At 70.1% G+C, this 56,794-nt stretch carries 56 protein-coding genes (1 of these 56 cut by a window edge); 11 read left to right on the top strand and 45 right to left on the bottom strand.

All coding sequences use genetic code 11. The features are described from left to right. The 8 genes from ACFXK0_RS24600 to ACFXK0_RS24565 form a co-directional block, all read right to left on the bottom strand. Positions 1 to 110, bottom strand: partial view of an amino acid ABC transporter substrate-binding protein gene (locus tag ACFXK0_RS24600; RefSeq protein WP_379413127.1) — the start only. Its footprint begins 643 nt before the window's first position; the window shows 110 of its 753 coding nt (coding positions 1–110); it begins with the start codon at positions 108 to 110; its stop codon lies off the left edge, out of view. A 168-nt stretch (positions 111 to 278) separates the two neighbouring features. Continuing rightward, on the bottom strand, positions 279 to 812 hold the full coding sequence (locus ACFXK0_RS24595; protein ID WP_379413126.1) for an NINE protein: 534 nt from the start codon (positions 810 to 812) through the stop codon (positions 279 to 281). 223 nt (positions 813 to 1,035) lie between these two features. Continuing rightward, on the bottom strand, positions 1,036 to 2,145 hold the full coding sequence (lgt, locus tag ACFXK0_RS24590) for a prolipoprotein diacylglyceryl transferase (RefSeq protein ID WP_379413125.1): 1,110 nt from the start codon (positions 2,143 to 2,145) through the stop codon (positions 1,036 to 1,038). Between the two features lies 1 nt (position 2,146). Next, on the bottom strand, positions 2,147 to 2,956 hold the full coding sequence (gene trpA, locus ACFXK0_RS24585) for a tryptophan synthase subunit alpha (protein ID WP_379413123.1): 810 nt from the start codon (positions 2,954 to 2,956) through the stop codon (positions 2,147 to 2,149). After that, positions 2,953 to 4,215 (bottom strand): tryptophan synthase subunit beta, encoded by a 1,263-nt coding sequence (gene trpB, locus ACFXK0_RS24580; RefSeq protein ID WP_379413122.1) that lies wholly within the window; start codon positions 4,213 to 4,215, stop codon positions 2,953 to 2,955. The genes trpA and trpB overlap by 4 nt, the downstream gene beginning before the upstream one ends. Then, entirely contained in the window at positions 4,212 to 5,033 is an 822-nt protein-coding gene (trpC, locus tag ACFXK0_RS24575) for an indole-3-glycerol phosphate synthase TrpC (protein WP_379413121.1), read from the bottom strand. The genes trpB and trpC overlap by 4 nt, the downstream gene beginning before the upstream one ends. A gap of 115 nt (positions 5,034 to 5,148) precedes the next feature. Next, on the bottom strand, positions 5,149 to 5,829 hold the full coding sequence (locus ACFXK0_RS24570) for a TIGR02234 family membrane protein (protein ID WP_379413119.1): 681 nt from the start codon (positions 5,827 to 5,829) through the stop codon (positions 5,149 to 5,151). Between the two features lie 52 nt (positions 5,830 to 5,881). After that, positions 5,882 to 7,420, bottom strand: a complete 1,539-nt coding sequence (locus ACFXK0_RS24565; RefSeq protein WP_379413117.1) for an anthranilate synthase component I — start codon at positions 7,418 to 7,420, stop codon at positions 5,882 to 5,884. A 133-nt stretch (positions 7,421 to 7,553) separates the two neighbouring features. Here ACFXK0_RS24565 and ACFXK0_RS24560 point away from each other — a divergent pair, with 133 nt between their 5' ends. The 3 genes from ACFXK0_RS24560 (at position 7,554) to ACFXK0_RS24550 (ending at position 9,102) form a co-directional block, all read left to right on the top strand. Then, positions 7,554 to 7,832 carry a hypothetical protein gene (locus ACFXK0_RS24560; RefSeq protein WP_379413116.1) on the top strand — a complete coding sequence of 93 codons (279 nt, stop codon included), beginning with the start codon at positions 7,554 to 7,556 and terminating at the stop codon, positions 7,830 to 7,832. Positions 7,833 to 7,947: 115 nt separating this feature from the next. Beyond that, complete coding sequence (locus ACFXK0_RS24555; RefSeq protein ID WP_379413115.1) at positions 7,948 to 8,418, top strand: peroxiredoxin; 471 nt, start codon at positions 7,948 to 7,950, stop codon at positions 8,416 to 8,418. A 216-nt stretch (positions 8,419 to 8,634) separates the two neighbouring features. Then, complete coding sequence (locus ACFXK0_RS24550; protein ID WP_379413114.1) at positions 8,635 to 9,102, top strand: MarR family winged helix-turn-helix transcriptional regulator; 468 nt, start codon at positions 8,635 to 8,637, stop codon at positions 9,100 to 9,102. On the opposite strand, the gene hisI is transcribed toward ACFXK0_RS24550, so the two are convergent. Further along, the gene (hisI, locus tag ACFXK0_RS24545) at positions 9,099 to 9,443 is read right to left on the bottom strand and encodes a phosphoribosyl-AMP cyclohydrolase (protein ID WP_379413113.1); all 345 of its coding nucleotides are present in this window, start codon (positions 9,441 to 9,443) and stop codon (positions 9,099 to 9,101) included. The genes ACFXK0_RS24550 and hisI overlap by 4 nt on opposite strands. 140 nt (positions 9,444 to 9,583) lie before the next feature. On the opposite strand from hisI, the gene ACFXK0_RS24540 reads away from it, so the two are divergent. Continuing rightward, the gene (locus ACFXK0_RS24540) at positions 9,584 to 10,261 is read left to right on the top strand and encodes a hypothetical protein (protein WP_379413111.1); all 678 of its coding nucleotides are present in this window, start codon (positions 9,584 to 9,586) and stop codon (positions 10,259 to 10,261) included. A 9-nt stretch (positions 10,262 to 10,270) separates the two neighbouring features. Here ACFXK0_RS24540 and hisF read toward each other — a convergent pair whose 3' ends face one another. From hisF to ACFXK0_RS24515, 5 genes are all read right to left on the bottom strand, one after another. Next, entirely contained in the window at positions 10,271 to 11,071 is an 801-nt protein-coding gene (hisF, locus tag ACFXK0_RS24535; protein ID WP_379413110.1) for an imidazole glycerol phosphate synthase subunit HisF, read from the bottom strand. 4 nt (positions 11,072 to 11,075) lie between these two features. Further along, on the bottom strand, positions 11,076 to 11,897 hold the full coding sequence (locus ACFXK0_RS24530) for an inositol monophosphatase family protein (protein ID WP_379413108.1): 822 nt from the start codon (positions 11,895 to 11,897) through the stop codon (positions 11,076 to 11,078). A gap of 8 nt (positions 11,898 to 11,905) precedes the next feature. After that, positions 11,906 to 12,637 (bottom strand): bifunctional 1-(5-phosphoribosyl)-5-((5-phosphoribosylamino)methylideneamino)imidazole-4-carboxamide isomerase/phosphoribosylanthranilate isomerase PriA, encoded by a 732-nt coding sequence (gene priA, locus ACFXK0_RS24525; protein ID WP_379413107.1) that lies wholly within the window; start codon positions 12,635 to 12,637, stop codon positions 11,906 to 11,908. A 100-nt stretch (positions 12,638 to 12,737) separates the two neighbouring features. Continuing rightward, positions 12,738 to 13,331, bottom strand: coding sequence for a Uma2 family endonuclease (locus ACFXK0_RS24520; protein ID WP_379413106.1), 594 nt, complete (start codon positions 13,329 to 13,331; stop codon positions 12,738 to 12,740). Positions 13,332 to 13,423: 92 nt separating this feature from the next. After that, on the bottom strand, positions 13,424 to 14,026 hold the full coding sequence (locus ACFXK0_RS24515) for a maleylpyruvate isomerase family mycothiol-dependent enzyme (RefSeq protein WP_379413105.1): 603 nt from the start codon (positions 14,024 to 14,026) through the stop codon (positions 13,424 to 13,426). 411 nt (positions 14,027 to 14,437) lie between these two features. On the opposite strand from ACFXK0_RS24515, the gene ACFXK0_RS24510 reads away from it, so the two are divergent. Beyond that, complete coding sequence (locus tag ACFXK0_RS24510) at positions 14,438 to 15,700, top strand: DUF2786 domain-containing protein (protein WP_379413103.1); 1,263 nt, start codon at positions 14,438 to 14,440, stop codon at positions 15,698 to 15,700. 23 nt (positions 15,701 to 15,723) lie between these two features. Here the strand turns inward: ACFXK0_RS24510 and ACFXK0_RS24505 are convergent, their stop codons facing one another. Then, complete coding sequence (locus tag ACFXK0_RS24505) at positions 15,724 to 16,839, bottom strand: hypothetical protein (RefSeq protein ID WP_379413101.1); 1,116 nt, start codon at positions 16,837 to 16,839, stop codon at positions 15,724 to 15,726. 448 nt (positions 16,840 to 17,287) lie between these two features. Here ACFXK0_RS24505 and ACFXK0_RS24500 point away from each other — a divergent pair, with 448 nt between their 5' ends. Continuing rightward, entirely contained in the window at positions 17,288 to 18,817 is a 1,530-nt protein-coding gene (locus ACFXK0_RS24500) for an alpha/beta hydrolase (protein WP_379413100.1), read from the top strand. A gap of 9 nt (positions 18,818 to 18,826) precedes the next feature. On the opposite strand, the gene hisH is transcribed toward ACFXK0_RS24500, so the two are convergent. From hisH to ACFXK0_RS24445, 11 genes are all read right to left on the bottom strand, one after another. After that, positions 18,827 to 19,462 carry an imidazole glycerol phosphate synthase subunit HisH gene (gene hisH, locus ACFXK0_RS24495; protein ID WP_379413098.1) on the bottom strand — a complete coding sequence of 212 codons (636 nt, stop codon included), beginning with the start codon at positions 19,460 to 19,462 and terminating at the stop codon, positions 18,827 to 18,829. After that, entirely contained in the window at positions 19,459 to 20,073 is a 615-nt protein-coding gene (hisB, locus tag ACFXK0_RS24490) for an imidazoleglycerol-phosphate dehydratase HisB (RefSeq protein ID WP_379413097.1), read from the bottom strand. The genes hisH and hisB overlap by 4 nt, the downstream gene beginning before the upstream one ends. Before the next feature lie 18 nt (positions 20,074 to 20,091). After that, the gene (locus tag ACFXK0_RS24485) at positions 20,092 to 21,219 is read right to left on the bottom strand and encodes a histidinol-phosphate transaminase (RefSeq protein WP_379413095.1); all 1,128 of its coding nucleotides are present in this window, start codon (positions 21,217 to 21,219) and stop codon (positions 20,092 to 20,094) included. Next, a complete protein-coding gene (hisD, locus tag ACFXK0_RS24480; protein ID WP_379413094.1) occupies positions 21,216 to 22,553 on the bottom strand; it encodes a histidinol dehydrogenase in 1,338 nt (445 codons plus the stop codon). Before hisD ends, ACFXK0_RS24485 begins: the two co-directional genes overlap by 4 nt. A 145-nt stretch (positions 22,554 to 22,698) precedes the next feature. After that, positions 22,699 to 24,303, bottom strand: a complete 1,605-nt coding sequence (locus tag ACFXK0_RS24475) for a serine/threonine-protein kinase (protein WP_379413092.1) — start codon at positions 24,301 to 24,303, stop codon at positions 22,699 to 22,701. Between the two features lie 88 nt (positions 24,304 to 24,391). Next, positions 24,392 to 26,134 (bottom strand): penicillin-binding transpeptidase domain-containing protein, encoded by a 1,743-nt coding sequence (locus ACFXK0_RS24470; RefSeq protein ID WP_379413091.1) that lies wholly within the window; start codon positions 26,132 to 26,134, stop codon positions 24,392 to 24,394. A 47-nt stretch (positions 26,135 to 26,181) separates the two neighbouring features. Continuing rightward, a complete protein-coding gene (locus ACFXK0_RS24465) occupies positions 26,182 to 28,281 on the bottom strand; it encodes an acyltransferase family protein (protein WP_379413089.1) in 2,100 nt (699 codons plus the stop codon). A 130-nt stretch (positions 28,282 to 28,411) separates the two neighbouring features. Further along, entirely contained in the window at positions 28,412 to 29,272 is an 861-nt protein-coding gene (locus ACFXK0_RS24460) for an arylamine N-acetyltransferase (RefSeq protein WP_379413088.1), read from the bottom strand. A 65-nt stretch (positions 29,273 to 29,337) separates the two neighbouring features. Then, positions 29,338 to 30,330, bottom strand: coding sequence for an alpha/beta hydrolase family protein (locus tag ACFXK0_RS24455; protein ID WP_379413086.1), 993 nt, complete (start codon positions 30,328 to 30,330; stop codon positions 29,338 to 29,340). Positions 30,331 to 30,517: 187 nt separating this feature from the next. Next, positions 30,518 to 31,507: a TAXI family TRAP transporter solute-binding subunit gene (locus ACFXK0_RS24450; protein ID WP_379413085.1), complete on the bottom strand. Its 990-nt coding sequence runs from the start codon at positions 31,505 to 31,507 to the stop codon at positions 30,518 to 30,520. Positions 31,508 to 31,557: 50 nt separating this feature from the next. Then, complete coding sequence (locus ACFXK0_RS24445) at positions 31,558 to 33,645, bottom strand: TRAP transporter permease (protein ID WP_379413083.1); 2,088 nt, start codon at positions 33,643 to 33,645, stop codon at positions 31,558 to 31,560. A 116-nt stretch (positions 33,646 to 33,761) separates the two neighbouring features. On the opposite strand from ACFXK0_RS24445, the gene ACFXK0_RS24440 reads away from it, so the two are divergent. From ACFXK0_RS24440 to ACFXK0_RS24430, 3 genes are all read left to right on the top strand, one after another. Continuing rightward, positions 33,762 to 34,940 (top strand): winged helix DNA-binding domain-containing protein, encoded by a 1,179-nt coding sequence (locus tag ACFXK0_RS24440; protein WP_379413082.1) that lies wholly within the window; start codon positions 33,762 to 33,764, stop codon positions 34,938 to 34,940. A 105-nt stretch (positions 34,941 to 35,045) separates the two neighbouring features. Next, positions 35,046 to 35,687, top strand: coding sequence for a GNAT family N-acetyltransferase (locus ACFXK0_RS24435; RefSeq protein ID WP_379413080.1), 642 nt, complete (start codon positions 35,046 to 35,048; stop codon positions 35,685 to 35,687). Positions 35,688 to 35,823: 136 nt separating this feature from the next. Continuing rightward, on the top strand, positions 35,824 to 36,036 hold the full coding sequence (locus ACFXK0_RS24430; RefSeq protein ID WP_379413078.1) for a hypothetical protein: 213 nt from the start codon (positions 35,824 to 35,826) through the stop codon (positions 36,034 to 36,036). A gap of 33 nt (positions 36,037 to 36,069) precedes the next feature. Here the strand turns inward: ACFXK0_RS24430 and nadC are convergent, their stop codons facing one another. From nadC to nadA, 3 genes are all read right to left on the bottom strand, one after another. After that, positions 36,070 to 36,930, bottom strand: coding sequence for a carboxylating nicotinate-nucleotide diphosphorylase (gene nadC / locus ACFXK0_RS24425; RefSeq protein WP_379413077.1), 861 nt, complete (start codon positions 36,928 to 36,930; stop codon positions 36,070 to 36,072). Between the two features lie 157 nt (positions 36,931 to 37,087). Then, on the bottom strand, positions 37,088 to 38,737 hold the full coding sequence (locus ACFXK0_RS24420) for an L-aspartate oxidase (protein WP_379413075.1): 1,650 nt from the start codon (positions 38,735 to 38,737) through the stop codon (positions 37,088 to 37,090). Between the two features lie 34 nt (positions 38,738 to 38,771). Continuing rightward, entirely contained in the window at positions 38,772 to 39,806 is a 1,035-nt protein-coding gene (gene nadA / locus ACFXK0_RS24415) for a quinolinate synthase NadA (RefSeq protein ID WP_379413074.1), read from the bottom strand. A gap of 78 nt (positions 39,807 to 39,884) precedes the next feature. On the opposite strand from nadA, the gene ACFXK0_RS24410 reads away from it, so the two are divergent. Further along, positions 39,885 to 40,613: an NUDIX domain-containing protein gene (locus ACFXK0_RS24410; RefSeq protein ID WP_379413073.1), complete on the top strand. Its 729-nt coding sequence runs from the start codon at positions 39,885 to 39,887 to the stop codon at positions 40,611 to 40,613. Between the two features lie 12 nt (positions 40,614 to 40,625). On the opposite strand, the gene ACFXK0_RS24405 is transcribed toward ACFXK0_RS24410, so the two are convergent. The 12 genes from ACFXK0_RS24405 to bioB form a co-directional block, all read right to left on the bottom strand. Next, positions 40,626 to 41,240: a Uma2 family endonuclease gene (locus tag ACFXK0_RS24405; protein WP_379413071.1), complete on the bottom strand. Its 615-nt coding sequence runs from the start codon at positions 41,238 to 41,240 to the stop codon at positions 40,626 to 40,628. 24 nt (positions 41,241 to 41,264) lie between these two features. Beyond that, positions 41,265 to 41,429, bottom strand: a complete 165-nt coding sequence (locus tag ACFXK0_RS24400) for a hypothetical protein (protein WP_379413070.1) — start codon at positions 41,427 to 41,429, stop codon at positions 41,265 to 41,267. A gap of 79 nt (positions 41,430 to 41,508) precedes the next feature. Continuing rightward, entirely contained in the window at positions 41,509 to 41,919 is a 411-nt protein-coding gene (locus ACFXK0_RS24395) for a hypothetical protein (RefSeq protein WP_379413069.1), read from the bottom strand. After that, positions 41,916 to 43,016, bottom strand: a complete 1,101-nt coding sequence (locus tag ACFXK0_RS24390) for an AI-2E family transporter (RefSeq protein ID WP_379413067.1) — start codon at positions 43,014 to 43,016, stop codon at positions 41,916 to 41,918. The genes ACFXK0_RS24395 and ACFXK0_RS24390 overlap by 4 nt, the downstream gene beginning before the upstream one ends. A gap of 165 nt (positions 43,017 to 43,181) precedes the next feature. Continuing rightward, a complete protein-coding gene (locus ACFXK0_RS24385; protein WP_379413065.1) occupies positions 43,182 to 44,411 on the bottom strand; it encodes a hypothetical protein in 1,230 nt (409 codons plus the stop codon). 55 nt (positions 44,412 to 44,466) lie between these two features. Beyond that, the gene (locus ACFXK0_RS24380; RefSeq protein WP_379413064.1) at positions 44,467 to 45,900 is read right to left on the bottom strand and encodes a serine/threonine-protein kinase; all 1,434 of its coding nucleotides are present in this window, start codon (positions 45,898 to 45,900) and stop codon (positions 44,467 to 44,469) included. Further along, entirely contained in the window at positions 45,888 to 46,997 is a 1,110-nt protein-coding gene (locus ACFXK0_RS24375; protein ID WP_379413062.1) for a hypothetical protein, read from the bottom strand. The genes ACFXK0_RS24380 and ACFXK0_RS24375 overlap by 13 nt, the downstream gene beginning before the upstream one ends. 118 nt (positions 46,998 to 47,115) lie before the next feature. After that, entirely contained in the window at positions 47,116 to 48,591 is a 1,476-nt protein-coding gene (locus ACFXK0_RS24370; protein WP_379413061.1) for a serine/threonine-protein kinase, read from the bottom strand. 137 nt (positions 48,592 to 48,728) lie between these two features. After that, positions 48,729 to 49,262, bottom strand: a complete 534-nt coding sequence (locus ACFXK0_RS24365; protein ID WP_379413059.1) for a DUF1353 domain-containing protein — start codon at positions 49,260 to 49,262, stop codon at positions 48,729 to 48,731. 60 nt (positions 49,263 to 49,322) lie between these two features. After that, positions 49,323 to 49,961, bottom strand: a complete 639-nt coding sequence (locus tag ACFXK0_RS24360; RefSeq protein ID WP_379413057.1) for a DUF2567 domain-containing protein — start codon at positions 49,959 to 49,961, stop codon at positions 49,323 to 49,325. Then, entirely contained in the window at positions 49,961 to 50,170 is a 210-nt protein-coding gene (locus ACFXK0_RS24355; RefSeq protein ID WP_379413056.1) for a hypothetical protein, read from the bottom strand. Before ACFXK0_RS24355 ends, ACFXK0_RS24360 begins: the two co-directional genes overlap by 1 nt. Positions 50,171 to 50,190: 20 nt before the next feature. Further along, positions 50,191 to 51,204 carry a biotin synthase BioB gene (bioB, locus tag ACFXK0_RS24350; protein WP_379413054.1) on the bottom strand — a complete coding sequence of 338 codons (1,014 nt, stop codon included), beginning with the start codon at positions 51,202 to 51,204 and terminating at the stop codon, positions 50,191 to 50,193. A 146-nt stretch (positions 51,205 to 51,350) separates the two neighbouring features. Here bioB and ACFXK0_RS24345 point away from each other — a divergent pair, with 146 nt between their 5' ends. Further along, positions 51,351 to 51,935 (top strand): TetR/AcrR family transcriptional regulator C-terminal domain-containing protein, encoded by a 585-nt coding sequence (locus ACFXK0_RS24345; protein ID WP_379413053.1) that lies wholly within the window; start codon positions 51,351 to 51,353, stop codon positions 51,933 to 51,935. A gap of 90 nt (positions 51,936 to 52,025) precedes the next feature. On the opposite strand, the gene ACFXK0_RS24340 is transcribed toward ACFXK0_RS24345, so the two are convergent. The 4 genes from ACFXK0_RS24340 to ACFXK0_RS24325 all read right to left on the bottom strand — a co-directional run bounded on the left by ACFXK0_RS24340 (position 52,026) and on the right by ACFXK0_RS24325 (position 56,617). Continuing rightward, positions 52,026 to 53,345, bottom strand: coding sequence for an MFS transporter (locus tag ACFXK0_RS24340; RefSeq protein WP_379413051.1), 1,320 nt, complete (start codon positions 53,343 to 53,345; stop codon positions 52,026 to 52,028). Positions 53,346 to 53,541: 196 nt separating this feature from the next. Next, positions 53,542 to 54,882, bottom strand: a complete 1,341-nt coding sequence (locus tag ACFXK0_RS24335; RefSeq protein WP_379413050.1) for an LLM class flavin-dependent oxidoreductase — start codon at positions 54,880 to 54,882, stop codon at positions 53,542 to 53,544. Positions 54,883 to 54,984: 102 nt separating this feature from the next. After that, positions 54,985 to 56,121: an alpha/beta fold hydrolase gene (locus ACFXK0_RS24330; RefSeq protein ID WP_379413049.1), complete on the bottom strand. Its 1,137-nt coding sequence runs from the start codon at positions 56,119 to 56,121 to the stop codon at positions 54,985 to 54,987. Positions 56,122 to 56,164: 43 nt separating this feature from the next. After that, the gene (locus tag ACFXK0_RS24325) at positions 56,165 to 56,617 is read right to left on the bottom strand and encodes an SRPBCC domain-containing protein (protein WP_379413048.1); all 453 of its coding nucleotides are present in this window, start codon (positions 56,615 to 56,617) and stop codon (positions 56,165 to 56,167) included. Positions 56,618 to 56,794: the final 177 nt, after the last annotated feature.

The raw sequence follows: 56,794 nt of genomic DNA, 5'->3' as shown, positions 1-56,794 counted from the left end.
GTGCCCTCGGTCCCGACCGTCAGCACGTTCGGATCGGCGTCGGAGGAGCAGGCCGACAGGCCGGTCGCGGCGACGACGGCGAGTACGGCGGCGGCCAGAAGTTTACGCACGAGAGTCCCTTTCTCCGCTGCGCGTCGGCACGCGCAGGCCAAGCGACGCTACGACGCCGCCCCAGACCGACACAGAGTATCGCTCACCGTGCGTGGAACTCGCGGTGAGTAACACGAAACGGGTGCCCCGCCGGTCGGCGGGACACCCGTGCGTTGCGCGCGGCGCGGTCAGTCGCGCAGCGGGCGGCCCTGCGCGTCGGGCACCTTGCCGGTGAGCATCATGATGCCGTCGATCAGCGGCCAGATGGCGCCGAGGCCACAGGTCAGCCAGACCACCGCGATCTGGGCGATACCCAGCCCGGTGTAGCCCAGGTAGAAACGGCCGACGCCGAAGCTGCCCAGGAAGATCTCCAGCAGGCCTGCCATCATCTTCTGCTTGTCCGAGAACGGGACGCCGTACATGTCGCGGCCGTACGGCGCTTCCGGATCGGCCGGGTTGTAGCCCTGCGGCATGCCGTAGGCGGGGGCGTAGCCCGGCTGCGGCTGGGCGTACGGGTCAGCGGGCTGACCGTACTGCGGCTGACCGTACTGCGGCTGGCCGTATCCCGGCTGCTGCGCGTACGGGTCAGACGGCGGCTGCCCGTAACCCGGCTGCGGCTGCTGCGCGTACGGATCCGACGGCTGGCCGTACTGCGGCTGCCCACCCGGCTGCTTGCCCAGATCGGGCCCGTATTGCGGGTTCGGGTTGTAGGGGTCGGTCACTCATGCCTCCATCATTCGTGCGGGTACCCGTCTCGGCCCCCGGCCAGTGGCGATCGGCCGAACGGCGATGCGCCCGCGACGATCACGGCCATTGTGGTCACAACGACCGGCCACTGTCTCCCCGGGTACCCGTCCCTCGGCCTGCGACACTCCACGCGAAATATCGCGGCGGGTCCCCGGAATGTTGCCCGACAGCGGCCGATTTGGCGAGTCCGCCGATGCGTCAGGACTTCTGCGCGCCCGAATTCGTCGGCTCGGCGGGCTCGTCGTCCTCGGTGTCGCGGGTCGCCGCCGCGTCCTCGGTGTCCTTCGCCGTGTCCGGCCCGGACTCCTTCTCCGCGTCCGTGTCGGTCTTCTTCGCGGTGTCCGGGTCGGTCTTCTTCGCGATGTCGACCGTGCCCGCCGTTTCGGTGCCGCCCGCCGCGCGCAGGGCGCCGATCTGCCACGGCCAGGGTCGCGGTTCACCGCCCGGCTGGAGCTGGGCGGCGGTCTCGCGGCCCTTGGTCGCCAGCGCGAAATAGGCCATGGCGCCGAGGAACACGAGCGCGGAGGTGAAGGAGTTGATCCGGATGCCGAGCAGATGGGTGGCTTCGTCGTTGCGCATCAGTTCGACGAAGAACCGGCCGAAGCTGTAGCCGGCGACGTAGAGCGCGAACAGCCTGCCGTGGCCGATCTTGTAGCGCTTGTCCAGCTGGACCAGCAGCACCACGATCAGCAGGTTCCACACCATTTCATAGAGGAACGTCGGGTGCACGACCTCCTGGACCTGGCCGGTGGACACCCCGTTCATCATGTCCCTGGCGCCGGTTTCCGGGTCGAACCGGTTGTAGATCTCGAGGCCCCACGGCACCTCGGTGGTACGGCCGTAGAGTTCCTGGTTGAAGTAGTTGCCGAGCCGGCCGATGGCCTGGGCGAGCAGTACGCCGGGTGCGATCGCGTCGCCGAGGGCGGGCAGCGGGATCTTGTACACCCGGCAGCCGATCCAGGCGCCGATGCCGCCGAAGAACACCGCGCCCCAGATGCCGAGGCCGCCCTGCCAGATGTAGAGCGCCTCGATCGGGTCTCGGCCCTCCCCGAAGTACTTCTGCCAGTCGGTGGCGACGTGGTAGATCCGCCCGCCGACCAGGCCGAACGGCACCGCGAACATGGCGACGTCGAGGACGGCGCCGGATTGCCCGCCGCGCTCGCGCCACCGCCGTTCACCCCACCAGATGGCGGCGACGATGCCGATGATGATGCAGAGCGCATAGGCCCGCAGCGGGAAGGGCCCGAGCTGCCAGACCCCCTGCGGCGGACTAGGAATGTAGGCCAGGACTGAGTTCACGGCCCCCACGTTAGTGGAGCAGCACGCCACCCACGGACCGCCGTACGCCTTCGGCCAGTTCTGTGGTGAGGGCGCGGACGGCGTCCAGGCTCTCACCGGCGGCCGTGACCAGCGCCGATCCCACGATCACCCCGTCGGCGTACCCCGCGATCTCGGCGGCCTGGGCACCCGAACGCACGCCGAGGCCGACGCCGATCGGGATGTCGGAATGCGCGCGGACGCGGGCGCACAGGGCGGGCGCGGCCGAGGAGACCACCTCGCGCGCGCCGGTGACACCCATGGTGGAGGCCGCGTAGATGAAGCCACGCGAGGCTTCCAGGGTCTTCACCAGGCGTTCCTCGGTGGAGGACGGCGCGACCAGGAAGATCCGGTCCAGGTTGTGGGTCGCGGAGGCGACGAACCAGTCGTCGGCTTCGTCGGGGATCAGGTTCGGCGTGATGACGCCCGCGCCGCCGGCCGCGGCCAGGTCGCGGGCGAAGGTGTCGACGCCGTATTGGAGCACCGGGTTCCAGTAGCTCATCACCACGGCCTGGCCACCGGCGTCGGCGATGGCCTCGACGACGGAGAACACGTCACGCACCCGCACCCCGCCGCGCAGTGCCTGGTCGGCGGCGGCCTGGATGGTCGGGCCGTCCATCACCGGGTCGGAGTAGGCGACGCCGACTTCGACGATGTCGCACCCGGATTCGACCATCGCCCGGACCACGTCGATGGATCCGGCGAGGTCGGGGTAGCCGGCGGGCAGGTAGCCGATCAGGGCGGCCCGGTCTTCGGCGCGCGCGGCGGCGAAGGTGTTGGCGAGACGGGACTGCTGGCTCACTGCTGGTTCTCCTCGGCGGCGTCGTCGTCGAACAGTCCGAACCAGCGGCCCGCGGTGTCCATGTCCTTGTCACCACGACCGGACAGGTTGCACAGGATGATCGCGCCGGGGCCGAGCTGCTTGCCCAGCTTCAGCGCGCCCGCCACGGCGTGCGCGGACTCGATGGCCGGGATGATGCCCTCGGCGCGGGAGAGCAGCAGCAGCGCGTCCATCGCCTCGGTGTCGGTGATCGGCTCGTATTCCGCGCGGCCGATGTCCTTGAGGTGGGCATGCTCGGGGCCGACGCCCGGGTAGTCCAGACCGGCCGAGATCGAATGCGAGTCGATGGTCTGGCCGTCCTCGTCCTGCAGCAGGTACGAGTAGGCGCCCTGGAACGCGCCGGGGGTGCCGCCGGTGAAGGTGGCCGCGTGCCGTCCGGTCTCGACGCCGTCACCGGCCGCCTCGTAACCGATCAGCCGCACCCCGGCGTCGGGGATGAACGCATGGAAGATGCCGATGGCGTTGGAGCCACCGCCGACGCAGGCCACGACCGCCTCGGGCAGCCTGCCCGCGCGCTCGACGATCTGCTCGCGCGCCTCCATCCCGACCACGCGCTGGAAATCGCGCACCATCAGCGGGAACGGGTGCGGTCCCGCGGCGGTGCCGAAGCAGTAGTAGGTGTCGTCGGCGTGCGAGACCCAGTCGCGCAGCGCCTCGTTGATGGCGTCCTTGAGGGTCTGCGAACCGGTGGTCACCGAGACCACCTGCGCGCCGAGCAGGCGCATCCGGGCCACATTGAGTGCCTGGCGGGCGGTGTCGACCGCGCCCATGTAGATCACGCAGTCCAGGCCGAGCAGCGCGCACGCGGTCGCGGTGGCGACGCCGTGCTGGCCCGCGCCGGTCTCGGCGATGACGCGGGTCTTACCCATCCGCTTGGCGAGCAGCGCCTGGCCGAGCACGTTGTTGATCTTGTGCGAGCCGGTGTGGTTGAGGTCCTCGCGCTTGAGGAAGATCCGCGCGCCGCCGGCGTGCTCGGCGAGGTTGACGCACTCGAACACCGGCGACGGCCGCCCGGTGTAGTCGCGTTGCAGCCGGTCCAGCTCGTCGAGGAAGGTGTGGTCGGTGCGCACCTTGTCGTACTCGGCGGTGACCTCCTCGATCACCGCCATCAGCGCCTCGGGCACGTGCCTGCCGCCGTAGACGCCGAAATGACCACCCGCGTCGGGCTCGTAGGCACTGTGCTGGGCGACGCCCGCGCTGGCCTGGGGAAGTGCGGTCACCGGATGCTCCGCCGGGCCGGCTTCGGGCAGGACGGGTGGGTGCCCGCGGTCACCAGTTCGGAGACCGAGGCACGCGGGTTGCCGCTGGTCACCAGGCCCTCGCCGACGAGCACGGCGTCCGCGCCCGCACCGGCGTAGGCCAGCAGGTCGGCGGTGCCGCGGATGCCGGATTCGGCGACCCGGATGACCTCGGAGGGCAGGCCGGGCGCGATCCGCGCGAAGACGTCACGGTCGACGTCGAGTGTCTTGAGGTTGCGCGCGTTGACCCCGATCACCGACGCGCCGGCCGCCAGCGCGCGGTCGGCCTCTTCCTCGGTGTGCACTTCCACCAGGGCGGTCATGCCGAGGGATTCGGTGCGGTCGATGAGCGAGGACAGCACGTCCTGTTCGAGCGCGGCCACGATCAGCAGGATCACGTCGGCGCCGTGGGCACGGGCCTCGTGGATCTGGTACGGCCCGACGACGAAGTCCTTGCGCAGGACCGGGATGTTCACCGCGGCGCGCACGGCGTCGAGGTCGTCGAGCGAGCCGCCGAAGCGGCGGCCCTCGGTGAGCACGCTGATGATGCGCGCGCCACCGTCTTCGTAGGCTTTCGCCAGCACGGCCGGGTCCGGGATGTCGGCCAGCGCACCCTTGGAGGGGCTGGCGCGCTTCACCTCGGCGATGACACCGATCCCGTCCTCGTGCAACGCGGCGGTCGCGTTCAGCGGCGCCTTCGCGGCGGCCGCGGCGGCTTTGATCGCCTGAAAATCGAGGAGGGCTTCGCGGGCGGCAACATCCGCCCGGACCCCGTCGAGAATCGAGTCGAGTACCGTCATCTGGCTCGAATCCTTTCTGGGGAGACGAACTTCTCGCCTGAAGGTCCCCTCAGGCGCTGTCTCACCGATGCTGGTCAAGAATAGTGGGAGCCGCGGAGCTGGAGTGCGGCGGGGGTCACGGTGTCCGGTTGCCCGGTTCGCCGTTGTCGTGCTCGTCGTCGGTCGGGTCGGTACCCGCGTCCAGGGCGTCCCAGAGGACGCGATCCGACAGCGGCGCCGCGGCGTCGCCGTCCTTGCGCTGTTCGGTCACCTGGGCGCTGGCGTCGGCGCGGCGGAAGACCGGGTTGTCGTATTTGCCGGACAGTTCGGTGGACGGCGCGCCGCGGCGGGTCAGCAGCACACCGGCGATCAGCGCGAGCGTCGCGGCCACGATCGACAGGATCGCCGGCGCGAGGTGGGTTTCGGCGCTGCTCACCACCGCGCGCACCGGCAGTTCGGCCAGGGTGCCCGCGCGTTCGGCGGTGCGTCCCGCGCCCACCGTCAAGGCGAAACCGGGCACGGCGGCCACGGCGGCGATCACCGCGATGACCACGCCGAGCAGCTGACGCAGCGCGCCCTTGACCGCGAACACCGCGGCGATCGCGGCGACCAGCACCAGGGCCAGCGGCGTCAGCGCGCCGAACCAGACACCGCCGTTCAGATCGTCGGTGCGCGGTTCGGTGAGCCCGTCGGCGGAGTGCACCGTCACCCAGGTCATCCGCGAGGACGCCCACAGCCCCGCCGCGGCCAGTGCCAGCAGCACGACCGGGACAACCGGTTTGGCCTGCGGTCGCGCGGCCGGGGTCGGCTCGGTCATGCCGCCTCCCCCGTGCGCCGCCGGGTCCGGGCCCGTGCCGGGCGATGCGCGCTCATGCCGGGCCGCCCTCGTAGGTGCGCAGGGTCTGGGCGGCGGCGACCGCCTTGAGCACGGCCATGGCCTTGTTGCGGGCCTCGGTGTCCTCGGCGATCGGGTCGGAGTCGGCGACGACGCCCGCCCCTGCCTGCACATAGGCGGTGCCGTCCTTGAGCAGGGCGGTGCGGATGGCGATGGCGGTGTCGGCGTCACCGGCGAAGTCCAGATACCCGACGACGCCGCCGTAGATGCCGCGCCGGGTCGGCTCGAGCTCCTCGATCAGTTCCATCGCCCGCACCTTCGGCGCGCCGGAGAGGGTGCCCGCCGGGAAACAGGCCCGCACCGCATCCAGGGCGACCTTGCCCGCGGCCAGCTGCCCCGACACCGTCGAGACCAGGTGCATGACGTGGCTGTAGCGCTCGACGTGGCGGTACTGGGTGACCCGCACCGTGCCGGGCACGCAGACCCGGCCCAGATCGTTGCGGCCCAGGTCGACCAGCATCAGGTGCTCGGCGTTCTCCTTGTCGTCGGCGAGCAGGTCCTTCTCGAGCAGGATGTCGTCCTCGGCGCTGGCCCCCCGCCACCGGGTGCCCGCGATCGGATGCGTGGTCGCCACCCCGTCCTTCACCGTGACCAGCGATTCCGGGCTGGAACCGACGATCGAGAACGCGGTGCCGCCGTCACCGTCGGGAATGTGCATCAGGTACATGTACGGGCTCGGATTGGACGCGCGCAGCATCCGGTAGACCGCCAGCGGATCCCCGGTGTAATCCATCTCGAAACGCTGCGAGAGCACCACCTGGAAGGCCTCGCCCGCCTCGATCTCCTTGATCAGGCGGCGCACGCCGGCGCCGAACTCCTCGGTGGTGCGCCTGCGCAGGAACTGCGGCTCGGGCCGGTCGAAGACCGACACCGTGGAGGGAGCCGGGGTCGCCAGCGCGGCGGTCATCCGGTCCAGGCGGGCGAGCGCGTCGTCGTAGGCGGCGTCGGCGTTGTCGTCGGTGCCGTTCCAGTTCACCGCGTTGGCGATGAGGGTGATGGCGCCCTCGTGGTGGTCGAAGGCGGCCAGGTCGGTGGCCAGCATGAGGACCAGTTCGGGCAGGGCGAGGTCGTCGGTGGCCAGCTCGGGCAGGCGTTCGATGCGGCGCACCGCGTCGTAGCCGAGGTAGCCGACCATGCCGCCGGTCAGCGGCGGCAGTCCGGGCAGGCGTTCGGTGCGCAGCAGTTCGAGGGTTTCGTGCAGCACGCGCAGCGGGTCGCCGCCGGAGGGCGCGTCGGCGGGCACGGCGCCGAGCCAGGCCGCCTCGCCGTCGACGACGGTCAGCGCGGACGGGCTGCCCGCGCCGATGAACGACCAGCGCGACCACGATCGGCCGTTCTCGGCGGACTCGAACAGGAAGGTGCCCGGCCGGTCGCCGGCCAGCTTGCGGTAGGCCGATAGCGGAGTTTCGGAGTCCGCCAGCACCTTTCGGGTCACCGGGACCACCCGGTGCTCGGCGGCGAGCAGCCGGAACTGTTCGCGGGTCGTGGTGGTCGATGTCGGGGCGCCCTGCATGGGCCCATCATCCCAGGCGCGCCGCGCGCGCCGCGCGCTGACCCGACCCCGCGCCGCGACATCGGGTGATCGGCATCACTACACTCGCGCGCGTTCCGTGTCGCATGCGGTAATCCCCTTCCCGAGAGGAGCAATGTTGTACCCCTCGCACCAGGGCGCACAGGACGGCCGGCTGGCCGCCCCGTCGCATCAGCACTACGGTCCGGGCCAGAAGGCCGCGACGACGAGTGCGCTGAACTCGTTCGTCACCTACGCCAAGGCCATGCAGGACCTCGACAAGACGAAGTTCCCGGACGAATACGCCGGTCACAGTGAACTCATCCGCGGCCTCGAGCCGCTGCTGCGCGCCCACGGCATCCTCGACGTGATGCAGATCAAGAGCCCGGAGATCGCCGCGCTGCTCGAGCGTTAGCGCCGCAACGGCGGGTGCGGTCCGTCGGGGGCGGCGCCGGTCGTCACCGGATCCCCGTTCGCCGTGGCGGACGGGGATCTTCCGTTCCGGGCGTCGGGCTCGCTAGGGTCGTCGCATGCAGCCAGGCCAGACCGCGCCCCAGTTCGAACTCCCCGACCAGTCCGCCCAGCTCCGCACGCTCGACGGCCTGCTCGCCGACGGCCCGCTGGTGCTGTTCTTCTACCCCGCCGCCAATACCCCCGTGTGCACAGCCGAGGCCTGCCACTTCCGGGATCTGAGCGCGGAGTTCGCCGCCGTCGGCGCCACCTGCGTCGGGATCAGCACCGACTCCGTCGAGGTGCAGGCCGGATTCGCGACCAAGCAGCGGCTGGACTACCCGGTGCTCTCCGACACCGACGGCGCGGTGGCCGCGGCCTTCGGTGTCAAGCGCGGCCTGCTCGGCAAGCTGGCCCCGGTCAAGCGGCACACCTTCGTCATCGACACCGACCGCACCATCCTGAAGGTCGTCACCGGTGAACTGCGCGCCGCCGTCCACGCCGACGAGGCCCTGACCTTCTTGCGCGAGCGGACCGACAGCAAGAGCTGAATCCGATCCGGAAACGCCGGGCCGCGCATCGCGGCCCGGTCCCGGAACCACCCCGCCCGCCACTCCGGTCGGGTGAGGGCGGCACCGGCGCGTCGCTGTGAGTGACCTCACGACGTCAGCCATCTCTCGGCGGCCGTAGCGACGTCGTGGCAAACTCTATTCGGTGCGCGACCCACTTCCCTGCCTCTGCTGTCCGGCCGCGAGGCGGGGCCTGCGATGACCCAGTGGCTCGATCCGGTCGAACAGCGCGCATGGCAGGCGATCGTCGCCCTCATGACCCGGATCCCCGGCGCCTTGGACACCCGGCTGCAACGGGAGTCCGGGCTGACCCACTTCGAGTTCCGGGTACTGAGCCTGCTCTCCGAGGAGGCCGGGCACCGCATGCAGCTCAGTGACCTCGCCCACAAGGCAAATGCGTCGCTATCGCGGCTCTCGCATGTGGTGTCGAAACTGGAACGGCTGGGCTGGGCGCGCCGCGACACCACCTCCGGCAGGCGCGGTGTGCACGCGGTCCTCACCGACGAGGGTTTCGAGAAGGTCCTCGCCGCGGCGCCCGGCTATGTCGATGCGGTGCGCAAACTGGTCCTCGACGGGCTCGATCCCACCCAGACCGCGCAGCTCGCCGAGCTCGGCGAGACCCTGGCCCAGCGGCTGAACCGGATTCTCGAAGACGGCGACTGCTAGCCGGCGCCGAGCAGGACGTCGGTGTCGAAGCAGGTGTGCGTGCCGGTGTGACAGGCCGCGCCTTCCTGGTCGACGATCAGCAGCACCGTGTCGCCGTCGCAGTCCAGCCGCACCTCGTGCACGTACTGGGTGTGCCCCGAGGTCTCGCCTTTGACCCAGTACTGCTGCCGGGAGCGCGAGTAGTAGGTGGCCTTGCGTGTCGCCAGGGTGCGCGCCAGAGCCTCGTCGTCCATCCAGGCCATCATCAGCACGTCGCCGGTCGCCTTCTCCTGGGCGAGGGCGGCGACCAGTCCCGCCTCGTTGCGCTTGAGGCGGGCGGCGATGGCGGGATCGAGGCTCATGCCTTGTTTATAACAGCTCGATCGCCACCAGCAGTTCGACGAGGTCGTCGACGCTGCGCACAGTGCGCAGCGCGGATTCGACAATGCCGAACGCGGTTGTCTACGATTTCGGCGAATTATCGTGCTCGGAGGGGGAATTCATGCATCCGCAACAGCCGTATCAGCAGCCGGGTTATCCGCAACAGCCGTACCAGAGCGGGTACCCGCAACAGCCCGGGTATCCACAGCAGCACCAGCAGCCGGGTTATCCGCAGCAACAGCCGTTCCAGCAGGCACCACCGCCGAACCAGCAGCCGCAGTTCGGCGCACAGCAGTCCGGTGCGACGATCGATGTCGCCTATGTCTGTGACGACCGGACCGCCCGGCGCCTGAGCCGCGGCGCCGCCCTGGTCACCTGGCGCCTGCCCGTCAAATGGGCCATCCTGCTGGCGATTCCCGCTTTCCTGCTGGTGCGCGGCACGGTCACCTCGATGTCCAAGGGCGCCGACGCCGAGATCGGCGAGATGTTCGGCGCGTTCTTCATCGTGCTCGGATTCGAGCTCGTGGTCGTCGGCCTGGTCACCGCGTTCCAGCTGGCCAGGGTGAGCCCCAAGTTCACCGCGGTCGCCGGCCCCGGACACCGGATCAGCGCGCAGTACACCCACGACACCATGCACCTGCAACAGACCAGCGGACAGGTCAGCAACCGCTACGCCGACATCAAGAAAGTGATCGTCGTCGGCGACACGGTCTTCCTGCAGCCCACCGGCACCCAGGGCTTCATGCTGCCCAACGAGGTCGTACCCGCCGCCGCACTCACTCGCCTGCGCGGCGCCTGAACCCGCTGGTCAGCGGACGGTGATACCGTCCGCTGCCATCGCGTCCTTGACCTGGCCGATGGTCAGGTCACCGAAGTGGAAGACGCTGGCGGCGAGTACCGCGTCGGCGCCGGCGTGCACGGCGGGCGGGAAGTGCTCCACCCGGCCCGCGCCGCCGGAGGCGATCACCGGCACCCGCACCGCGGCGCGCACGGCGGTGATCATCGGCAGGTCGAAACCGGCCTTGGTGCCGTCGGCGTCCATCGAGTTCAGCAGGATCTCACCGACGCCGAGTTCGGCGCCACGGATGGCCCATTCGACCGCGTCGATGCCGGTGCCGCGCTTGCCGCCGTGGGTGGTGACCTCCCAGCCGGACGGGGTGTCGGGCTGGCCGTCGGGCACGGTGCGCGCGTCGACCGAGAGCACGATGCACTGCGAGCCGAACCGCTGCGACATCTCCGAGAGCACCTCGGGGCGGGCGATGGCGGCGGTGTTCACCGACACCTTGTCCGCGCCGGCGCGCAGCAGCCGGTCGACGTCCTCGACCGTGCGCACGCCGCCACCGACGGTGAGCGGGATGAAGATCTGTTCGGCGGTGCGGGTGACCACGTCGAGCATGGTGCCGCGGTCGCCGGTGGAGGCGGTGACGTCGAGGAAGGTCAGCTCGTCGGCGCCCTGGGCGTCGTAGGTGGCGGCCAGTTCCACCGGATCGCCCGCGTCGCGCAGGTTCTGGAAGTTGACGCCCTTGACCACCCGGCCCGCGTCCACGTCCAGGCACGGGATGACGCGCACGGCCAGGGTGCTCGCGGTGGTGCTGTCCAGCGATGTCATGGTTTCAGCCTCGTTCTTCGTCGCTGACCGTACAGATCATTTCCAGCAGTTCCTCGTGCACGCCGGGTGCCGCGGCCAGCACCGAGCCCGAGGTGATCGTCCACGGGGCACCGGCCAGGTCGGTGACCACCCCGCCCGCCGCGCGCACCAGCGCCACACCCGCCGCGTTGTCCCAGGGATGATGCCCGAACACGATCGCGCCGCCGAGCACCCCGGAAGCGGTGAACGCCAGGTCGATGCCGGTGGAGCCGTGCATGCGCACCCGCGAGGACAGCCTGCTCAGCGCGCCGAGCAGGTCGAAACGGAACTGGCCGGGGATGCGGCCGGCGGAGTCGAGGTTGAAGGCGCCGAAACCGATCATGGCGTCGGCGAGTTTGCCGGGTTCCAGCCGCGGCAGCGCGACGCCGTCGAGGACCAGCGGGCCGCCCGCGACCGCGGCGTAGCGGCGGCCGAGCACCGGCAGCCAGGTCAGGCCGATGACCGGTTCGCCGTCGTGCACCAGCGCCAGCAGCGTGCCCGACATGGGGTGGCCGGAGGAGTAGTTGAAGGTGCCGTCGATCGGGTCGAGCACCCAGGCGGTGCCGGAGGTGAGCGCCGGACCGCCGAACTCCTCGCCGTGCACGGCGATGCCGGTGCGCCGGCGCAGTTCGGCGGAGATGGTGCGTTCCAGTTCCAGATCGAGTTCGGTGGCGAAATCGTTGCGGCCCTTGGTGACCGCGCTCGGCGCACCGACTCCTTCGACGAAACGCGGGACGGTCGCGTCCAGTACCTGGGTGGCGACCGACAGCAGATCGGTGAGTTCGGCGGTGTTCGGCGCGGTGCTCATCGGTGGCGTCAGCGCACCGCGGCCAGGGCTTCGGGCAGGGTGAACCGGCCCGCGTACAGCGCCTTGCCGATGATCGCGCCCTCCACGCCGTCCTCGGCCAGGCCGGCGATGGCGACCAGGTCGTCGAGCACCGAGATGCCACCCGAGGCGACGACCGGCGCGTCGGCGGCGTTGGCGACCTCGCTCAGCAGTTCGAGGTTGGGGCCGGTCAGTGTGCCGTCCTTGGAGACGTCGGTGACGACGTAGCGCGCGCAGCCGTCGCGTTCGAGACGTTCGAGAACCTCCCACAGGTCACCGCCGTCGGTCACCCAGCCGCGACCCCGCAGCCGCCATTCGCCGTCGATCTGCTTGACGTCGAGCCCGACCGCGATCCGGTCGCCGTACTCGCCGAGTACCTTGGCGCACCACTGCGGGTTCTCGATCGCCGCGGTGCCGATATTGACCCGCGCGCACCCGGTGGCCAGCGCCGCTTTCAGCGAGTCGTCGTCGCGGATCCCGCCGGACAGCTCGACCTTGACATCGAGTTCGCCGACGACCTGCGCGATCAGCTCACGATTGCTGCCCTTGCCGAAGGCCGCGTCCAGGTCGACCAGGTGCACCCACTCGGCACCGGCCTGCTGCCATGCCAGCGCCGCGTCCCGGGGCGACCCGTAGCTGGTTTCGCTACCGGCCTCCCCCTGCACGAGGCGCACGGCCTCCCCATTGGCGACATCGACGGCGGGCAACAGCACAAGACTCACGTGATCAGACTAGTGGGTCCGCGCCCGTGATCGACGTACCGGTCCGTGCGGATGCGGCCAGTGTCACTCGAGACTCGATCGGGACAGCCGCTTCTTCGGTTCACCAGGTGACTTCGGGTACCACGAGATCGATCGGAAACGGCCGGTCCACCCGCAGCCGGGTGCGGTGCACACCAGTCGGTGCGTACCCACCTTCCGGCAGCAATTCAAAGGTGTACACAACCATGGCTCCCCGCTCGTTCTCCACCCGCCAGAAATGCCGGATACCCGCCCGCGCGTACTGCGCGGGACGCAAGGTGCGGTCCTTGGTCTTGGTGCGCGGGGAGACGATCTCGACCGCGAGCGCGACGTCTTCCGGAGCGAAGTACAGCGAGTCGGCATGCACTGCCGCGCGCGCCACGGCCAGCACATCCGGTTCCGGCACCGTGTGCCCGAGATCGATCCCCTTCTCTGTCGTGATGACGAAATCGCGTGGTGCAACGCCGCGCAACGCGAATTTCAGCACGTCCATCGCCTCGTCGTGCCACTGGGTGGCTGGGGCCATCATCACAACTTCACCGTCGAGCAACTCGAAGGGCGCATCGACAACTTCTATCAGCCGTGGAATGTCGGCAGCGGTGAACCCCTCGAGTGGCGGGGTAGGCAACATCACCATGCGCCCGTGGATTGGCTCGAGGGGATGGGCGGCGGTCATGGTTTCAGGGTACCGCTCGCGACCGACGCCGCCCGGCGATCCAGGCTTCTGCCGGCCCGAGCGAGCCTGATCGACCGAGGCTGCCGATCCGGTCAGGCTGAGCGGCGGCGGAGTTCGGGGACTCCGTCGCCGGTGAGTTCGTCGAGCACTACTGCGCGCCCGACCATGGCCAGGGCGAGGGCCTCGCCGGGCCCGCGGATCTCCGGACCGTCACCGGCCGACCAGTCGACGTCGGTGGCGACGAACCGCAGACCCTTGGTGCGCCTGCCGGGGAAGGCGAAGGGGTCGGGGTGGGAAAGAACCGCGGTGAGCCGGTCGGCCGGGATGGTGCGGGGCAGGCCGAGCGGGCGGCGGATGTCCTGCTGGTGGACCAGCAGGTCGGCCAGCATGAGGCGCGGGGAGTACTTCGACAGGCGACCGGCGCGGTGCGCGAAACTGTCGACCAGCTCGGCGGTGGACTGCGCGGCGAAGGACGCGGCGAGGGCGTTGTTGATCCGGTCGACATTGCCACGGTGCTGGATCGCGGCCCGGAGATAGGCCGGCGGGCCGAGGGTATCGGTGAGCAGATGCCCGACGACCTCCCGCACCCGCCACCCCGCACACAGCGATTCAGTGTCCCACTGCGCGTCGGTCAGCCCGCGCAGCAACTCGATCATCTCCGCGCGTTCCGCGGCCAGCATCCCCCGATAGCTCATGGAGCCACTCTAAGCATCGATCCCACCGTAGGACACCCCTTCGCCACCGATATCTTTCCACGCCAACGCAATCCGCGCGCGCGATGACATGCGGACCAGGGCCGTCGATCCGACCGTGAGCGCCACCACGCTGCCGCGCCATGGTCGCGCCAACCGATTCACACGCGGGCGACAGTTGGTTGCCGGCCGCCGCGGGAAACCAGACGGCTCCCGTGCGCGCGGTCATCCGGCCGTGTCACAGGATCGGACCCACCATCCCGCGCACCGCACGTGATTGCTCGACGAAGGCAGGCACGGCGCTGCGTTACCCGGACCGACGGTCACCGCGCGACCGAGGGACCGCCTGATCCGCCGCGGTCACGCCACCGGGACAATGGTCGCCGAGACCGATCGCGGAGGAGGGCCCCGACCGTGGGCAAGCAGAATCGCCGCCGGCGCACCGGCCGCAAACCGGTGCCGTGGCCCGCGCTGGACGCGGCGGCCGTCGCCGGTGACCCCGCCCGGATCGCCGAGGCTGTCGCGACCGCCGCACTGGCGACCGCCCAGGGCGACAAGACCAGTGTGCGCCGCTTCGTCGACGAGCTCGCGGGTCCGGGTTCGCTCACCGCCGAGGTGGCCGAGGGCACGGCGCGGGCGGGCCGTCGGCTGATCGCGCACGCCTTCGACGCCGGCTGGTTGCCGATGGACGTCCACCAGGCCGCCCGCCGCCGTGTCGACGAGTTCGCCCTCGGCTATCTGACCGATCTGATGGCCGAGCACCGCGCGCCCTTCGCCCCCGACACCGTCGACGAGATCTGGCAGAACCAGCTCGATGCCCTGGCGGCCACCGTCTGGTGGTCCCCCGACCGCCCCCACCCCGGCCAGTGGGCCGACCGCGCGCTGCTGTCGGGCAGCGAGGCACTGGATTCGATCGTCGCGGCGCTGGCCCTGCTGCTCCAGCTCCCCCGGCTGGAGCCGATCTGCCCGCTGCCCGGCACCCCGGCACGTCCCGTCGCCCACGAGCACGTGGACGACAAGACCCTGGGCCGGGTCCGCGGCCTGCTCGCGAAGGCCGAGTCGACCTCCTTCGCCGAGGAGGCCGAGGCCCTGTCCGCCAAGGCCCAGGAACTGATGACCAATTACGCCATCGACCGCGCGATCCTCGCCCACCACACCACCGGCCCGCCCCTGCCCACCGCCCGCCGCCTCTGGCTCGACACCCCCTACACCGACGCCAAAGCTCTCCTGGTCGACCAGGTCACCCGCGCCAACCGCGCCCGCGCCGTCTTCGCCGCCGACTGGGGTTTCGTCACCATCATCGGCGACGACCCAGACCTCGACGCCGTCGAAATCCTGTCCACCTCCCTGCTGGTCCAGGCCACCCGCACCATGATCGACACCCCCACCCCCACCCCCACCGCCGATTCCCGCACCCGCGCCTACCGCAAGGCCTTCCTCACCGCCTACGCCACCCGCATCGGCGCCCGCCTGGCCACCGCGACCACCACCACCGTCGCCGACTCCCCCGACCCCACCACCCTCCTCCCCATCCTCACCTCCCACGCCCACCGCGTCGACCAGGCAGTCACCACCTACTTCCCCACCACCCACACCCGAGGCATCACCCTCCGCTCCGCCGAGGGCTGGCACGCGGGCACCGAAGCCGCCGACCGCGCCCACCTCGACCAGCCATGAACCCCCTGCCGCCGCAGCCGGTCTCACTCGTGTGCGATCACCTCGATCTGACCGCTGTCCCTGTTGGTCACATAGAGCAGGTGGCGCACCGGATCCACGGCCATGCCGTAGGTTGTCGAGCCGTACGGAGTCGTTCGGGTGATCCCCGAGTACCGTGCGGCGGTGACCGCGCGGGTGCGTGTGTCGATCATCGTCACGACGTCGAACACCCCGCCGGAGAGGTACACGGTGTGCGCAACCGGGTCGACGACTGCCGCGAAAGCGCTCCCCCGCACTCCCAATGACACGCTGTCCATCCCGGTGCGGGTCACGGTATCGATGAGCGAGACCCAGTTCTGTTCCGGGTGAGTCACGAAAGCCGTCCGCGTTTGCGGGTCGATGGCGATGTACTTCGGATCGCCGGCGAGCTGGACGGTCGTGCTCACGGTGTGGTTGTCCGCGTCGATGACAGAAGCACCCGCCTCGCTGACGACCCACAGATGATGGGTGTCCGGATCGATCGCCAATCCGCGGGGAGAACCGTCCACCGGAATCGTCGCGACAGTGGCACGGGTGACGGTATCCACGACCGTGACGGTCCGGGAGAACCGATTGGCGACGTAGAGGGTGTGCCGCAAGGCGTCCACGACGACCGCGACCGGGTCTCCGTCCACTTCGATGATCGCCGTGACCGATTCGGTGTCCGGATCGATGACCAGCACCTGACCTGCGGAGCTGCCACCCACCAGATAGACGAGGTGGGTATCGGTGTCGACCGCGATCGACTGAGGCCCCGCGGGGAAGACCTGACCCACCGGAATGTCACCGCTGTGCGTGTGCGTCCGGGTATCGATCACCGAGACCGACTGCCCGTTCGCGCCTTCCCCATCCCGCGCGACGAAGGCTTTGCCCGCTTCGGGGTCGATCGCGATGCTGGTGGGACTTTCGCCCACCGCCACGGTCGCCTCGACCCGGTACGGCCCCGGCCCGAAGTCGGATCCGCCGACCGTGGCGGGATCGGTGGTCGTCGGGGCCGCGACGGTGGTCGACGACAGCGCAGCAGGCGTGGCGACCGGCGCCGATGCGGCACAACCGGATACGGCGATCACCGTCGCCACCGCGAGAGTCGTTCCAGCGAAAAGCCTTCTCTTCGAACGCATGTGCCAAAACTAGTCGATCGGCTGACGCCGCTACCACTGCTGATCGTGGACAGCCCGCCCGGCGAGGCGACGACGATATCCGCGCAGGCGGCGAGTGTAGACCTTCCGGACTTACGCCCACGATGGTCGAGCAGCTACGTCGGCACCGGCTGCCGAAACCCGCGCCGACCCGCCACTTCCCACCGGTACGCCGGTAGACCCACACCTGCGCGGCAGGTCGCGTGCGTGGAAGTGCTGTTGTCGCCGATCGCCGCGTACGGGCTGCTGGATGGGCCCGCGAGCTGAACGGCAGGGCGGCCCGAGCAGCTCTGGGGCCCTACCCCGATATCGATCGGGGCGAATTCAGGGGGTGGCTCCGTCGAACGGGGGACGACACCGTTGCCCCGGTGGCACGAGGATGACACGCATGGTCGGTCCGAAATCCCTTGTGTGTGGTGTTCTCATCGCGGTGGCACCGGTAGTCGGCGGGTGTGTCGCCACGGAGGACAGTCGTTCGGCGGCCGCCGAGCTGGTGGCGCAGGTCGATGCGGTGCCGACGCCGCGGATCGACTGGGGGCCGTGCGCGCCGGTGATCGACGGGAAGGAATGCGCCACGGTGCCGGTGCCGCTGGACTACGCGCGGCCGGACGGGCCGCGCATCGAACTCGCGGTGGTGCGCCAGCGCGCGAGCGATCCGGCGCACCGTGTCGGTACCTTGTTCACCGCGGTGGGTGGGCCGGGCGGGTCGGGTGTCGAGTGGGCGGCGCGCGGCGAGCTGTTTTCCGGTGAGCTGAGCAGGCGGTTCGATGTGGTCACCTTCGATCAGCGCGGGGTCGGACGCAGTGCGGGGGTCCGGTGCTTTCCGGATACCGGTGCCCAGCAGGACTTCTGGCGTACCTTGGCGCTGCCACCGGTCGATGCCGAGCAGGAGCGGGCCACCGAGGACGCCGGCAGGCGACTCGCGGCCGGGTGCGACCGCCAGGACGGCGCGCTCATCGCCCATCTGACCACCGTGGACGCGGCCCGCGACCTCGAGCTGCTCCGCCGGGCGATCGGTGACCCGGAACTGACCTATGAAGGCGCGTCCTACGCCAGCTATCTGGGCGCCGTCTACGGTGCACTGTTCCCCGATCGTGTTCGCGCACTGCAACTTTCCGCATTGATCGACCCCGCGACCTACACCACCGACACCCTTTCGAGCATCGAGGCGACCGCAGCGGGCACCGAGGAAGTGTTCAGCGAATTCCTGCGCCTGTGCGCGGAAGCCGGCCCGTCGCACTGCGCGTTCGGCGCGCCCGGATCGTCCACGGCGCAGCTGCGGTCCCGCGACACCGCGCTGCTCGACCGGGCGCGAACGGCGGCGATCCCGGTCGGGTCGGGTGCCGACACCGTCGCGGTGACCTACAGCGAACTCGTCCAGGCACACGCCCTGCTGCTCTACGACCCGGTCCAGGGCTGGCCGGGGCTCGCCACGCTGCTGGCCGAACTCGAACGAGGCCCGGCCGGGAATCCCACGGTGGTGCGGGAAATCCTGACCGCGCTCGCGCCGACCGGCGATCTCCTCGACTCGTTCGTCGCCATTTCCTGCGCGGACAATTCCTTCACCGAACCACCACAGCGGTGGCCGGGGCTGGCGGCCGAATCCGCCCGGACCGCACCACTTTTCGGCCCGTTCTGGCTCTATCTACGACAGCCGTGCGCCGCCTGGCCCGACCCCGCCGACGGCTATCCCCAGCGCTACACCGGCCCCTGGACCCAGCGCACCGAAGTCCCCGCGCTCCTGCTGAACAACCGCTTCGACCCGGCCACCCCGCTGACCGGCGCGCAACGCGCGGCCGACGCGCTGGGCACCGCACGGCTGGTGGTGGTCACCGACGGCTACGGCCACGAACCGGTCGGCGCCTGCGTCACCGAGCTGCGCACGCGCTATCTGATCGACCTGCGACTCCCGGCCCCGGGCACGACCTGCACGAACGACAGGCCGCCGTTCACCGGATGACGTGGTGCGCTACAGCGACCCGATCCAGTTGCGCAGCAGCTGGGCGCCCGCGTCGCCGGACTTCTCCGGGTGGAACTGGGTGGCCGAGAGCGGTCCGTTCTCGACGGCGGCGAGGAACGGCACACCGTGTTCGGACCAGGTGAGTTTCGGCGGGGCGAGGTGTTCGTTGCCGGGGAGTTCCCACTGCTGGGCGGCGTAGGAGTGGACGAAGTAGAAGCGGGTGTCGGCGTCCATGCCGGCGAACAGGGTGCTGTCGGCGGGGGCCTTGACGGTGTTCCAGCCCATGTGCGGGAGGACGGGGGCGTCCAGGCCGGCGACGGTGCCTGGCCATTCGCCGCAGCCTTCGGTCTCGACGCCGAATTCGACGCCGCGGTCGAACAGGATCTGCATGCCGACGCAGATGCCGAGCACCGGCCTGCCACCGGCCAGGCGCTGGCCGATCAGCCGTTCACCGCGCACCGCGCGCAGCCCGGCCATGCACGCCGCGAACGCGCCGACACCGGGCACGACCAGGCCGTCGGCGGCCAGCGCAGCCTGCGGATCGGCGGTGACCTCCACCTGCGCGCCCGCCCGCACCAGCGCGCGCTCGGCGGAGTGCAGGTTGCCGGAACCGTAGTCGAGCAGGACGACGGATTTCTTGCTCACAGCACGCCTTTCGTGGACGGCACACCGCTGACCCGCGGATCGATCTCGACGGCGGCACGCAGGGCGCGCGCGACCGCCTTGAACTCGGCCTCGGTGATGTGGTGCTGGTCGCGGCCGTAGAGCACGCGCACGTGCAGCGCGATCCTGGCGTTCTGCGCGATCGACTCGAAGACGTGCTTGTTGAGCACCGTCGAGTAGGACGCGCCGGGGCCCGCGCTGGGAATGATGGTATGCACCAGGTGTTCCGGTTCGCCGGTGAACACGCAGTACGGCCGGCCGGAGACGTCGACCGCGGCGTGCGCGAGGGTCTCGTCCATCGGGATGAAGGCGTCGCCGAAGCGGCGGATGCCCTTCTTGTCACCGAGCGCTTGGCCCAGGGCCTGGCCGAACACGATGGCGGTGTCCTCGACGGTGTGGTGGGCCTCGATCTCGATATCGCCCTCGGCCCGCACGACCAGGTCGAACCCGGCGTGCGCGCCGAGCGCGGTCAGCATGTGGTCATAGAACGGGACACCGGTGGCGATCTCGGTCTGCCCGCTGCCGTCGAGGTTCAGCTCGACGAGGATGCTGGATTCCTTGGTGACGCGCTCCACCCGCGCTGTTCTGCTCATATCGGTTGCCTCCAGCGGTCAGTGGGTGAGGTCGGTGCCGGCGATATCGCGGCTCACGCGCAGGAATTCGTCGTTCTCCGCGGCGAGCCCGATGGTGGCGCGCAGGTAGCCGGGGATGCCGACATCGCGGATGAGGACCCCGGCGTCGAGGTAGTGCTGCCAGGCCGCCGCGGCGTCGGTGAACCGGCCGAACAGGATGAAGTTGGCGTCGCTGGGGATCACTGCGAAACCCTGCTCGGTGAGCGCGGTGGCGACCCGGTCACGCTGGGCCGCCAATTCGGCGACGCTGCCGAGGGTTTCACCGGCGTGGCGCAGTGCGGCGCGCGCGGCGGCCTGGGTGACCACCGACAGGTGATACGGCAGCCGGACCAGCAGGATCGCGTCGATCACGGCGGGTGAGGCGGCCAGATAGCCGAGGCGACCGCCCGCGAAGGCGAAGGCCTTGCTCATGGTGCGGGTGACCACGAGCTTGGTCGGGAACCGGTCGATGAGGGTGATCGCGCTCGGCGCGGCCGAGAACTCGCCGTAGGCCTCGTCCACCACGACGATGCCGGGCGCGGCCGTGAGCACCCGTTCGAGCTCGTCGATCGGGATGCTGTGACCGGTCGGGTTGTTCGGGCTGGTCACGAACACCACGTCGGGGCGGCGTTCGCTGATCTGGGCGACGGCGTAGTCGATGTCGAGGGAGAAGTCCCCGCTGCGCTTGGCCTCGATCCACTCGGTGTCGATGCCCTCGGAGATGATCGGGTGCATCGAGTAGGAGGGCACGAAACCCAGCGCGCTGCGGCCTGGTCCGCCGAAGGCCTGCAGCAGTTGCTGCAGGATCTCGTTGGAGCCGTTGGCCGCCCACACATTGGCGGTGTCGACGGGGACGCCGGTCTGGCGGGTCAGGTACGCGGCCAGATCCGCGCGCAGGGCGACCGCGTCACGATCCGGGTAGCGGTGCAGGTCGGCGGCTGCCGCGCGCACCGATTCGGCGACGTCGTCGATGAGCGCCTTGCTCGGCGGGTGCGGGTTCTCGTTGGTGTTGAGCTGCACCGGCACGGTCAATTGCGGTGCGCCATAGGGCGATTTGCCGCGCAGGTTGTCGCGCAGGGGCAGCTGGTCGAGGGTCGCGGCGGCGCCGGGCACGGTGGGTGTGGTCACGACAGTGCCTCGAAACGCGCCTGCACGGCCTGGCCGTGGGCGGGCAGGTCTTCGGCGTTGGCCAGGGCGACGACGTGCCCGGCGACATCTTTCAGCGCCGCCTCGGTGTACTCCACGATGTGGATGCCACGCAGGAAGGTCTGCACGCTCAGGCCCGAGGAGTGCCGCGCGCAGCCCGCGGTGGGCAGCACGTGGTTGGAGCCGGCGCAGTAGTCGCCCAGGCTGACCGGCGCCCACGGGCCGACGAAGATCGCGCCCGCGCTGCGCACCCGCGCGGCGACGGCGGCCGCGTCGACGGTCTGGATCTCGAGGTGTTCGGCGGCGTAGGCGTCGACCACGCGCAGACCCTGGGCGATGTCGTCGACGAGGACGATCCCGGACTGCTTGCCGCTCAGCGCTTCCCGCACGCGGGCATCGTGCTTGACCACGGCGAGCTGGGCGTTCAGCGCAGCGTCGACCGCGTCGGCCAGCGCGACGGAGTCGGTGACCAGCACGCTGGCGGCGAGCACATCGTGCTCGGCCTGGCTGATCAGGTCGGCGGCCACGTGCACCGGGTCGGCGGTGGCGTCGGCGAGCACGGCGATCTCGGTGGGGCCCGCCTCGGCGTCGATGCCGACCAGGCCACGGCACAACCGCTTGGCCGCGGTGACATAGATATTGCCCGGTCCGGTGATCAGGTCGACCGGTTCCAGCGCGGCGCCGTCGGTGTCGGTGCCGCCGTAGGACAGCAGCGCCACGGCCTGCGCACCACCGACCGCCCACACCTCGTCGACGCCGAGCAGCGCGGCGGCGGCCAGGATGGTCGGGTGCGGCAGACCGCCGAACTGGGCCTGCGGCGGCGAGGCAACCACCAGCGAGTCCACGCCCGCGGCCTGCGCCGGGACGACATTCATCACGACCGAGGACGGGTAGACCGCATTACCGCCGGGCACATACAGCCCGACCCGCTCGACCGGCACCCACTTCTCGGTGACGGTGCCGCCCGGCACCACCTCGGTGACGGTGTCGGTGCGGCGCTGATCGGCGTGCACCTTCCTGGTCCGCTCGATCGCGACCTCGAGCGCGGCGCGCACGGCCGGATCCAGCTCGTCGAGCGCCTTGGCCAGCTCGGCGGCGGGCACCCGCACGACCGCCGGGCGCACGCCGTCGAACTTCTCGCTGTAGTCGAGCGCGGCCGCGGCGCCCCGGTCGCGGATGTCCTCGACGACCGGCCGCACATGATGCAGCACCGAGTCCACGTCGACTCCTCCACGCGGCAGCGCGGTGCGCAGCTCGGCAGCGGAAGGAGTACGACCGCGCAGATCGACGCGGGCGAGCTCGATGCGGGAAGTCATATCGGGGTGCAGTCCTGTCTGTGCTCGGTCAGGTCGGTTACCAGCCTAATGGTCCCCCACGACAGGTTTTCCGGCACATCCCCGCGCGAACGGAAAAGCCGGTCCCGGCACTGGGCCCGGGACCGGCTTCGGTGGTACGGCGGGGTCAGCGGGTGTTGCCGTCGATCTGCAGACGACCGCCGGAGTTCACCACCCGCATGACCATGTTGGACCTGGTCTGACCGTCGATGGTGATACTGGCCAGCTGCATGTCGGTCGAGCCGTCGGCATTGTTGCCGCTGACCGCGGTGATGCTGGTGAAGGTGTTGATGATGCGCCCGTCCCAGTACTCGCGGAAGGCGGTCTCGCTGCCGTAGAGCTTCTGCGCGGCGGGAGTGAGCAGCGACCAGGAACCGGCCGGGTCGCTGTAGAAGTCCTCCACCAGCCGACCGGCCGAACCGATGTCGACGGTGCCGACATTGGTCGTCTGCCCGAGCGGGGCCGCCGCCGGGGTCTTGCTCGCCGACGGATCGGCGGCCTGCACCGAGGTCGACGGGTTCGCCTGGATCTGCGGCGAGTCGCTATCGGAGCTGCTCATGGCGCTGACAGCGACGGCGACCGCGGCGATCACCGCGCCGATGCCGGAACCGATGAGCACCGCACGACCCTTGCCCGCCTGCTTGCGCGGCACCGGCGCGGGCTGCGCCTGGGTCGGCGGGTGCGCGGCGGTATCCATCCGCGGCTGCTGCGGATGCGGGTTGGAGCGGATCTGGCGGGTGGTCGCGGTGGACGCGCCCGCATGCGAGGCCCGGCGGCCCGACTGGCGGATGACCTGGGTCGCCGCCGCGGAGTTGTGACGGCCGTAGGCCTCGCTGGCCGGGACGAACCCGGCGGACACGGTGTCCTCGTCGGCGAACGCGGCCAGCGCGGCGCGCGACTCGGACATGGTCGGCCGGTCCAGCGGGTCGGGGTTGAGCAGGTCGAGCAGGAAATCGGTGGCCGGGCCCGCGTTGCGCGGCTCGCGCACCTGCCCGTTGGCCGCGGCGTAGAGCACGGCGAGCGGGTTGGCGTTGGCGCCGTAGGGCGGCTCGCCCTCCAGCGCGTGGAAAAGCGTTGCGCCCAGGGCGAAGACGTCGGCGGCCGGGGTCGGATCGGCGCCGCGGGCGACCTCGGGGGCCAGGTAGGCGGCGGTGCCGCAGATCAGGCCGGTCTCGGTGAGGGTGACGTCACCGGTGGCGCGGGAGATGCCGAAGTCGGTGATCTTCACCTCACCGTGCTCGCCGAGCAGGATGTTGCCGGGCTTCACGTCGCGGTGCACCAGACCCGCCTGGTGGGCGGCGATGAGCGCGGAGGCGACCTGTTCGCCGATGCGGGCGACCTCGGCCAGCGGCAGCGGACCCTTCTGGCCCAGTTCGGCCGCCAGGCTGACCGACTTGAGGTACTCCATCACCAGGCACGGGTCACCGTTGTGCTCGGTGATGTCGAACACCACGATGGCGTTGGGATGCTGGAAGCGTGCCGCGTTGCGGGCTTCCCGAATCGCGCGCTGGCGCAAGACATCCCGTTCGCCCTCGGGCAAACTGGGTTTGATGTGGATCTGCTTCACAGCCACGGAGCGTTGGAGGCGTTCGTCGACAGCACGCCATACAACGCCTGTGCCGCCGCTACCAATACGCTCGACCAGGCGGTAATGCTCCGCGATCTTCTGACCGGTATCGATGGCGCCTACTCCGAACCTTCTCGAAATTGTGACATCCCGCGTATTGACCATGGATATGGCCCGCCGACGAGTGTAGCTGGCCGTGGGACGACCGCGTGCGGCAGCGGGGGGATTGCCCGCCCGCAGCACGTGACATAGATCATCGTTTCACACGAAGCATCCTGCCCGCTGCCTCGACCGCCGGTCCTGAGCTGCCCGCGTCGGCGACGAAGACCGCGAAGGCCAGGTCGCCGTCGATCCCGACGAACCAGGCGTGCGCGTGCTGGTCGTCGAGGTATTCGGCGGTCCCGGTCTTGCCGAGCAGGCCGGTGATGTCGCGCAGCGCGGTGGCGGTCCCCGCGCGCACGGTCTCGGCCATCATGGCCGCTATCTGCGATGTCACCGCCGCGGGGACCGGCGGCGCCTGCCGATCCGGGGTCCCCGGCCGCCCGCGCACCAGGGCGGGGGCGGGTGCCGATCCGTGCGCGAGGGCCGCGGCGACGAGCGCCATGCCGAACGGCGAGGCGGTCACCGCGCCCTGGCCGATGCTCGCCTCGACCTGCTGGGCGGGATTCTGCGCGGGGGGAACCTTCCCTGTGACAGTCGTCAACCCGGGTGTCACATAGTCCACCCCGAGTCCCAGCTGCGCGGCCGCCGCGGTCAGCCCGTCGGCGGGCAGGCGCACACCGAGCTCGGCCATGGTGGTGTTGCAGGAGCGGGCGAACGCGGTGTGCAGGGGCACCGCGCCGAGGTCGAAGCCGTTGTCGTTGGGAATGGTGCGGCCCTCGATGGTCGCGCGGCCCGGGCACGGCAGCACCGAGTCGGCGGTCACTCCCCCGGCTTGCAGCGCGGCCGAGACGGTGACCGTCTTGAAGGTCGATCCGGGCGGGTAGAGGCCGGTGAGCGCGATCGCGCCCTGGTCGTCGGCGGGATCGTTCTGCGCGACGGCCAGCACCTCGCCGGTCGAGGGGCGCAGGGCGACGATCGCGGCGGCGGTGGTGAGCGGGGTGAGTGCGTCCTCGGCGGCGTGCTGCAGGTCGATGTCGAGGGTGGTGGCGATATCGGTGGTCGGGGCCGGGTCGGGGCCCGCGATGCGCTGGGTGCCCGCGGCGGTCGTCGCGCGCACCGCCCAGCCCGCGGCGTCGTCGGCCTGCTGCTGCCAGAGCTCGGCCAGGCCGGACAGGGTGGGGCCGCCCAGCGACTTGTCGACGGTGAGCAGCCGGGTCTGCGGCGCCAGGGTCACCCCGCGCAGGCCGGTCAGTTCCTGCTGGATCGGGGCGATGTCGGTCTCGCGCAGGGTGACGGCGGTGATCGTTTTGCCTTGCGCGGCAGCCAGATCCGCGCGCAGGCCGGCCTCGGTGACGCCGTGCCGGTCGAGCAGCGCGGCGAGGGCGGGCAGGTCGGCGTCCGGGGCGGCCTGGACCAGGGTCACCACCTGCTCGGTCATCAGGTCACCGCCTGCGGCGTCGAGCACGCGGGCCGGATCCGGTGGGACCGGGCTGTAGGACAGCGGGCCGAGTTCGAGGCCGGGCGCGACGGTCTCGGGCCGCCAGGCGATCTTCCAGCCGTCGGTGTCGGTGGCGGTTCCGGTGCTGGTGTAAGTCCACACGTCGCGGTCGCCGGGGCCGAACTTCCAGGTGGATTCCAGGGTGAAGGTGTTGTCGTCGGTGCCGGTGACCCGGACCGAGTCGTGGTGACCGAGGTTCTCGAACAGCGTGGTCAGCACGGGCGCGGCCTGTGCCGGCGCGTCGGTGAGCGCTGCGGCGGCGGTCGCGTCGCCGCTGGTGAGCGCGGCGGCGAAGGCCGCGGCGACGGTGTCGGGTTGATCGGGGCCGGTGCTACAGGCGACCGGCAGCAGCGCGAGCGCGAGGAGCAGGACCGGGGTCTCGCGGGTGAGGCGCACGCGACCGAGGGTATCCGCCCGCTCGGGCGCACGCGGGGATCTCGCGGCTACCACCAGCCGGTGATGCCGCCGATCTGCCTGCCCAGCTCGGGGGCGAGGGTGCGCGCGTAGCTGGCGGTCAGGTGGTGTTCGTCGCGATAGATGAGCACATTGCCCTCGACCACCCGGCAGCGCTGCGGACGGCAGACGGCGTCGGAGAGGTCGAGCAGGTACACGTTCGGGTAGCCGGCGGCCGGTTCGGCAGCGGGGTCGACGGTGTCGAGGGCGTCGGTGCGTTCCATGCCGCAGCTGTCGGCGTCGCCGCGGTGCGCGAGGCAGTCGGTGGCGCGATAGAAGACGCCGTCGCGGTTCAGCCGCGGCGTGTCCCGCAGGGCCAGCACATTGAGTCCGCGGTCCTGCAGCGCCGACCACGCCTCCAGGTATTCGACGGGCACCTCGTCGCCCCCACCGGACTGGCGGTAGCGGGTCGACAGGGTGAGCACCCAGTCCGGCGGCTCGGCGGCCAGCCGGTCGAGCACCTCGACGGTCCACGCGTGGCATTCGGGGAACGGGTACTCGGCATAGGACGGCTGGTCGGACAGCACGATCGGGCACCCCTCCTTGAGGTAGGAGACGACCCGGAACCCGTGTTCGGTGCCGAGCAGCTCCAACGCGGGCAGCCAGTGCTCGGAATGCGAGCCGCCCACCAGCGCGATCGAGCGGGTGGCGGTGGGATCGCCGTAGGTACAGACCCGCACTTCCCGATCGGGGGTGATGCAGCCGTCGGTGGTCGGTGACGGGGTGTCGACCGAGCCTTCGAACACGGTGGGCCGCATCGGCTCCGGCGCATAGTCCGCACCGGAGAGCAGGGCGGACGCGCCGGGATAGCGCTGCGCGTCGAGCACTCCCGGCGGCACGGCCGGATTGGCGCTCAGCACCACCTGCCAGCCGAGCGTGGCGGCCAGCACGCCGACCGCGAGCACGCCGACCAGCCCACCGGCGACCCGGTTGTCCGCGGTGGCGACACGGTTGTCCGAAGTAGCGACCCGGCCCGCCGAGGGCATCCGCAGCGGCGTCTCGACCAGTCGGGTGGTGGCGTAGGCGAGCACCAGCGAGACCCCGATGACGATCAGCCCGTCGACCAGTCCGGCGTGCGGGCGCCCGGTCTCGGCCAGATAGAAGATCAGGATCGGCCAGTGCCACAGGTACAGCGGGTAGGCCACCGCGCCCAGCTCGGTACAGACCCGCCCGCCCAGCGCCCGGCTCGGCCACGAGCTCGCCCCGCCGGGCCCGAAGCCGGCGGCGATCACCAGGCAGGCCGCGCCCACCGGCCACAGCGCGGCGACGCCGGGGAACTGGTTGGCGCCGTCGAAAAGCGGGCCGCACGACAGCACCATGGCCAGCCCGGCCAGGGCGAACAGGCCGCGCAGCCGCGCCGGGATCCGCAGGTAGGGCGCGGCGACGGCAAGGGCGGCGCCGGCGAGCAGTTCCCAGGCCCGCGCGAAGCTGTCGTAGTAGGTCCAGGCCTGGTGCGTGGCCGACCCGGCGGCGGCGTACCAGAACGAGAGCAGCCCGATCCCGGTCAGCGTCAGCAGCAGGACGGGCCGGCCGGCGGCACCGCGCCTGCGCAGCCACGCCCAGCCGGCCAGCAGCGCGACGATCACCACGTAGAACTGGCCCTGCACCGACATCGACCACAGATGCTGCAGTGGGCTCACCGACGGGTCGGGCGCCAGATAGTCGAGCTCGGCGCCGGCCAGATACCAGTTCTGGCCGTAGAACATCGAGGCCAGTGTCTGCGCCGCGGTCTCCCCGAACTGGGTGTAGGGCCGCAGCGCGATGGTGGCCAGCACGATCGCGGCCAGCACCACCACCAGCGAGGGCATCAGCCGGCGCACGGTTCGCCGGGCGGTCGCGGTGACCGTGACGACGCCGCGGCGTTCCACCCCGCGCACCACCGCGCCGGTGAAGAAGAAGCCCGACAGCACCAGGAACACGTCGACGCCGCCGGAGACCCGGCCCATCCACACGTGGAAGGCCACTACCAGCGCGATCGCGACACCGCGCAGGCCGTCGAGATCGTCGCGCCGCTCGGTGGCGACACCGGTCGACCCGGAACGGACCGCCGAATCCCGCTGAATCGGCACCACGGACGGAAGCTTCGGCACGCCACGACCCCACTGTTTCGGACCCCACAGCCAACATCGGGGTTGTTTCCCGGCAAGTAACCATCAATTTGCCGTAGCGACACGCGGGAAGCAAACCGCCGGGCCGTGCGGGGCGTACCCGATGCGGGGCCTAGTTCACTCGCCAGGGTGTGGCGGACAGCGCGGTCGTGTCGGCCTCGTCGAGGTCGATATCGAAGACCTCGGCCAGGACTTTCGGCAGCTCACCGGGCTCGAGCTCGCGCGAGTGGGCGGTGCCGTCGGGGTATTCGGTGGTGAGGGTGAGGTCGTCGAGCACGTGGTGGGCGTCGGGCCGGAACCGCTGCACGAACGGGCGGCGGGTGAACGGCGAGTGTGGGGAGGTCGACACGAAATGGTTGCCGACGGCGTAGTCGATGCCGTATTGCGGGACAAGGTTGAACACGTAGCGGTCCTGCCAGCCGTCGCGGGCGAACTGGTGCAGCACCCACAGGTCGGTGCCGAGCTCGCCGGTGCGGCGTTCGAGCCGGAAGCGCCACTGTCCGAGCCGGAACTCGCCGGACGTCTCGGTGAGTTCGAAGGGGGCGAGCGGGCCGAAGCCGAAGCCGACGTCGCAGATCCAGACGCGGTCGTCGGTGCCGGTGCTCACCCGCACCAGCGCGTGCGTGGCGGGCCGGACGACGCCGGTGTCGAGGGTGCCCATGGTGACCCGGCCGCTGAGCCGGGTGACACCGAAGCCGAGCTGTTCGAGTACGGCCGCGAAGACGGTGACGTTCTCGTAGCAGTACCCGCCGCGGCGGCGCCGGACCAGTTTGTCCTGCAGGGTGGGCAGGTCGAGCGGGATTCCGCGACCGAGCAGGATCTCGAGGTTCTCGAAGGGGATGGTCGTGGTGTGCGCCGCGACCAGGGCGTGCAGGGTGTCGACGGTCGGGGTGCGTGGCCCGTCGTAGCCGATCCTGGCCAGGTAGCCGTCCAGATCCAGGTCATCGTGCTGCCGGTGGCCCGGTTCGGTCATCGTGTCCTCGCTTCCGCCGTGGTCGTCCCCCGCCACAACGCGCCGGATCGCCGTGGTGTTCCGGTTCAGGCGGCGCACTTCGCGGCGGGTGGTGCGGGCGGCGCGGTGACCACGCCCGACGCGACATCGACGAGATAGTCGCTGATCGGCGGGGCGAGCGGTTCGGTGCCGGCGAGCAGGCGCAGCACCACGCAGCCGCCTTCGAACAGCGCGGGCCCCACATCGTGATTGCCCGGCACCACGGCGCCGTCGAGGCCACGCCCGCTGACGACGGTGTAGAAGGAGAACGGTTTGCCCGCCGCGGTGAGCGCGGCCCGCAGTTCCACGCTGGTCGCGAAGGGGACGACGGTGTCGGCGGTGCCGTGGACGATGAACGCGCGGCGCATGCTCATCCGCCCGGCCAGCAGCGCGGGTGACCGGTCGACGTAGGCGAGCGGGCACACCAGCGGTGTGCACCCGCCCGCGTCGCGTTCGATCTGTGCGGGCAGCGCGGCGTTCACCGAGCCGCTCGCGGCCCACATGCTGAAATCGTCGGCGGGTCCGTAGTTGTCCACCCAGTAGTCGAACAGCCCGGCCGGTCCGTGCGCGACCGCGAGCCCGCTGATGATGCCGCCCTGGCTCCAGCCCCACAGCACCGTCGACGTGATCGCCCGATGCTCGCCGCGATACCACTGGGTCGCGGCGACCACATCGCGCCAGCCCGCCCACAGATTCCACTCCCCGGTCCGCCACGGACCCTGCGCGCTGCGCAGATCCATGAGCAGGATCGGCGAACCACCCGCCTGCGCGAGCGACGCCATATAGGGCGCGAAATCGGCCGATGACCCGCCGTGCCCGTGCACCGCGACGACCAGCTGAGTCGCCGGAAGATCGCCCGGCACACACCGATACGGCTCGTACACCCGCCCGGTCGCCGGCTCACCGTCGACGGTGATGGCGACCGGGTTCAGCGTGACACCGGCCGTGCACTCCGGTTCCGCGCGCGCAGCCGGCCCCAGCGCGAACACCGTGCCGAACATCAACGCGCACACCGCGACCACACTGCCGACTCGCTGCATTCCGCGATTGTCCGCCACCGGCTCGACGCCGTCCAGCATCGTCGTGGCGGCCAGGTCGGCAGGACCCCCGAGCCCGCCCGGTTCTGGCCGTTGCCCAGTCGGAGACAGTCGGCATGCCGGTGGAACGCGCGCGGTGATCGCCACGCGCGGCCGGGTGCCGTCACCGGTGGGCGCCTTCGGCAGGCACTCAGCCCAGCGCGACCTCCGACCCGCGATGTAGCAGTACCGGCGCGGTCTTGCTCGCGGTCTCCGGGTCGATTCCCTCGGCGGCCGGATTCGCCTGTTGCAGTTGGGGTTTGCGGTCCAGCAGGGTCTTGGTGAGCACGCAGGCCAGGTCGGCGTCGAGGTCGTCGCGGACAATGAGCAGGTTGGGCACGACCACGGTCGGCACGTCGGCGGCGAGGCCGTAGGTGGCGGCCGGGATGGCGCCTGCCTCGTAGACCGGGTTGATCTCCTTCAGCTTCGGCAGCACGCCGGTGATGTCGAGGAAGCGGACCTTGTCCCCGGCCGTGGTGAACAGGTCGGTGATGCCCGGGGTGGGCAGGCCGCCGGACCAGAACATGGCGTCGATGGAACCTTCTTTGAGCCCGTCGACGGTCTTGGTGAGATTCAGGCGCTGGGCGGAGACATCGCTGTCCGGGTTCAGGCCCGCCGCCTGCAGGACGCGCTGGGCGATCACCTCGGTGCCCGATTTCGGCGACCCGGTGGAGACCCGCTTGCCCCGCAGATCCGCCAGCGAGTCGATGCCGGCGTCGCTGCGCACGATGACCTGGGTGTAGTTGTTGTAGAGCCGGGCCAGCGCACGCACCGGCTGAGCGCTGGTGAAGCTGCCGGTGCCCTGCACCGCGTCGGCCGCGGAATCGGCCAGCGAGAAGCCGACCTGATAGCTCCCGCCGACGACCTGCTGGATGTTCTGCACCGACGCGCCGGTCTCGGCCGCGGTGGCCTTCACGACCCCGTTCGTCGCGTTCGACACCTGCTCGGCGTAGGCGTTGCCGAGGGCGAAGTAGACCCCGGTCGCGTTGCCGGTGGCGATGCCGATCCTGGTGTCCTGCCGCACCTCGCAGGTCACCGCGCCGCCCGAGTCGGCGGTCGGGGTGTCCTGCCGGCCGCCGCATCCGGTGAGCAGTGCCGCGGCGGCGGTCACCGCGACCGCGACGACAACAGTTCTGACCATGGTGTCCCCTCTCGTCGACGGCGTGTTCGCCGCCTGCTGGAATCCGCCGATCACGGTGTGCCCGTGGCTGTTCGGCGACCGCGTGCCCGATCGATCACCCCGGCGAGCACCGCGCCCACCAGTAGTCCGAGCCCGATCGCGGTGGCGAGCGGCGCCGGGTACAGCAGCGTCAGTCCCGCCGCGGCGGCCAGTACGCGCGCCGCGGTGCCGACCGCGCCGACCCCGAACAGCCAGCCACCGGTCGCCACCGCGAGCGCCGCGACGCCCAGGCAGGCGGCCGCGCTCACCCACAGCACATCGAGCACCGGGCCACGGCCGAGCAGATGCTGACCGGAATCGGTGAGCACGAACATCAACGGCACCAGAAACGCGGGCAGCGCGTAGCGCAGGGCCTGCCACATGGTGGGCATGGCCTTGGCGCCGGTCACCGCGGCCGCGCCGACCGCGGCCAGCGCGGTCGGCGGGGTCACCTCCGAGAGCACCGAGAAGTAGAAGACGAACATCGCCGCGGCGGGCGCCGCCACGCCCAGCTCCAGCAGCGCGGGCCCGATGATCACCCAGCCGATGACGAACGACGCCGTCACCGGCACCGCCAGCCCCAGCAGCGACAGCGCGATCGCCGCCAGCACCGCGGTGGTCGCCAGCACCACCGCCGGATTGTCCGACAGCACCGAACCGGCCCGCACCAGCAGCGCGGCCAGCTGTGCGCCGAGCCCGGTCTTGGTCGTCATCGCGGTGATCACGCCGGCCGCGGCGCACACCGCGACCACCGGCAGCGCCGCGCGCATCCCCACCGACAGCGCACGCAACGCGTCGAGCGCGAACCGGCCCGCGACCCGCGCCGATCCGGGCCGCGCGCCGGGCTCGGTCCGTTCGCGCGCCCGCGAGAGCCGGTCGGGGATCGCGAGCAGCAGCGCGAGCACGGTGGCGTAGACGACCGCGCGGGTCGCGCTCATCCCCGTCAGCAGCAGCACCACGATGACGATCAGTGAGGAGAAGTGATAACCGAAGCGCCCCAGCAGTTTCCACCACGGCGTGGGCAGCGGCGCGTCGGCGAGGTCGGCGGGTGCGCGGCCCTCGGCATGGATGCGGCGGGCGTCGATCTCGACCGCGAGCAGAATGCCGAGGTAGTAGAGCAGGGTCGGGATCAGTGCCCAGCCGAGCACGGTCACATACGACACGTCCAGGTATTCGGCGACGATGAAGGCCGCCACACCCAGCGTCGGCGGCGACAGGATGGCGCCGACGCCCGCGGCGGCGAGCATGCCGCCTGCCTGTTCGGGCCGGTAGCCGGCGCGGCGCAGGATCGGCCAGGTGACCGCGCCGGTGCTGACCGCGGTCGCGGTACCCGAACCGGAGACGGTGCCGAGCAGGAAGCCCGAGGCGACCGCGGTGCGCCCGGCCGCGCTGCGTGAACGGCGGAACAGCGAGACCGACAGATCGACGAAGAACCGTGCGGCGCCGGAGAATTCGAGCACCGCGCCGTAGAGGGTGAACAGGACGATATAGCTGGCGGCCACGTCGAGCGGGGTGCCGTAGAAGCCGCTGCCGGAGTTGTAGAGCGCGTCCACGATCTGGTCGACGTCGAGTCCGGCGTGCGCGATGGCCCAGTGCTGCGGCAGCAGACCGCCGTAGTAACCGTAGGCGAGGAACACCAGGCACACGATCGGCAGGATCACCCCGGTGGTGCGCCGGCAGGCCTCGAGCACGAGCACCAGCAGCAACCCGCCCATCACCACATCCAGGGGCGCGAGCAGGCCCTGGCGGTCGAGGAAGGCGTCGTAGCCGCCCCCGGCGGCGCCGATCGTCAGCGGCAGCACCGGGTACAGGCAGACCACCAGGGTGAGCGCGGCCAGCACCCAGTCCAGGACGGCGGGCCGGTCGGCGCGATCGAGTGGGCCCCACCAGGATCGGTAGCTCAGATACACCAGCGGCAGCGCGACCGCGAGGAAGATCACCAGGTAGTACTGGCTGCCCTGCGACAGCGGCCGGAACACCTGCCACACGGAGAGCAGGGCCAGCGCGAGCGCGACGACGCCGACCAGGCGGGCGGGGAAGCCGGTGAGCGCCCGGGCGGGGCGCTCCTCGTCGTCGACGCCCAGGTCCGCCGTGGTCACGACCGGTGGCGCTGAGCTCATGTGCGGACGATAGCAACGGGATTCGCGCGTCGGAGCGAAAACGACGACCGGGCGTTCTGCACAAAATGGACAGTATGCGCGGGGTTGTTGTCGGTGCCCGCGCCTACGATCCGCCCATGCCTTCGATCGATATCGCGCAGCGCCGGGCCCGCCTGGCGACCAGGCACCGGCTCGCACCGTCGACCCGCTCCACCGACCCACTGGCGATCACGCGATCGCTGGTGGTGCTGCACGCCACCGACCCGGCGACGATGTATCTGTCGGTCGGTGCGCGCAGTATCGGCCTCACCCCCGCCGACATGGAACGCGCGCTCTACGACGACCGCGCGCTGGTGCGGCTGCTCGCCATGCGCCGCACCATGTTCGTCGCGCCCACCGAGCTGGTGCCGGTCCTGCAGTCCTCGACCTGTGACGCGCTGGCCCACAAGCAGCGCCGCAACTACAGCCGGCTGATCGAACAGGCCGGTGTCGTCGACGGCGATGTCGCGGCGTGGCTGGCCGAGGTCGAGTCCGCGACGCACGCGGCCCTGCTCACCCGTGGCGCGGCGACCGGCGCCCAGCTCAGCAAGGACGTGCCGCGCCTGCGCACCCAGATCGACACCGCGCCCGGCAAGTCCTATTCCAAGCCGACCAACATCACCACCTGGGTGCTGGTGGTGCTCGGTGCCGAAGGGCGGATCGTGCGCGGCCGCCCGAACGGCAGCTGGACCAGCAGCCAGTACACCTGGGTACCCGCGGAAACCTGGCTGCCCCAGCCGGTTTCGCCGATTCCGGTCGCCGAGGCCAGGGCCGAGCTGGTGCGGCAGTGGCTCTACGCCTTCGGCCCGGCCCCGATCACCGATATCAAGTGGTGGACGGGCTGGACGCTCGGCGAGGTCCGCAAGGCGCTGGCCGAGCTCGATATCGTGGAGGTCGACCTCGACGGCACCCCGGCCGTGCTGCTGGCCGACGATCTCGACCCGGTGCCCGAACCCGAGCCGTGGGCCGCGCTGCTGCCCGCCCTGGACCCCACGCCGATGGGCTGGCAGTCCCGGGACTGGTTCCTCGGCCCGCACGCGCCCGCCCTGTTCGATCGCAACGGCAATATCGGACCGACCATCTGGGCCGACGGCCGGATCGTCGGCGGCTGGGCGCAGCGGGCCGACGGGGAGATCGTCACCCGCCTGCTCGACGATGTCGGCCGCGAGACCCGCGCGCTCGTCGACGCCGAAACCGAGCGCACCGCGGCCTGGTTCGGTGCGGTGCGGGCCATCCCCCGCTTCCGGACTCCGCTGCAACGCGAACTCACCGAGTGAGTGTCGCGGGGTGCCTGCCCCGGGGCGATGACCGATCCCTGTCGCGACCAGCGGTGGAAGGCTGGTCGCCGCGGGGACTCGGCGACGACCGGTAGCGTCGGCAGCGTGCAGATCCGTGAATTCACCGAATCCGACCGGGCCGAACTCCACGCGCTGGCGCCGATTGTCGGCGAAGGCTCGCCGACCGCTTCGCTGTGGGGTCATCCGGAATCCGAAGCGGCGATCTATCTCGACCCGTATCTCGACCACGAACCGGAGTCGGTGTTCGTCGCGGTCGACGACGACGGCAGGATCACCGGTTACCTCGTCGGTGCCGTGAACTCCGCGACCTTCCCCAGCGAAGAGGCCCGGATGACCGAGGCGATCCGCCGCTACCGCCTGGTCCTGCGTCGCGGTCCCGCCCTGTTCTTCGCCCGTGCCGTCGCCGACACCGTCGCCGCCCGCCTGCGCCGCCGCGAACTCGCCGGTGAGTACACCGATCCGGCTTACCCCGCCCACCTGCACATCAATCTCGCCCCGGCCGCCCGCGGTACCGGCGCCGCCGACGCGCTGATCCACCGTTTCCTCGACCACGCCCGCACCTCGGGCGCCCCCGGCTGCTATCTGCAGACCCTCACCGAGAACACCCGGGCCGTCGCCTTCTTCACCCGCGTCGGCTTCGCCCCCGTCGACCGACCGGCCGAGGTGCCCGGCCTGCGCTATCAGGGCAGGCGAGTCCATCAGCAGACGATGGTGCGCTCCTGCTGACTTCCGGCAGACTGGTCCGATGAGGAGTACCCCAGAGCCCGAATGGGTTTCGCTGTTGCGCTACGACAATGCCGCCGGTGCGCCGAGGCCGCTCAGCGCGTTGCGAGGTTGACTGCGCGAACGCGGGATCGACTGGATGCCGTTCGCCGCGAACGACATCGTGTACCACCTCATGCGGGTCCAGCGGGCCGACGGGCGGACGGGCTGCGTGGTCGGCATCGCGGTGCGCGCCGATGCTTTACGGCCACTCGGGCTACACCCCGATCAGCCGTCGTCGCGGCCGGTGGGTCCGTCGCCGCCGGGATGGTGGCATGCGGCCGGTGAGCGCAGCGTGTGGGCGCAGTGGTGACGGCGGGCCCGAACCCGGCCGGGCCCGCCGTGTTCACATGTCGAGGCCGAGGTCCAGGACGCGGACCGAGTGGGTGAGGGCACCGATGGCGAGATAGTCGACGCCGGTGCCCGCGTAGTCGGCGGCCTGGTCGAGCGAAAGGCCGCCGGAGGACTCGAGTTTCGTGGCGGGCGCGGTGGCATCGCGGCGCTGCACGGCGGCCTGGGTCTGCCACAGCGGGAAGTTGTCGAGCAGGACGAGTTCGACGTTCTCGGCGAGGACAGCGTCGAGCTGCTCGAGGCTGTCGACCTCGACCTCGCAGGCGATCTCGGGCGCCAGCTCGCGCACCGCGCGCAACGCGTTCACCACCGAGCCGGCGGCGACGACGTGGTTGTCCTTGATCAGCGCCGCGTCACCCAGACCCATCCGGTGGTTGACGCCGCCGCCGACCCGCACCGCGTACTTCTGCAACGCGCGCAGGCCGGGCAGGGTCTTGCGGCTGTCGCGGATCCGGCAGCCGGTGCCCTCGACCGCGTCGACCCAGGCCGCGGTGGCCGTGGCGATCCCGGAGAGGTGGCAGACCAGGTTGAGCATGGTCCGTTCGGCGGTGAGCAGGCCGCGGGTGGGGGCGACGACGCTCAGCACCGAGGTGCCCGGCGCCACCCGGGTACCGTCGGCGACCCGGCCGGTGATCTCGTAGCTGCCCGCGCCGAGCACCTCGTCGAGCACCAGCAGACCCACGTCGATCCCGGCGACGGTGCCGTGCTGGCGCGACACCACCGACGCCTTGCTCACCGCGTCCGCGGGCACCGTGGCCACGGTAGTGACATCGGGCCCGTAGCGCAGGTCCTCGTCGAGGGCGGTACGGATCAGCGTCAGCAGTTCGTCGCGGTCCAGGCCGGCATCCAGCGCCATCACTGCACTCCTGTTCTCCGGCGCGCCACGCACCGGTTCGATCGGGCGGAGCGATCCTGCGCCCCACCGGAATTGCTTGCCGAGCACCGGCCGGTCACCGGTACCCGCGATACGCCGACGCCGTCCGGCAGACCGGCCCGAGCGTCCGCAACGACAGTCACCGAGCCCCCAACGGAACACTGGAATCCACTGCCGCGACGACGATTTCGCCACCCAGACCCCACCGCACCGCCGTGCTGTACCGCCGCTCGTCGACCGGTCCCGCGAAGTCCGCCCGGGTATGACAGCCCCGACTCTCCGCCCGGTCCGCGGCGGCCACCAGGAGCGCACGGGCAGTCACAGTCAGCGCGGCATCCTCGATCCACCGCAAGACGCGAGCAGCCTCGAAACCACCATCGTCTGCCGGCATACGGCTGGACGTCGCGGTGTGGGTCCGACCGGCGAGCGCGTCGAGTGGCGATGCCGTCGATAGCGCCGCCTCGATCCCGGCCAGCGCGGACACCAGTCCCGCGCCGTCGCGCACGACCGAAGCGTGTTCGGTCATCGCCTGCTGCACCACCGCACGATCAGCGAATTCCACTGTCCACGAGTCGATCTCGGCCACTTCGGCACGCACACCGAGTCGTTCGACTGCCGCGGCTCCGGCTCGTTCGCCGACGACCAGACCTTCGAGCAGGCTGTTGGACGCCAACCGGTTCGCCCCGTGCAGCCCTGTCCTGGCGACCTCGCCAGCGGCGTAGAGCCCCGGAACACTGGTCCGCCCGTGGGTATCGGTCAGCACACCGCCGCACTGATAGTGCGCGCCCGGCGCGACCGGGATCAGCTGGGCCGCAGGGTCGATACCCGCCGCCAGGCAGGAGGCGGTGATGGTCGGGAAACGGCGCGCGAAGCCGTCGAGGTGGCGGGCGTCGAGGTAGACGTGATCGGTTCCGGTGGCCCGCATCCGCTCGGCGATGGCCCGCGACACCACATCGCGGGGTGCCAGGTCGCCGCGCGGGTGCACCCCGGCGGTCACCGAATCACCCTGGGCGTCCACGAGATTCGCGCCTTCCCCGCGTACGGCCTCGCTGATCAGCGGGCGCCGGCCGAGCCCGCCCGGCGTGTAGAGCACCGTCGGATGGAACTGCACGAATTCGAGGTCGGCCACCGCGGCACCCGCCCACAGCGCCAGCGCCACCCCGTCACCGGTCGCCCCGGGCGGATTGGTGCTCGAGGCGTAGAGCTGCCCGAGCCCGCCGGTCGCGAGCAGCACCGCGGGGGTCCGCACGACACCGAAGCCGTCGGCCGACACCGCGACGACGCCACGCACGCCGTCCGGCCCGGTCAGCACCCGCAGCGCGGCGGCGCCGAACAGCACCGGCAGCCCGGCCGCGTTCAGCGCTCGCTGCACCTCGGCGCCGGTGGCGTCGCCGCCTGCGTGGATGATCCGGCGGGTGCTGTGCCCGCCCTCGCGGGTGCGCGAGATCTGGCCGTCGCGGCCGAGATCGAACACCGCGCCCAGATCGGTCAGCGCGGCCACCGCCGTCTGACCGCCCTCGACGATCGAGCGCACCGCGGCGACCTCGCACAGCCCGGCACCGGCCTCGACCGTGTCGCGCACGTGCGAGTCGACCGAATCACCCTGCGGCGCGACGACCGCGATGCCGCCCTGCGCGTACTGCGTCGAGGTGTCGGTCGGGCCGCCCTTGCTGAGAATCAGGACCCGCAGACCGTGCAGCGACGCCGTGCGCGCGGCCGTGAGCCCCGCGACGCCGCCGCCGACGACCACCAGGTCGACCTCGGCCTCCCAGGAGATCGGAAGCGTCATGGTCGTTACCGCGCCGACCGGGCGGTCGACGGCCTCACTCCCCACCGCCGGGGTTGCCGATCGAGATCATCCGCTGCACCGACGCGCGTCCGGCCTCGGCCATCGCCAGGTCGACGTGCACCTCGTCGGCGCCCTCGACCAGGCAGCGCAGCAGCGCGGCCGGGGTGATCATCTTCATGTACGGGCAGGAGGCGCGATCGTTGACGGCCTGGAAGTCGATGCCGGGCGCGGCCTTGCGCAGCTGGTGCAGCATGCCGATCTCGGTGGCGACCAGCACCTGGGTGGACTTGGCCTGCTTGGCGGCGTCGATCATGCCGCCGGTGGACAGGATGTGCACGCGGTCGGCCGGGAACGAGCCCTCACCGGCCAGGTACAGCGCCGAGGTGGCGCAGCCGCACTCCGGGTGCACGAACAGTTCGGCGTCGGGGTGGGTGCGGGCCTGCTCGGTGAGTTCCTCGCCGTTGATGCCGGCGTGCACGTGGCATTCGCCGGCCCAGATGTGCATGTTGTCGCGGCCGGTCTCGCGCTTGACGTGCGCGCCGAGGAACTGGTCGGGCAGGAACAGCACCTCGCGGTCCGGGTCGATCGAGGCGACCACGTCGACAGCGTTGGACGAGGTGCAGCAGATGTCGGTGAGCGCCTTCACCTCGGCGGTGGTGTTGACGTAGGAGACCACCATCGCGTCGGGGTGTTCGGCCTTCCACTCGCGCAGCTGGTCGGCGGTGATGGAGTCGGCCAGCGAGCAGCCGGCCCGCTCGTCCGGGATGAGCACGGTCTTGGCTGGGCTGAGAATCTTGGCGGTCTCGGCCATGAAATGCACGCCGCAGAACACGATGGTGTCTTCTTCGGCCTCGGCCGCGATCCGCGAGAGCGCCAGCGAGTCACCGACGTGGTCGGCCACGTCCTGGATCTCGGGCAGCTGGTAGTTGTGCGCGAGAATGGTGGCATTGCGTTCGCGCGCCAGCCGTCGCACCTCCTGCGCCCATTCCGGCGTCGCCTCGACACCCGCGTATCCGGTGGGACCGTCGAACACCGAACCCATCAGCGGCAGTGCAGTCGTCGTCGCCATGGTGGCTCCCTTCCTCGTGCGAGCGGCTCCGTCGCCGCGATTCGCACCAAACCAGGTTTTCGACTTATAATCGAAAACGTGCCCCATAGTAACACCATCCACGAATCGCTCACCGCGGTGTTCCAGGTTCGCCGCTTCCCCGCCGACATTTCCGCAGGTAGCAGCGTTTCGGGCCGTTCCAGGCACCCGGAGCTGGCGGTCCTGCTGTGGGAACGGGCACTCGACCCGCAAAAGGGCACCTGGTCGCTACCGGGCGGTCGGTTACGTGACGACGAGGACCTCGACACCTCCGCGCGCCGCCAGCTCGCCGAGAAGGTCGACGTGCGCGAGCTCTCACACCTCGAGCAGCTCTCGGTGTTCAGCAACCCGCACCGGGTGCCCGCACCGCGCCGGATCGCCTCGGCCTATCTGGGCCTGGTCCCGCTGACCACCGAACCGGAACTGCCGCGCGACACCCGCTGGCATCCGGTCGCGGCCCTGCCGGACATGTCCTTCGACCACCGCACCGTCGTCGACCACGCCCGCACCCGCCTGGCCGCCAAACTGTCCTACACCAATATCGCCTACGCCCTGACCCCCGCGATCTTCACCTTGTCGATCCTGCGCGAGATCTACTGCGCCGCACTGGGTTACGACGTCGACACCACCAACCTCCAGCGCGTCCTCACCCGCCGCAAGGTGATCACCCCCACCGGCGCCACCGCCCCCTCCGGCCGCGCGGGCGGCCGCCCCGCCGCCCTCTACCGCTTCACCGATTCCGGCCTGCGCGTCACCGACGAATTCGCCGCCCTGCGCCCCCCGACCTGACCCCGCGCCGGGTCAGCGGCGACGAGGCAGCCGGCTCTGCAAATCGGTGAAGGTCACCGCGAGGTGCACCGGACTGGTCAGCACCAGGGCATCGGTATGCGTGTGCCGGGTGATGTAGCGGCGGCCCGACCAATCGAGGCGGCATTCCTCGATCTCGGTGATCTGCTGCCAGTCCTTGTCGAAGTGCACGATGAGATACACCGGGATCCCCGCGCGGGCATACAGTTCGCGTTTGATGCCGATATCGGCGTCGACAGTGCCTTCCGAGGTGATCTCCGCGACCAGCAGGATCTGTTCGGCGACCGTCCGCACGTCGTAGGGACCGGCACCGCAGTCCCGGAGCAACACATCGGGGTAGCGGGCCCGCAGCCGACGGGTGTCGTCGGCCGACTCGCCGTCGGCCAGACGGATCGGGGTATCGCTGTGTACTTCGCGACACGGTCCATCGGGATCGATGGCGTATTCGAGAGCAGCGGACAGCCGGCGCACGACCAGATCGTGCGCCGGTGACTGCGCCATGCATTCGAGCAGAACCCCGTCGTGAATGTCACCGAAGTCCTCCGGTGGACCCGCCAGGAATTCCTCGACGCCGACCAGCCGTTCCGGCTGCTTACGCGGGGCTGACATGGCCCTACCCTACTCGGAACAGGCCTACTCGTAGCGGCGGTCGCGGTGCTTGGCGGAGCGCCGGTAGGTGCGGCCGCTCGGGACCGCGGTGGCGGCCGCGGAACTGCGCAGGGCGTGGCGGCGGCGCCAGGCGGTGAGATCGGGGCGTTCGGTGGGTTGGTCGGTGGTCTGGTTGTCGGTGGCGCGCACGGCGTGGTCCTCCCCCGGGGAATGCTGACCGGTCGACGGTAGGGGACGCCGGGTGGTGGGCGCCACCGAATTTCGCCGGTCAGCGGCGGTAGGGCCCCCAGCTGGTCACGGCCCAGATGATGATCACATCGATGACGATCACGATCACCGACCACCACGGGTAGTACGGCAGCGACAGAAAGCTGCCGATGATCGACAACGCCACCACGCAGATCGTGAGCACTCTGGCCCAGGTGGCGGTGAGGATCAGGCCGACCGCGACGCAGACACCGAGAACGCCGAGCACCACGTTGACCCAGCCCCAGGTGGTCAAGCTGAAGTCGTAGCTGTACTCGGGCACCCGCGCGAACAGCTCGTCCCCGGCGATCTGGGCGATGCCGCGCAGGATCGACAGCACGCTCGACACCAGCAGCAGCACCACGATCAGCATCGTGATGCCCGCGGCGAGACCTTGCCGAACCGGGTGCGGTTCATAGGGATTGGTGGTCACGGATCGTCCTTTCGTTCCTCGGCGAGTTCCTGTTTGTTCAGTGGCGCGCCGATCAGTACGTCGGCCCAGCGGGTGGACGGATCGATGTCGAGCAGCAATGCCTTGACCAGCAGGGTGAGCGGGACGGCCAGCACGGCGCCGAGACCACCGAGCACCCACGCCCAGAACACCAGCGACAGGAAGGTCACCGTGACGCTCAATCCCACGGCGTCGCCGACGAATTTCGGCTGGATGATCGACTGGATCACGAAGTTGATCGCCGAGTAGACGACGATCACCCAGACCATCAGCATCGGCCCGCTGTCCAGCAGTGCCAGCAGCGCGGGCGGGATGACGCCGATGACGAACCCGACATTGGGGATGTAGTTGGTGATGAACGACAGCAGCGCCCACAGCAGCGGCAACGGCACACCCATCAACCACAGCGCGCCACCGTCGAGCACGGCGACGATCGCGCCGAACACCGTCGACACGATCAGGTATTTGCGGGTGCCGTAGGCGAATTCGCCGAGCGCGTGCGCGATCGCAGGCCGTTCCCGCGCCACCACGCCCATGCGCCGGCCGATGCTCATCCCGTCCACGGCCATGAACAGCACCAGCGCGCCGACGAAGAACAGATTCGAGAACACCCCGATCGCACCGCCGAGCAGGTCGTCGACGAGCCCGACCAGTTTGCTCATGTCGATGTTGTGCAGTGCCTTCTGGATCTGTTCGCTGCTCACGCCGAGGTCGGCGAGCAGATCGCGCACGTAGTCGAGCAGGTCGTCGAGCTGGCCGGCGTACTGGGGCAACTGCGAGGCCAGCTGGTAGGCCGACAGCGCCAGCGCCCCGACCAAACCGACGAGAATGAACAGCACCGCCGACAACGCGATGAGCATGCCCAGCCAGGCGGGCCAGCCGCGCCGGCGCGCCCACTCCTGCACCGGCTGCACCGCGACGGTGAGCATGAGCGCGAGGAAGGTGGGGCCGATGACACCGGCGAACGACTTCATTCCCGCGATGGCGACCACCGCCGCGGCCACGGACAACAGCACGATCAGCCCGCGTGGAATCGACCACACGGGCTGCGGCGAGGCGACCTGGCCGGGCATACGCATCGGTGTCTCCTAGCGCCTCGACAGCGAGTACGGCGTCGACGCTAGGGCGCGCGTTGTGCGCGCGCATCGCCCGTTCCGGGTGAATCGCAGCCGGGCTGGTTCTGATGTCCAGGAAGGTGGTTCGGTCCGCTGACCGGTGGCCGCAAAGCCGTCGAGGCGGTGGCGTTACCTGCTGTTCACCAGCAATGCGTACTGCGCCGCTGCCGCCTGGCCGACAGCACGTTTGTCGGATGCGAAGACTGCGGCCCAGTATTGCCGGTCGAGGATATAGCAGTAGAACTGGGCGTAACGTGGCGCGACAGAGTTTTCGAAGCAGGTGATGTCGGCGACAGCGCCGAGCTGTGGGATATCTGTTTCGACCTGCGCGTCGCCGCCGTCGGGCGCGGCGTTCGCGTGGTCGTACTGGGCTCGGGCGCCTCGACTGGTGGGGAAACGTAGAAGCATTCGGTTCGCGAGGAAGACAGCGCGATCGCTCGGTTCTCTGCGTGGTTCGTCGGCTTCATCTTCATCGACGAAAGGCCCCAGCGTGTGTTCGCTGCCACGGGCGCCGTAGACGATTCCCGAGCCCGAACGTTCCGAGGGCAGCCACCCGGAGCGTCTGGCTGGCTGGAACGGCGCGTCAACGGTCGGGTGGGTCCAGCTGTACGGCATCTGCGGCAGTGTGCGGCTGAGCATCGCGTCCGGGTCCGCCGGTAGCGAGGACAGCGCTTCCGGGGCGGTCGCCTCGAATTGGTCCAAGCGCGCGACCTGTTTGTTCAGCGCGGCGTGAACCAGTGGGAGTGCGGCGACGGGGTCCGGAGTGGGGTGTGTCGCGGAGAGTGCGATGACGAACGGTCCTCGAGCGGTGAACACGGTCAGCAACGGGATATCGGGTGTCCACTGGCCGAACGCCTCGGGATGCTCCGGGATCTCGACCGTACTGGTGCCGGAGACGGTGCGGATGCGGTCTGCGAGGTCCGCGGCGGCGGCCTCAGCGTCGCCGAAGAAACTCAGTACCGTTATTCGCAACGTACGCGGGGTGCCGCCGTCCTGCGTACGGCTGTCTCTGTCCTGCCTGATGGTGGTGAATCCGGTGACCAGACCATACGGCTGGATCACACGGCTGGAGATTTCAGGGACGAGCGCCTCGACTCGCCCCAGGGAGTGCACCGGTGTGGCGTCGTTGCCGTCGCGCAGGGTCGGATCGATCTCGTGGGGGTACACCATGACCTCCGCGATGCGGGCGGCTTCCAGCAGGCGCCCGTGGTTGTCGTTGTCGATAGGGGGCGCAGTGAGAGGGATAGTGCCCCAGTCGCCGGTGTCCAAGGCGGACAGGTCGGGGCGGGCGGGTGTCGGGCTGCCCAGGATCGATGACCGGCCGGCGCATCCTGTGAGCAGTGCCGTGGTGGTGAGCATGATGGCGACCGAACGGCGCATACGGCGTGCCGCACGCCACGGAGCAGCGCCGGCGTCAGATCGGTGCATCCGGCCACCATCTTTCGTAAATCTCCCGGCCCGGGATACCGCCTCCCACTACCAGTGAACAACTTTCGCGGGGTGCACCGTCGAACTGCACCTGAAGCCGCCCGCCGCTACCCCCCTCATCGTTCTTCCAGCCCACAGTCCCCGATCCGGATCTGCGTGACCACGACTCGATTTCAAAACCCGTTTCGGGTGCGGGTGGTGGATATATGAAGCCGTCGTAATTGCAGGTGACGACGAGTATCAGGTCTCCGCCGACATTCGCCTCGTGCGGCTCGATACAGTTCAGCATACGTTCGTCCAGGGCCGCGTTCGAGCGGACCTTCGTCGAGCACCGCAGGCCGCGGGGGCCCGTCGTAGCTGGGGTTGTCGGCAGCAGGTCGGGGAAGGTATTCACGACCTGCTGGAATTCCCCCCACGGTGGCGCAGGCGGGGGCGCGGGAGCACCCGCCGCCGAGCCGGAGTCGTTTCGGAGCGCGAGGAATCCGGCGCCGGCCACGATCACGCCGAGCGGCAGGGCCACCGCTGCGGTCGCTACGCGGCGTGCCCGGCGAGCGCAGCGCCGTGCCGGCTCGGTGCGGCCGTGCAGGGCGTTGCGGGCGGCGGTCGCAAGGTGCCCGCAGCTGGGGTAACGGTCGTCCGGGTTCTTTGCGAGCGCCCGGGCTACGACGCCGTCGAGCGCCTTGGGCACCGTCGGATTGAGTTTGCTGGGACGAGGAGGCGGGGCCGACAGGTGTGCGTGCACAATCGCCCCCACGCCCGCGCGCGGATACGGGAGAGCGCCGGTCAGTAGTTCGTACAGGCTGCAACCCAGTGAGTACACATCGGCGCGATGATCGGAGACTGTTGCCCCGGCCTGTTCGGGCGCCGCATATGCGATGGTGGCCAGCACCGCGTTCGCGGCGGTCAACGTGGAGGTGTCGTCCAAGGCGCGGGCGATGCCGAAATCGGTGATCCGCACCTGGCCAGGCCCGGTCTCACCGGCGGCGAGAAGGAGGTTGGCCGGTTTGACGTCGCGGTGCAGCAGACCCATCCGATGTGCCTCGTCGAGCCCGCGGGCGGCGCCCTCGACGATATCGACCGCCGCTCCGGGAGCTAAGCCTCCGGGCGTCCGTCGCAGTAGTTCGGCTGCGTCGACGCCGGCGATGAACTGCATTGCCAGCCAGGGTGTTCCCCCGTCGACGCCGCAGTCGTAGACAGTCACGACATTGGGGTGCTGGATCCGGCCGGCGAGTTCGGCTTCCCGCAGGAACCGGGCGTGCGCCATGGCGTTGCCGAGACGGTGCCGAGCCAGTACCTTGATCGCGTCCGCGCGCGGCAACCGAGGATGACCGGCTAGATAGACTTCTCCCATGTTGCCACCGCCGATCCGGCGTTCGACGCGGTATCCGGCGATGACTGCCCCGCGGGTCAGCGTCGCCATGGCACTTCACTCATCGGCTCGAGCGCGGCCATCAACGTGTACTGGGCGGCCGCCATCTGGTGTGCCGATTTCATGTCGTGCCCCTTCACTGTGGCGAAGTACCGGCCTGCAGTGAGGAAGCAGACGTACATCGGCACCATCTCCTCGTAGCGGTGGCAGAACGACTCCGGGACGTCGGGTGGGGGCGCGACCGGCGTAGTGGGGGAGTCGCTGATCGCCAGCATCGTGTAGCCGCGCATCATCGTTCGGGCGGCTTCGGGATCCGGCATTCGTAACAGCCATCTGCGATCGACGACAGCCATGAGCTCCGGACTCGGGATCGGTTTGCCGGTCGAGACCAGGACGAGTCGCGCGCCGCCGGGTCCGTAGACAACGCCGCTACCGCGAAAAACGAGTCCCTCACCGGCTTCGACCGCCGGGGATGTGGTACCAGAGATCGAGGGGTACGGCCAGCTGCCCCGTTCGGTGGGGACCATCCGGCTCAAGAGTCCGTCCTGGTCGAGAGGCAGCTCGTCCAGGAGATCCTCGCGGGTCGGTACGAACCGGTCGGCGAGGTCGAACTGGGCGTCCAACGTCGCGGTGGCCAGTCGCGTCATCGCATCCAGGTCCGGTGTGGGGTATCTGATGAACAACGCGATGATGAAGCTGCGGCGGGCGACGACCACGCCGAGCGTGGGTACTGTCGGCCGCCAATGGCTCAGCGCCGTCGGGTGCCCCGCAAGAGAAACCGGGACGTTGTCGTCGCTCATCGCGAAATCTGCCGTTTCGATCTCCCGGGCCGCGGTCTGCGCGGCCGCTGCGTCACGCATGCTCAGCAGCGTGACCCGCAGTGACCGTGTCCACCCGGGAGGCGGGCAATCCGTTCGGTCGCACGCGGCGCCGAACGTCGCGAACCCCGCGAGCATGCCGTGCCGGGCAAGAATCGGCTGCGCCGCGACAGCCAGCGTCTTCCTGGTGTTTTGCGGCTTCGGCATCAGACTCGGTGCGAGGTCGCTCAGATTGCTGTCGACGGTCGAGGGCGCGATGACGGCATCGGCGAGTCGCGCGGATTCGATGATCCTGCCGTACCGTTCGTTGGTCTCGGCCGGCACCGTCATCGGATCGGTGGCGTAGGCACCCGTATCCATGTTCGCCGCCACCTCGCCGCATGACACCACACACGCCATCAGCGCGACAACCGCCGACAACAACGCCAGCGTGACAGTAGTGGGTCGTTCAGATCGGTGCATCGGGCCACCAGGAGTCACGCAGCTCGGCGCCTGTCACCGAATATGAATACGCCTGCATGACGCAGAAATTCCGATCAGGGTTGTCGAAAATCACCTCTAACCCACCCACTTCCTTGCCGTCGAGCAGTGCCGTGCCCCAGAGCAGGCGGCCGCTGTCTGTTTCCCGTGACCAGCGCTCCTCGTGTGGTGGGAATTGCCAACGCGACAGATCGGTGCTTACGAGAACGCGATCCTCCCTGCAGGTGAGGACCAAATCCTCGAGTGGGTCGCTGTCTGCCCAGCAGTACACCTGCTGCACCTGAAACCGCACGTCCAACGATTTGAACGGCCGGTCGCTCTTGGAGTTGATGACCCTGCACCACAAACCCCGGTACCCGCTCCGAAACGGTGCGCGCGGCAGTAGATCTGGGAAGGCGGCGAAAATATGGTCGTAGACACCCCACGGCCCGGATTCGCCGTTATCGGTCACCGACCGAGGTATGGCGGATACCCGAACGCCGGATTGTGACGCGACAGCAGCGAAGACACCGCCCGCCGCGGCGAGCGCCAGAACCAGCAGCACCGCGGTGACGAACACCCGGACTCGCGGCCACCGGCCGAAATACCCCGATCGCCTGCCACCCCCGGCGTCGATGGGCGCGCCACTCAACGCGGCGGCGGCGTCTGCGGCCAGTGCCACGCAATTCGGGTAACGATCCCGGGGCGCTTTCGCCAGTGCCCGAGCGATGACCCCGTCGAGACCAGCAGGGAGCTCGGGCCGGATCTCGCTCGGCTTGGGTGGCAGGTCGACCAAGTGGGCGTACACCACCTCCGCCGGCGTCGCGCGCGGGAACGGATTGACGCCGGTGAGCAGGTTGTAGAGCGTCCCGCCCAGCGCATAGACATCGGCGCGGTGATCGACGGCTGTGCCGCTGAGCTGTTCCGGCGCTGCATAGGCAAGCGTCGCCACGACCTCGCCGGTCGCGGTGAGGGCGGTGGTGGCGGCGGTGTCGCGGGCAATACCGAAATCGGCGACCAACACCCAGCCGGTCGACGTCACCAAGATATTCGCTGGCTTCACATCGCGGTGCAGCAGTCCCGCCGCGTGCGCCGCGTCCAGGCCCGCTGCGGCCGCGGTGACGATCTCGACCGCACGGCGCGGTTCCAGACCGCGGGGCTGGTCCTCGATCAGTCGCGCGGCGTCGGAACCGGGCACATACTGCATGGCGATCCACAGGCACCCGTCATGTTCACCCCGGTCATGGATCGCGACAACGTTGGGATGGGACAAGCGTGACGCGAGTTCGGCCTCGCGGAGGAACCGGGCGTGGAACCCGCTGTCGACGTCGACCGACTCGTTCAGCGTCTTCAACGCCACCTGCCGCGGCACATGCGGATGCCTCGCCAGATACACCGACCCCATCCCACCCGACCCGAGCAAACGCTCGATCCGGTAGCCAGCGATCTCATCGCCTACTTCCACGCGCCCAGCGTAGTTCAGCGCCACCGATAGCGCTCGATTTCAGTTGGCCGCGAAAATGGCTGGCAAGGACAAGAATTGACCTTCGAGCGGACATTCACGCAGGCGACAAAGCCACTCACTCGAGTGGCATTACAGTACTAGGTGGTCTTCATCTCCGGGGCAGGCGGCGGTGCCGTCGTGCGCGAGCCGAACCGACCGAACGCCCAGAAGACCACCTCGACCAGCCAGAACAGCAACAGGAAGGTGGTCACCACGGTGACCGGCACGGCGAGGAACACCACCGAGGGCAGCGCGACCAGCACCCAGCGCAGCACCTCACCGGCCGTCGCGCCGCGCAGCCGCGAACCGAATCGCACCGCCGCCCACATCATCCAGCGGCGCGGCACCGTGACACCGAATTCGCGCAGGCACCGCCGGAACAGCCCGTCGGCGTCGGCCCGGCCCACCACCTCGGTGCGGCACAGATAGTCGTGCAGGATCGCCGCGCGGGTGTAGGCGCCGTAGCGCGGGATCAACCAGACCAGCGCGCGCGGCACCGAGGCGAAGTCGGTGCGGAATCCCGCGGGCACCGTGAAGGTTTCGACCGCCCCCTGATAGGTGAGCGGTTCGGTGAGCCGCCAGAATCTCGCGTCCAGTTCCTCGACCACCGGGCCGTCACCGATGAAACCCATGACCGCTCCTCCCGAGCCGCCCACCTGCGAATACTCGCGATGTTAGCGGTCGGGGGCGGTTCAGCCGCGCGGTTGCGCAGTCGCGTCGAAATCGTCGCTGGGCCGATACTCCTGGACCGTCGCCGGGGCCGGATAGTCGTCGAATTCGGCCGGGCGCAGGTCGCCGAGCAGACCCGTTGTGCCCGAACCGAGATCGGTGCGCGGATGCAGGGCGGCCAGGAACAGCAGCACCAGCGCGGCCAGGAACGGCTGCACGAGCAGGGCGAGCTGGGTGCCCACCTCGGCGGGCAGCGCCACGATCTGGCCGACCGCGGGATCGACGGGGTGCGGATGACGCAGCCCGGCCACCCACTCGCCGACCCACATCATCACGGCCGCACCGAGACCCGAGGCCGCCAGCATCCCGGCGACCAGCGCGGGCCCGCGCACACCGCGCACCCGCCAGGCCGCGGCGACGCTCAGTACCGCGACCGCCGCGCCCAGGCACAGGAACATGCCGATGGCGTCGAACAGATGCAGGCTCTCGCCGGTGAGGACCGCCGCGCGGCCCGGCGTGGTGACCCGCAGCCGTTCGGTCGGCGCGAGCAGACCCCACACCACCCCGGCGACCGCGCTGGCCACGAGGACCAGGCCGGCCACGACACCGACCCCGGTCACCTCGCGCCGCAACACCTCGGGGCGCGGCTGATCGCCGAGCACTAGCGGCGTTCCAGCTGGGCCGATTCGATGACCCCGTGCCGGGAACACTTGGCCCACCAGCCGTCGGGGCTCACCTGCACGATCATCCGGCGCCCGCAGTGCTCGCAGAACCGGGGCGGTTCGAGCCCGAGGGCAGCCGACGCCGGGGTCGTGTCGTCGAGACCGGGCACGATCCGCTTGCCGGTGAACGGGTTGTAGCGCTCGTCCATGTCAGTCACCCTACGTGTCGTCAGAGGGTTTCGTTGAACGCCTTGATCGGCATTTTCAGCTCGCCGAGCAGGTCGAGGTCGGATTCGGCCGGACGTCCCAGCGTGGTGAGGTAGTTGCCGACGATGACGGCGTTGATGCCGCCGAGCATGCCCTGCTTGGCGCCCAGGTCGCCCAGGGTGATCTCGCGGCCACCGGCGAAGCGCAGGATGGTGCGCGGCAGCGCCAGGCGGAACGCGGCAATAGCGCGCAGCGCATCGGCGGCGGGCAGCACCTCGAGGTCACCGAAGGGGGTGCCGGGACGCGGGTTGAGGAAGTTCAGCGGCACCTCGTCGGGCTCGAGCGAGGCCAGCTGCGCGGCGAATTCGGCACGCTGCTCGATGGTCTCGCCCATGCCGAGGATGCCACCACAGCAGACCTCCATGCCGGCCTCGCGCACCATCCGCAGGGTGTCCCAGCGCTCCTCGTAGGTGTGCGTGGTGACGACCTTCGGGAAGTGCGACTTGGCGGTCTCGAGGTTGTGGTTGTAGCGGTGCACGCCCATGGCGGCGAGCTGGTCGACCTGCTCCTGGTTCAGCATGCCCAGCGAGCAGGCGACCTGGATGTCGACCTCGTTGCGGATGGCCTCCACACCGGCGGCGACCTGCGCCATCAGGCGCGCGTCCGGACCGCGCACCGCGGCCACGATGCAGAACTCGGTGGCGCCGGTCTTGGCGGTCTGCTTGGCCGCCTCGACCAGGCTGGGGATGTCGAGCCAGGCCGCGCGCACCGGCGACTGGAACAGGCCCGACTGCGAGCAGAAGTGGCAGTCCTCGGGGCAGCCGCCGGTCTTGAGGCTGATGATGCCCTCGACCTCGACCTCGGGACCGCACCACTTCATCCGCACCTCGTGGGCGAGCTCGAGCAGCGCTTCCAGGCGATCGTCACCCAGGCGCAGCACCTCGACGGTCTGCTGCTCGGTGAGTCCTTCGCCGCGCTCGAGCACCTGCTCACGGGCGATGGCCAGAATGTCGGTCTGGACGGGTGCCTGCGTCACGACGTGTTGTCCCTTCGTCGGGGTACGCACGGCCGAGGGGGTGATCCCCCCGACGTAGCCGTGCAACTTGAACGGTGTTCAGGATAGGGTAGCGGCTGAGAGTGAGCCACTACACTCGGGTCGGCGAAATCGACGGAAGGACGCGCGTGCAACTGCGGAAATCGGATGTGATCGACGCCGCCGTCGAGATCCTGGACCAGTACGGCCTGGCCGATCTGACGATGCGCAGGCTGGCCGGATCGCTGCAGGTGCAACCGGGCGCGCTGTATTGGCACGTCAAGGACAAGCAGTCGCTGCTCGGCGCGGTCGCCGACCGGATTCTGGCGCCGATGGACGAGCCGGTCACCGCCGCCGAATGGCACGGCCAGGTCGCCGAACTGGCGCATCGGCTGCGCGACTGCCTGCTCGCCTATCGCGACGGCGCCGAACTGGTCTCGGCCACCTACGCCTCCCGCCTGACCACCAGCAAGGCGCGCGAACGGCTGGCCGGCATCGTCATCCGCGCCGGGATGACCCGCGAGGAAGCCGAACTCACCGCCTACACCCTGCTCTACTACGTGCTCGGCCAGACCGTCGACGAACAGTCACGCATGCAGATGGACTCTGCGGGCGCGCTGCCCGAGGACTCCTCTCCCCTGCTCGAAACCCCCGATGCCACCGCCCGATTCGACTTCGGCCTGCAACTGTTCATCGCGGGTGTGCGCAGCATCCTGGGCGCCCGCGTCCGCTGAACGGCTCAGCGCGGCCCACAACGCCGGGCGTAGTCGGTCGGTGGTTCCCCGAAGGTCCGGGCCTACGCCGAGGCCACCGCGCGATGGGAACTACGGTCCCGAGGTCCCCGTCGATCCCGCCGCGCCGCTGCTCGACCGCACCGGCCGCGACCCCACGTGGTCACTCGTCTGCGAAACGCGGTGAGCCACACCGCCCAGCTCGACCGGGGCGATGACACGTCCGGGGAACCAGCGGTACATCGCGGCGGCACCGCCCAGCCCGGCGACGGCGAGGGTGCCCGCGGCCGCGCCCAGTACCGTGACCGCGCTGATCGCGCCTACCGCGATCGGCCCGGCGAACATGCCGATGTCGTGCGTCAGCCGCCAGGCGCCGAGGAATTCGGCGCGCCGGCCGGGTGGGGCGACATCGGCGCCGACGGTCATGATCACCCCGTTGCTCAACCCGTTGGCGAATCCGAGCAGCACCGCGACGGCGGTCAGTCCGGCGACCGAGCCCGCGAACGGCAGCGCCGCGTAGCCGGCGGCGAACAGGATCATGGCGGGTACGCCGATGGCTCGACGCCCGTAGCGGTCGAGCCAGATGCCCGACGGGTACGACATCAGCACGTCCACCGCGCCCGCGATGCCGAAGACGATGCTGGTCGTCGCGGCATCGGCACCGACGTGCACTGCCCACAGCGGCAACAGCGACTGCCGGGCCGCCCGCGCGGCACCCATCAGCAGCGCCGCGAGCCCGAGAGTGCCCAGCACTCTGCGGTGTTCGACCACTACCGAACGAATGGTGTGCTCGCTCACGACGGTGGGTGGACCGCCCGGCTCCGGCATGGCGAACACCAGGGCCCCCGCGACGAGCATGGCCGCGAACTGGATCCACAGCCCACCGACCGGCCCGAGCCAGTGCACGGCGCCCGCGCCGAGGAACGGCCCGGTGAAGAACCCGAACCGCATCCACCCCGCCAGCGCCGAGAAGGCCCGTCCCCGGTCCGCACCCGGCACCACGGTGACGACATAGGTCTGCCGGGCCAGTCCCCACACCGCCCCCGCGACGCCGTTGATCAACAGACCCAGCGCGAACACCGCGATATTCGGTGCGACGATGGCGATCAGCAGCCCCACCGCACAGGCCAGTGAGCCGAGCGCGATGGCCCGCCGCTCCCCCGTCCGCGCCACCAGCCACCCGGCGGGCAGGTCGCCCAGGATGAGCCCGAAGCCCATCATGGCGACCACCACACCCGCGGTCCCCACCGAGGCGCCGAGTTCCAGCGCGTGCAGCGGCAGCATAGGAGCCGCCGCACCGGAACCGATGCCGTACACCGCCGACGGCACGAACACCGCCACCGCCAGCGACCGCAGCCGGGTGCGTGACTCTGCCTGGTCGCCGGCCGATTCCGATCGTCGGGTCAGTGTCACCTCATCGACCCATCGACCACGAGAACCGCACGCCCGCACGCCGATCCGCGCGTGACAGCGGCGAGGGCGCCATGGCGGCCTCCTCTGCGGGATCGTGTCCGGCGACCGGAACGGTGCCCTGGTCGGGCGGTGCGTTTGCTTCCGCGTCGGGTGGGTCCACCGGCACCGGCGGGATCGCCGCTGGGCGCGCGGGCCGTCATCCCGAGAGAGCAGCGGAACGGGCGAACCGGCTCTGCGGGCGCGCCAGCCCGAAGTGATCGCGCAGCGTGGTCCCGGTGTACTCGGTACGGAACAGCCCGCGCTCCTGCAGGATCGGCACCACCGTCTCGGCGAACACCTCGAGCCCGCCGGGGTAGTACGGCGGCATCACATTGAAGCCGTCGGCCGCGCCCTGGGTGAACCATTCTTCGATCGTGTCGGCGACCTGTTCGGGCGTACCGGCGAAGACCCGGTGCCCGCGCGCACCGGCCAGCCGGTACAGCAGTCCACGCAGGGTCGGCCGCTCCCGCTCGACGATCCCGGCCACAACCTGCAGCCTGCTGCGCGCGTTGTCGGTGACATCGCCCGCACCCGCGAAAGTCTCCACCGGTACCGGCTCGTCCAGCGCGAGCGAGCGCAGCGAGGTCCCGGTGATGGATTCCAGCTGTCGCAGCCCGTATTCGGGCACGGTCAGCTCGTTGAACTCGCGTTCCAGGCGCTGCGCCGCCGCCTCGGTATCGGCGATGAACGGGCTGATCCCCGGCAGGATCTTCACCTGGTCGGCGGTCCGCCCGTACTCCGCGGCCTTGCCCTTGATGTCGGCGTAGAACGCCTGGGCGTCGGAGAGCCGCTGATGGGCGGTGAAGATGGCCTCGGCGTACTTGCCGGCGAAGGCCCTGCCCTCATTGGACGCACCCGCCTGCACCAGGACCGGATGTCCCTGCGGCGTCCGCGCGGAGTTGAACGGCCCACGCACACTGAGGTGTTCACCGACGAAGTCGATCGGGTGGATCTTGTCCGGGTCGGCGTAGACGCCCGCGTCGCGGTCGAGCAGGATCGCGTCGTCCTCCCAGCTGCCCCACAAGCCGACCACCGCGTCCACGAATTCCCGTGCGCGGGCGTACCGTTCGGCGTGGTCGGGGTGTCGTTCGAGACCGAAGTTGGCCGCGGCCAGATCCGTTCCGGTGGTGACGATGTTCCAGCCGGCCCGGCCACCGGAGATGTGGTCGAGCGAGGAGAACAGCCGCGCCAGGTTGTAGGGCTCGTAGTAGGTGGTCGACGCGGTCGCGATCAGGCCCAGATGCGTTGTGGCCGAGGCGATCGCGGTGAGCAGCGTGATCGGTTCCAGCCCCGGTGCGGCATTGTGGCGCACATCGGTGCGCAGCGCGGGTCCGTCGGCGAAGAACACCGCGTCCAGCTTCGCCGCCTCGGCCGTGCGGCCGATCTCCTGATAGTAGGTGACGTCGTAGATGCGGTCGGGCCTGCTGTCCGGATGCCGCCACGCGGCCTCGTGATGACCGGACGGGTAGATGAACGCGTTGAGACTCAACTGCCGCACGGGCGGGAAATTCTTCGGTCGGGACACAGTTCGGATTGAAGCAATTACGGCACTGAGCCAATACCTTTAGCCTTGCCGTGATTCGAATCGCCGGCCATTCGTTCAGGGCGGTCCGGCCCGCTGGTAGCGCTGCACGAACGGCAGCACCTGGGTCTCGATGATCGCGTTGTATTCGGCGGGCCGCTGCCGCGGATCGGCATGCTCGATCTCGCGCGGCCGCACCACCAGCAACGTGCCGTCCACCCCGCCGGAGATCTCGATGAGCACCTGATGCGAATACTCCACATCGACGACCGGATCGCGGTCGGCGTCGCGCGGCCGGATGTACACGATCGCGGGCCGCTGCTTGCCGGGCGTCCGGCGGGCCAGCGCGCGCAGATCCGCCGTCGCGCCACCGGCCACGATCGCGAGGAACTGCGCCTCGATCAGCCCGTTGCTCGCGGCATCGCGGGAGAAGATCTTGTCGCGCAGCACTTCCGCGGTCGCCGCGCCCAGTTCCGCGACATCGATGTCGACGAACAGGCCACGGCGCTGCACGAACCGCTCCCGGCGCGCCGTCATCTCGACGGCGAAACGCAACAACCTGCTCTCGCGTGCCCCCGGCAACCAACCCATGAACCGGACCAGATCGGTGCCGTGCCCCCGGCTCTGTGGCCGCACCGCGTCCAGGTCCACCGGGGTGCAGTCCAGGATGACCGCCACCAGCCTGCGGTCGCTGCCGAGGTGGATGTGCCGGGCCACCTCGAGCGCGATCACCCCGCCCATGCTGTGCCCGACCAGCACGATGTCACGCACCCCGGCCTGTCGCGTCGCCCGCACGATCATCTCCGCGATCACCTTGGTGTCGATGCCGGCATTGTCGTAGCGCACCGCCCACACCACACCCAGCAGCCGCAGCGACGGCAGCGCAGCGGCGGTCGGCGCCGCGTTCAACCCACCCAGCCCGACCAGGTCGATGACCGCGGTGTCCCAGCCCGCCGCGGCCAGTGGCGGCGCGACCGGCACCAGCGCCGGCGCGGTATGCGACAGACGTTCCCGCTCCGGCGCCACGTCGTAGCGCCAGTACTGCCCGAACAGCGCCCCCACCGCCACCAGCGCGATCGCGCAGCGCAACAGCGTCAGCCGGGTACGGCGCCAAGCCGTCCAGCGGTGACCGAGGCGGGTTTCCCGCAGCCGGGCCCGCCGTCGCGCATCGTCGTAGTCCGCGACGGTCGACGGATGCCGAACCGGCGACGACATCCCTCCACTGTAGGGTTCGCCGGGTCGTCGCCCGGCGCGCCGGTCAGTCGACCGTGCCGCGTTCGGCCAGCGCGGTGAGCTTCCGCAAAGCCATCCGCCAGGTCGTTTCGTTGTCGGCGAGGCTCAGACCCGACGGCACACCCTCGTGCAGCACTTCGAGATGGGTGCCGCCGTCCTCGTCTGCCAGGGTGATGGTGACGGTCTGGGAGCCGGTCATGTCCGGCATCTCGGTGACGAACTCGATCACTTCGACCGCCTTCCGGTCCGGGATCAGCTCCAGGAACCGGCCGTAGTAGGCGTCGTGCTGCAAGCTGGTGCCCTCGTCATAGATCAGGGTGATCGAGAACGATCCGCCGACCTCCGGCTCGAACCGGTGGACCTCGCTGGTCAAGCCGTCGGGCACCATCCACTCCTTGACCGCGTCGGCGTCGAGCAGCAGCCGGTAGACCTCCGCGCGGGATGCGTGGATGTGGGTTCCGATCCTCGTCGTCGCCATGACACCACGCTAGTCGCCCGACCGCGTAGCTGCCCGCAACGCCTTTCCGGGGAACGCAAAAAGGCCCCCAGCATGATGCTGGGGGCCTTTCGCAATGATGTTCCGGCGGTGTCCTACTCTCCCACACCCTGTCGAGTGCAGTACCATCGGCGCAGGTGGCCTTAGCTTCCGGGTTCG

This window comes from Nocardia sp. NPDC059177, from assembly GCF_042755165.1.
Taxonomy (GTDB): Bacteria; Actinomycetota; Actinomycetes; order Mycobacteriales; family Mycobacteriaceae; genus Nocardia.
The sequence above is the reverse complement of the archived record's forward strand: the minus strand, read 5'-3'. Positions and strand labels throughout refer to the sequence as shown.

Bases quoted from the DNA above. Each gene is read 5' to 3' on its own strand.
- ACFXK0_RS24460 (WP_379413088.1), bottom strand. From the start codon at position 29,272: ATGACCGAACCGGGCCACCGGCAGCACGATGACCTGGATCTGGACGGC.
- hisB (WP_379413097.1), bottom strand. From the start codon at position 20,073: ATGAGCAGAACAGCGCGGGTGGAGCGCGTCACCAAGGAATCCAGCATC.
- ACFXK0_RS24520 (WP_379413106.1), bottom strand. From the start codon at position 13,331: ATGACCGCCGCCCATCCCCTCGAGCCAATCCACGGGCGCATGGTGATG.
- hisF (WP_379413110.1), bottom strand. From the start codon at position 11,071: ATGACATCGCTGGACAGCACCACCGCGAGCACCCTGGCCGTGCGCGTC.
- ACFXK0_RS24475 (WP_379413092.1), bottom strand. From the start codon at position 24,303: ATGGTCAATACGCGGGATGTCACAATTTCGAGAAGGTTCGGAGTAGGC.
- hisI (WP_379413113.1), bottom strand. From the start codon at position 9,443: ATGAGCCTCGATCCCGCCATCGCCGCCCGCCTCAAGCGCAACGAGGCG.
- ACFXK0_RS24430 (WP_379413078.1), top strand. From the start codon at position 35,824: ATGCCGTTCGCCGCGAACGACATCGTGTACCACCTCATGCGGGTCCAG.
- ACFXK0_RS24375 (WP_379413062.1), bottom strand. From the start codon at position 46,997: ATGACGGTGCCGGCCGAGACCAACGAACGGTACGGCAGGATCATCGAA.
- ACFXK0_RS24380 (WP_379413064.1), bottom strand. From the start codon at position 45,900: ATGGCGACGCTGACCCGCGGGGCAGTCATCGCCGGATACCGCGTCGAA.
- ACFXK0_RS24330 (WP_379413049.1), bottom strand. From the start codon at position 56,121: ATGTCGTCGCCGGTTCGGCATCCGTCGACCGTCGCGGACTACGACGAT.
- ACFXK0_RS24530 (WP_379413108.1), bottom strand. From the start codon at position 11,897: ATGAGCACCGCGCCGAACACCGCCGAACTCACCGATCTGCTGTCGGTC.
- ACFXK0_RS24560 (WP_379413116.1), top strand. From the start codon at position 7,554: ATGTTGTACCCCTCGCACCAGGGCGCACAGGACGGCCGGCTGGCCGCC.
- trpC (WP_379413121.1), bottom strand. From the start codon at position 5,033: ATGACGGTACTCGACTCGATTCTCGACGGGGTCCGGGCGGATGTTGCC.
- ACFXK0_RS24540 (WP_379413111.1), top strand. From the start codon at position 9,584: ATGCATCCGCAACAGCCGTATCAGCAGCCGGGTTATCCGCAACAGCCG.
- ACFXK0_RS24455 (WP_379413086.1), bottom strand. From the start codon at position 30,330: ATGCAGCGAGTCGGCAGTGTGGTCGCGGTGTGCGCGTTGATGTTCGGC.
- ACFXK0_RS24405 (WP_379413071.1), bottom strand. From the start codon at position 41,240: ATGTCAGCCCCGCGTAAGCAGCCGGAACGGCTGGTCGGCGTCGAGGAA.
- ACFXK0_RS24555 (WP_379413115.1), top strand. From the start codon at position 7,948: ATGCAGCCAGGCCAGACCGCGCCCCAGTTCGAACTCCCCGACCAGTCC.
- nadC (WP_379413077.1), bottom strand. From the start codon at position 36,930: ATGGCGCTGGATGCCGGCCTGGACCGCGACGAACTGCTGACGCTGATC.
- ACFXK0_RS24450 (WP_379413085.1), bottom strand. From the start codon at position 31,507: ATGGTCAGAACTGTTGTCGTCGCGGTCGCGGTGACCGCCGCCGCGGCA.
- ACFXK0_RS24445 (WP_379413083.1), bottom strand. From the start codon at position 33,645: ATGAGCTCAGCGCCACCGGTCGTGACCACGGCGGACCTGGGCGTCGAC.
- ACFXK0_RS24420 (WP_379413075.1), bottom strand. From the start codon at position 38,737: ATGACGCTTCCGATCTCCTGGGAGGCCGAGGTCGACCTGGTGGTCGTC.
- ACFXK0_RS24355 (WP_379413056.1), bottom strand. From the start codon at position 50,170: ATGGACGAGCGCTACAACCCGTTCACCGGCAAGCGGATCGTGCCCGGT.
- ACFXK0_RS24565 (WP_379413117.1), bottom strand. From the start codon at position 7,420: ATGCAGGGCGCCCCGACATCGACCACCACGACCCGCGAACAGTTCCGG.
- ACFXK0_RS24515 (WP_379413105.1), bottom strand. From the start codon at position 14,026: ATGAGCTATCGGGGGATGCTGGCCGCGGAACGCGCGGAGATGATCGAG.
- nadA (WP_379413074.1), bottom strand. From the start codon at position 39,806: ATGGCGACGACGACTGCACTGCCGCTGATGGGTTCGGTGTTCGACGGT.
- ACFXK0_RS24505 (WP_379413101.1), bottom strand. From the start codon at position 16,839: ATGCGTTCGAAGAGAAGGCTTTTCGCTGGAACGACTCTCGCGGTGGCG.
- ACFXK0_RS24390 (WP_379413067.1), bottom strand. From the start codon at position 43,016: ATGCGTATGCCCGGCCAGGTCGCCTCGCCGCAGCCCGTGTGGTCGATT.
- hisD (WP_379413094.1), bottom strand. From the start codon at position 22,553: ATGACTTCCCGCATCGAGCTCGCCCGCGTCGATCTGCGCGGTCGTACT.
- ACFXK0_RS24325 (WP_379413048.1), bottom strand. From the start codon at position 56,617: ATGGCGACGACGAGGATCGGAACCCACATCCACGCATCCCGCGCGGAG.
- ACFXK0_RS24385 (WP_379413065.1), bottom strand. From the start codon at position 44,411: ATGCTCACCACCACGGCACTGCTCACAGGATGCGCCGGCCGGTCATCG.
- ACFXK0_RS24550 (WP_379413114.1), top strand. From the start codon at position 8,635: ATGACCCAGTGGCTCGATCCGGTCGAACAGCGCGCATGGCAGGCGATC.
- ACFXK0_RS24570 (WP_379413119.1), bottom strand. From the start codon at position 5,829: ATGACCGAGCCGACCCCGGCCGCGCGACCGCAGGCCAAACCGGTTGTC.
- ACFXK0_RS24365 (WP_379413059.1), bottom strand. From the start codon at position 49,262: ATGGGTTTCATCGGTGACGGCCCGGTGGTCGAGGAACTGGACGCGAGA.
- ACFXK0_RS24440 (WP_379413082.1), top strand. From the start codon at position 33,762: ATGCCTTCGATCGATATCGCGCAGCGCCGGGCCCGCCTGGCGACCAGG.